This window comes from Streptomyces violaceorubidus (genome assembly GCF_000717995.1).
GTDB lineage: Bacteria > Actinomycetota > Actinomycetes > Streptomycetales > Streptomycetaceae > Streptomyces > Streptomyces violaceorubidus.
Genome location: NZ_JODM01000020.1, coordinates 1 through 57,671 on the forward strand (window position 1 = coordinate 1; position 57,671 = coordinate 57,671).

Consider the following 57,671-nt stretch of genomic DNA (forward strand, 5'->3'; position numbering starts at 1 on the left):
GGGCAGGACCAGGCCGACCAGGCGCGCGCGCTCGCCCCGCAGCTGGGTGGGCCGCTCGTAGCCGAGGACGTCCAGGGCGCTCAGCACGGACTGCCGGGTCGCCTCCGAGACCCCCGGCTTGCCGTTGAGCACCCGGCTGACCGTGGCCTCGCTGACCCCGACCTTCTTCGCCACCTGAGCAAGTCGTCGCGTCACGCCCGAAAGGCTAACGCAAACACCGCAAGCGGTTTGCTTCAGTGCCACCGGATCCGGGCGGCGACCGGAAGGTGGTCGCTGTCGGTGGCGGGCAGGGCCCGGATGGCGCTGACGGTTCCGGCGCGGGCCATCACCTGGTCGATCCGGGCCAGCGGGAACCGGGCCGGGAAGCTGAGGGCGAGCCCCCGCTCGGCCACGTTCAGCGCGTCGGTCAGGGGACGCAGCGCCCGGTCGTCGACCGTGCCGTTGAGGTCGCCGAGCAGGACCACCCTGTGCAGCTCCTCCGCGGCGAGGGCGTCGCCCAGCAGGGAGGCGCTCTCGTCGCGCCGGGACGACGCGAGGCCGCTCGTGCCCACCCGGACCGACGGCAGGTGGGCGACGTAGACGGCGACGTCACCGCGCGGCGTGTGCGCCACGGTCCGCAGCCCCCGCTCCCACGCCTCCTCGATCCCCCGGGGCTTGATGTCGAGGGCGCGGGAGCCGCTGAGCGGATACTTCGACCAGAGCCCGACGGTGCCCCGGACCGCCCGGTACGGATAGTCCGGGCCCAGGGTCCGCGCGTAGACCTCCAGCGCCGGCGGCACCAGCTCCTCCAACGCGACGAGGTCGGGCTCGGCGCGGGCCAGGGCGCGCGCCGTGCCCGCGGGATCGGTGTTCTCGTCGCCGACGTTGTGCTGCACCACGACCAGGTCCTCGGAGCCGGGCTCCGGCGCGGGCAGGAGCAGCCCGCCGAACAGGTACGTCCAGGCGGCCGCCGGCAGGAGCAGGGCGCCCAGCGCGAGCGCCGAGCGGCGCACCAGCGCCAGGACGAGCAGCACCACGACGACCGCGCCGAGCCACGGCAGGACGGACTCCAGCAGGCTCCCCAGCCCGCCGACCCCGTTGGGCACGGACCCGTGGAACGACAGCAGGAGCGCGGTCACCACCGCCGCCCCGGCAAGTGCCCCACCCCGCCCTCGCGTCCAGGCGGTCCAGTCGGTCATCGCGCCTCGTCTCCTCGCCCTGGGTGGAAAATTGCAGAAATCCCTTGCAGTGCCCCGAAGTTGCCCGTGGGCGACGGTGTCGTGAAGGGGTTCGAAGGGACGTGTCCAGAGGGTTGACCGCAGTTGAACCCCGCCCTTACGGTCACGACCGCAACCTCTTGCAGTCTTCTTGCTGCAACGCGTTGCAAGCGTGTGCCGACTCCCCGGACCACCCCCGGCACCGCACCACGGGACACCCGCATCCTCACACGGGAGGCTCCATGCACCAGAACACCAGCACAGCGCGGACAGTCACCGCCACGGCGCTCGCCCTCACCGCCGGTGTGGCCGGCAGCCTCCTCGCCGCCGCGGCACCGGCCCAGGCGGCCCCGCCCGGGGACAAGGACGTCACCGCGGTGATGTTCGAGTGGAAGTTCACCTCCGTCGCCCGGGCGTGCACCGACACCCTCGGACCGGCCGGCTACGGCTTCGTCCAGGTCTCGCCGCCCCAGGAGCACATCCAGGGCGGACAGTGGTGGACCTCCTACCAGCCGGTGAGCTACCGGATCGCGGGCCGGCTCGGTGACCGCGCCCAGTTCAAGAGCATGGTCGACACCTGCCACGCGGCCGGCGTGAAGGTCGTCGCCGACTCGGTGGTCAACCACATGGCGGCCGGCGACGGCACGGGCACCGGCGGCTCCTCGTACACCAAGTACGACTATCCCGGCATCTATGCGAGGAACGACCTCGACAACTGCACCTCGCAGATCAGCGACTACGGCGACCGCTTCAACGTCCAGGAATGCGAACTGGTCGGCCTCGCGGACCTGGACACCGGCGAGGACCACGTACGGGGCAGGATCGCCGGTTACCTCAACGACCTGCTGTCCCTCGGCGTCGACGGCTTCCGCATCGACGCGGCCAAGCACATGGCCGCCGGTGACCTCGCCGACATCAAGTCCCGGCTGAGCAATCCCGACGTGTACTGGAAGCACGAGGCCATCCACGGCGCCGGCGAGGCGGTCTCCCCGGCCGAGTACCTCGGCAGCGGCGACGTACAGGAGTTCCGCTACGCCCGCGACCTCAAGCGGGTCTTCAACGGCGAGAACCTCGCGTACCTCAAGAACTTCGGCGAGTCCTGGGGCTACATGCCCTCGGACAAGTCCGCGGTCTTCGTCGCCAACCACGACACCGAACGGGGCGGCGACACGCTCACCTACAAGGACGGCGCCGCCTACACGCTGGCGCACGTGTTCATGCTGGCCTGGCCGTACGGCAGTCCCGACGTCCACTCGGGATACGAGTTCACCGACCACGACGCCGGGCCGCCGAACGGCGGGCAGGTGAACGCCTGCTACAGCGACGGCTGGAAGTGCCAGCACGCCTGGCGCGAGATCTCCTCCATGGTCGGCTTCCGCAACGCCGCCCGCGGACAGGCCGTGACCGACTGGTGGGACAACGGCGGCGACCGGATCGCCTTCGGCCGCGGCTCCAAGGCGTACGTCGCCATCAACCACGAGGGCTCCGCGCTGACCCGCACGTTCCAGACGTCGCTGCCCGCGGGTGACTACTGCGACGTCCAGTCGGGCAACGGCGTCACGATCGACGGGGCGGGCCGGTTCACCGCCACCCTGGCCGCCCACACGGCGGTGGCCCTGCACGTGGGCGCCCGCACCTGCGGCGGCGCGGGCGGACCCGGTGACCCCGACCCGGTCACCTCCGGCGTCTCCTTCGCGGTCGACGCCACCACCAGTTGGGGCCAGAACATCTACGTGACCGGCAACCGGCCCGAGCTCGGCAACTGGAACCCGGCAGGCGCCCTCGCGCTCGACCCGGCCGCCTACCCGGTGTGGAAGCGCGACGTCGAACTCCCCCCGGGCACGGCCTTCGCGTACAAGTACCTGCGCAAGGACGCGGCGCGCAACGTCACCTGGGAGAGCGGCACCAACCGCACCGCGACGGTGAACACCGCGAAAGTCAGCCTCGACGACACCTGGCGCAACTGAGCACCGCCCGACGAACGGTTGCGTGTGAGCAAGCTGACACGCCCGGGGAGTCCGAGGTCGGCCGTTCGGGGGAAGGTAGTGTGTTCAAGGCTCGAACGGCCCACCGCGGGACCCGCGGTGTGACCACGGCGGCAGCCGTCCGTCTGAGCCGCCCGCACGCGACCTCTGAGAGTGGAGCTCATGAACGTGTCGACCGGCGGCAGGCGGATGCTGGGCCGGGGCGCCACAACGGTCCTCGTCTGCGCCATCCTCCTGTCGCCCGGCCCCGGTTACGCGGCGCCGGGCGAACCCGACCCCCGGGGCGGCGAGTCGATCGAGGACATCCGCGCCGAACTGGACGGCCTCTACCGCGAGGCGGAAGTGGCCACGGAGGCGTACAACGCCGCGAACGAGAAGGCGACCAAGCAGGAGAAGCGGCTGACGAGCCTCCGCAAGGACCTGACCCGCGCCGAGAAGCGGGTGAAGAACCTGCGCGAACTGGCCGGCGCGGCCGCCCGCACCCAGTACCGCGGGGGCGACCTCGCCGCCACCGGTATCCAGTTGCTGCTCGGCGACCACCCGGAGCACGCCCTCGACGAGGCCTCCCAGGCCCGCCAGGCCATGCGCGGCCTGGTCAACGTCTCCGAGACCCAGAAGAGCGCCCGCGAGGCACTGAGCGAGCAGACCGAGGCCGCCACCAAGGAACTGCGGGACCTGAAGAGCAGCCGGGCGGACAAGGCCGCGGCGAAACAGAAGATCGAGAAGAAGATCGCCACGGCCGAGCGGATCGAGGTGGGCCTGGAGGAGGAGCAGACCCGCAGGCTGGCCGAGCTGGAACGGGAGCGGGCCCGGCAGGCCGAGGCCCGCTGGACCGGCCCCGGCGGCTCCCCCGCGGGCTCGGGCAAGGGGAAGGGCAAGGGCAAGGGGTCGGCGCCGGGCGGCGGGACGCAGGCGAGCGGAGCGGCCGCGAAGGCCGTCGGCTTCGCGATGGCGCAGATCGGCAAACCGTACGTGTGGGGCGCCGTGGGCCCGTCGTCGTACGACTGCTCCGGACTTACCTCCGCGGCCTGGGCGGCGGCCGGACACCCCATTCCCCGCACCTCGCAGGCGCAGTGGGGCGGCCTGACCCGCGTCAGCCTGTCCTCGGCCCGCCCCGGAGACCTGATCATCTACTACAACGACGCCACCCACGTGGGCATGTACATCGGAGGCGGGCAGATGGTCCACGCACCGCGGCCCGGCCGCAACGTCACGACCGCGCCGGCCGCCTCCATGCCCGTCCTCGGCGTCGTACGCCCCGGAGCCTGAGCGGATGAACCACTCGCTGACCCCCCGTGAGAAGGGGAACCTGCCCGCCCTCGGCGCCCCGCCGCTGATCCGCCTCGACGCCTACGTGGCCGAGGACGGGTCGACGGTGGTCAACGGCCACCTGCTGGACATGGGCGGCACACGGCCGCCCAACGAGACCATCCTCGACGCCGTCGCCATGTTCGCCCGCACCCTCGGGGCACCGGTCGCGGCCACCGTCATCGACCGCACCGCGCAGCAGGTCGCGCGGCTGCGGGTGCATCCCGACGGCTCCAGCCGCACCATCGGCGAGGAGGAGGACCTGCCGCCCGGACGCGAGCGCACCGCCGCCGAGGAGGAGGCGTTCCCGCCGCTCGCCCGCGTCGAGCGGATCATCCAGCACGCGCAGCGCGAGGAACTGCACGCCGCGTTCGTCCTCGCCAGCGCGCTGCGCGAACACCTCACGCTGCGCCGGGGCGCCGAGGACGAACTGTCCCTGGAGGCCAGGGCGATCGAGGCGTACCTCGCCTATCTGCGCGGCGACCACATGCTCTCCACCGTCCTCGCGCTGACCGTCGCCCGGATCCGCTGCCGCACCGACCTGAACCGGGCCGCCCCCGACGTGGCCCGCGCCACCGCCGCATGGCAGCGGTTGTGGGACGAGGGCCAGGTGGCCACCCGCGGGCAGGAACTGCTGCACATGTGGGAGCGGCTGTCCGAGGCGGGCCTGCTCCAGGAACCGTCCCACCACGCCATGGCCCAGGCCGTGCGGAGCCGGCTCGCCCAGGGCGGCCGTTCCGTACCCCCGCGAGCCGAGCCCGCGGCGCCGGCCCTGACCGCGGGCCCCGGCCCGGCCCCCACGCCCGTCGCCCCCGAGGACAAACCCCTCAAGCCCACCCGGCGCGGTCTGCGGCGCTTCACCCGACGGGCCGGCCGGACTCCGGAGCAGTCGTCCTGAGAGCCGGGGCGTCCGGGCTCCGGCGCCGCCGGGGCCTGAACGGGAGCAGGAGCAGGACGAGCGCGACGACGGCCAGGACGAGCGGGGCCCCGTCGGTGAGCAGGGTCAGCAGCAGGCCGGCCGAGGCCGCCGTGTCACCGAGGTCGCGCACGCTCTTCGGGGTGACCGCGAAGGAGAGCGCCGACACCGGCAGCAGGGCGGTCGGCTCACCGGCGACGGTCGTGGTCGCCACGATCTCCCGGTCCACCTTCTGGTCGACGGCGATGCCGGTCTGCCGGTCGATCTGCGCGACGAGGGTGGAGCGGCCCGTGTAGGCGAGGGGCACCGGATCCGGCAGGGCGGCGATCGCGCCGGGGGTGAGACGGGCCCGGGCGTCGGAGCCGAGGCTCGGCACCAGGGCCGCCAGCAGCCGCTTCGGCAGGGCGGCCGGGAGGGGCTTCAGCACCTCGGGGTCCTTGACCGGGGCCGAGACCTCGATCTCGTACACGTTCACGGCACGGTCCTCGCGCTCGGCGGTCCCGGTGAAGCGGACCGGCACGATCGAACGCGTCGTCGCGTCGTAGTACGTGTACGAGTCGTCCCGCGCCGCATCGGGCGGGAAGGCGGAACTCAGCGCGCCCCGCGAGGGCTCGACGGTCGTCCCGGCCGGTGGTGACGTGCCCCGTCTGCTCTCCCGGTCGACGGCGTACGTCTTCGCACTGGGCAGCGTCTGCCCGCCCACCCGGACGGTCGTCGTGTCCTCGAGCACGGCCGTGCCGCCGTGGGCGGACACCACCCTCACCCGCCGGTCGGCGGTGACGGGGACGTCGGACACCAGCGCGTGTGCCGTGTCCCCGTTGCGCAGGGCCTCGCTGTCGAGCACGGTGGCCCGGCCGGAGTAGTGCACGGTCTGGTCGGCGTCGGCGGCCAGCTTCGTCGCGTTCGGGGCGACGACGAAGCGCAGGACCGCCGCGGCGGCGACCAGCACCGCGGCCAGGGTGACGAGCAGGACGGTCGAACGACGAGCGGCCATGGGGCCCTCCCTCTCAGTGGTGCGGACGCATGGTCTCGGCGCCGGCCCTGATCGCCTCGCGGATGCGGGGATAGGTGCCGCACCGGCAGATGTTGCGGATGCCGTCCAGGTCGGCATCGGTGATCGCGCGGCCCTCCTCCTGGACGCGTCGGACCAGGGCCACGGCGGTCATGATCTGGCCGGGCTGGCAGTAGCCGCACTGGGCCACGTCCAGGTCGATCCAGGCCTGCTGCATCGGGTGCAGTTCGGCGCTCACGGTGGCCGGGAGCCCCTCGATGGTGGTGACCTCGTCGGAGGGCCGCAGATCCTTCACGGGGAGGGAGCAGGGGTTGGCCGCCCTGCCGTTGAGGTGACTCGTACAGGCCTTGCAGACGTTGATGCCGCAGCCGTACTTCGGCCCGGTGACGCCGAGGACGTCGCGCAGGACCCACAGCAGCCGCTCGTCGTCCGCGACGTCGACGATGACCTGCTCGCCGTTGAGGCGGAAGGTGTGCTCGGGCACGGGAACTCCCAGTGCTGTCGGGGTGGTTCAGCGGACGTGGTCCAGGCCGTCGGTGGGCGAGGCGGGGACGGGCGGGACGGTGGGCTTGGGCGAGAAGGAGAGGGCGCCGTGGTTGACGGGGAAGACGGTGGGCGTGGTGCCGGTATGAACCTCTTGCGACCGGTGACGGCCGCGTGCGCGTCGACCCGGCCGTGCGGGGCACCGACGACGGTGAACCTCTCCCGTGGCTTGAGGGCGACGGACACCTGCTCGGTCCGGGTGGCCGCCGCCTTCGCCGACAGCTCCCCGATTCCCGCGCTCCGGCCACCCGGACCCGTGACGAGGCCCGCGCTCCAGTCCAGCTCGGGGACGGCGAGTCCCCACTCGGCCGCCGCTGCCCCGAGCAGCCGGTGGCGGGCGACGGCGGCGGCGGTGCGGATCGGGGTGTAGGTCGAGAAGGTCGTGTTCGAACCTCCGGTGAGCTGGTTGAAGAGCAGCTCCGGCCGTGCGTCGGCCAGAGTGATGTGCACCCGCGGGAGCGGGATGCCGAGTTCCTCGGCGATCAGCATGGCCGTCGACGTGGTGATGCCCTGCCCCACCTCGGTCCGCGGCAACGCGAAGGACACGGTGCCGTCCGGATTCACCTCGACGGTGATCAGACCGGAGGTCGGCAGGGCCGCCGCCGTCATCACGTCGTTGAGGTCCACCAGCTCCGTGATCTCCGGCGAGGGCAGGCCCGCCCGCGCCGGGGAGGCGGGGACCAGTTGGGCCGCCGTCATCAACGTCGGTGCGGCCAGTACGTATCCGAGGAACCGGCGTCTTCCCCACGGGGGCGGGCCGGAGCCAGGCGAAGGCGGCTGGGTCGTTTCCTCGTCGCGCGGTCTCGTCATCGTCCCGTCTCGGCTTCCGGTGGGCGGCTGCACGTGCTGTTCTCCGCGGCCGCGGAGGCGCGGAACGCAGGGGCCGGACGCGGGCGGTGGCGCGGAACCCCGGTGGTGACGGCGGGGTCCCGCGCTCCGGCGCTTCGTCGGTGCGTCGGTGCGGCGGGTGGCTCAGGACGGCCGGTTGGCGTCCGGGATCTCGATGCTGGGGCCTCGCCCCTCGGACAGGTAGAACAGCACGAACTTCCGCAGGGCCTCCTCCACCGTCCAGGCCGCCTGCGGGATCAGGGGCAGTGGAATGAGCCCTTCGCGGAAGGCCACCAGCAGGGGCCACGCGGCGCTGATCAGCGGCTGCCAGAACGGCTCCTTGTCCAGCCCGATCAGGTCGCCGGTCCGGTTGCCCAGCGTGTACCGGGTGAAGCCGTTGATCAGGGGCCGGGTGAGCCCGGCGTCCAGCTCCGCGACGATGTCGAGGAGCACGTCGGTGAGTTCGACGCCCTCGGGTGTCGAGGCCAGGATGGGGTCGAGGACCTGCCGGGACTGGGCGTTGGCCTCGTCCCAGGAGGCGGGGATGTACTCGTCCAGGACACCGAGCAGGTGGGCGGTGACCTGCCACACGTGCAGGTAGCCGGCCGACTCGGCGAGGGATGTCCGGACCCCCAGTCGATTAGCTTGCTCATGACAAATGTGGCCAGGCTGTGCCAGGTCACCATGATGTCGGCCTGGCTGATGGGGATCGTCTGCCCGCCACTGGTGCGGGACCAGCCCGGCGACTGGGGCAGCAGATGGCGGACGGCCGCGTGCACCAGCCGGGTCTTGACGGCGGTCACGACCATCCCGCCGGAGGGCTGGTAGGCGTCCAGGTCGCCGACGTCGTACCCGAGTTGCGCGGTCTTGGCGATGCGGTCCTTCATGTCCGCGCCGCCCTTCGAGTAGTAGACGGCGCGTGCCTCGCGCGGGATGGCGGTGCTCATGAGCCCGCTGCCCAGGCCGTACAGCGCGCCGGTGTAGATGCCCTTCTTCGTGGTGAACCTGGCCGCGTCCGCGAGCTTGGCCCGGTCCGTCCAGGGCGGCAGTTGGCGGGCCCGCTCCATGAAGTCGCGCAGATCCGCGGGGAGGCCGTCCAGCAAGGGCTGGTCGTTGCGCGTCCACGTGCGCAGCGCGGCGTTGACCTTCGCCACCTCGCCGCGTTCGATCACGGCGGCGAGCACGGGGTCGGCCTCCTCGTCCCAGACCCAGTCTGGGTCGACCCCCGCCCCCTTGCCGGCCACCGAGCCGCTCGGCGCCCAGGTCCACAGGGACTTCGCCCGGGCCGGCGAGGCGGCGCCCAGTGCCCCCAGGGCCCCGAGCGCCCCTCCTGTGATCAGCATCCTTCGCCTGCTCAGATCGTCCATCGTCGCGTACTCCTCATCGGCGTTCTCCAGTGCTCCACGGGGGGTGATGCCGGGTTGATACGATGAAACACATACTGCTTCGCTGTTTCATCAGGGGAGTACAAGAGCGTCGTGAACGCCAGAGGCCGCACAGAATCGGGGAAGTGACCGAGGGCCGTCCGCGCGGTCGCGCAACTCTCGCACCAACGGCACCCTCGGGCCGTCGACCCCTTCAAGTGGCCGGTCGAGTGGGCCAGGATGCAGGGATGACTGAGCGGTCTCCTTCGGGGCTTCCCCGCGAGAACATCCACTTGCCGGGCGGTTGCGTACTGCGACGGCGCTCGCTGGTCTCCGACGACGCGTTCGTCGACGCGGTCGCCGCCGACGTCGAGCACCTGGGCGAGTGGCTTCGCTGGGCCCGGCATCCGCCCACCCGGGAGGAGACCGCCGGCTTCCGCGCCGAACAGGACGCGGACTGGGACGCGGGCCGGTCGTTCGTCTACGTACTGACCCCGCCGGACCGCCTCGACCAGGTGCTCGGCGGGGGTGCGATGTTCCCGAACGGCGAGGAGGGCGTCCTGGAGATCGGCTACTGGATCTGCTCACCCGCCACCGGCCGGGGCCTCGCCACCCGGGCTGCGGCGGCGCTCACCGAGGAGGGCCTCGGGCTCCCCGGCATCAAGGCCATGGAGATCCACTGCGACCAGGCCAATGCCCGAAGCGCCGGCATCCCGCCCCGCCTCGGATACCGGTTGCTCCGCATCGAACCGGACGAGCCGCAGACCCCGGCGGAGGCCGGACGAAGCATGGTCTGGCGCCACGACGGCACCTGACCACGCCCGTTGCGTCGGGGACCGGTCCGTGGCAGTACACCGGCGTGGTCTACCACCAGACGGAGCACTTGGCCCGGGGCGCCGTGACCAGCGAGCCGCAGACCCGGAACTGGTACGCGGGGTCGGAACTGGTCCGCCGGAAGGGCGTCGTCAGGCTCTGTCCCGCGGACTGGACCGTGAAGGGACCGCACTGGAGCCAGGGGGACACGGAGTCGGCGTTGTCCCAGCCGTTCGCCCGCCAGTCCATCCAGACCTTGTCGCCGGGCCGGGTCTGACCGCTGATCTTGCCGAAGCCGATCTGCGTACTGCCGTAGACGCCCTTCTCGAGCGTGAAGTGGACGTTGCCGACCCAGAACTCCCGCGGTTTCACGGAATCGCCCGAGGCGTTGTCCGGGTGGTCGCGGAAGCCGCGCCTGCCACCCACGCAGTCGGAGGCCGCGGCGGCCGCGGGCTGCGAGGGCTGGGCGAGGACGACACCGGTGGCGACCGTACACAGTGCCGCGACTGCGGCGAGGGTGGAACGTAGCAGGCGCATGAGAGCCGTCTCCTCCTGTCTGTGGAACGAACCCCGTGCAGGGCGCCTCGGACTTTAAGGAGAAGGGGGAGCCGGCGGCACCTGTGAATTGTCAGGGTGGCCACCCGCCGCCCCACTCCCACCGCCGTCCGGGGCCAGCCGCACGACGATCACTCGGACGGCCACCAGCGCCGCTTGTGTCCGAGGCCTTCGGGTGCCAAGCGTGCCGGTGTAAAGTGAAGACCGCCCTTGACCTGCACAAAGCAGGCAGGGAGCCGTCTTCCAGGAGTCCGACATGCTGCGCACCATGTTCAAGTCCAAGATCCACCGCGCCACCGTCACCCAGGCCGACCTGCACTACGTCGGTTCGGTGACCATCGACGCCGATCTGCTGGACGCCGCCGATCTGCTGCCCGGTGAGCTCGTGCACATCGTGGACATCACCAACGGGGCCCGGCTGGAGACCTACGTGATCGAGGGCGAGCGGGGGTCCGGGGTGATCGGGATCAACGGGGCCGCGGCGCACCTCGTGCACCCGGGTGACCTGGTGATCCTCATCAGCTATGCCCAGGTCACGGACGCCGAGGCGCGGTCGTTGCGGCCCCGGGTCGTGCACGTGGACGGTGACAACCGTATCGTCGCCCTGGGCGCCGACGCGTCCGAGCCGGTACCGGGCTCGGACCAGGAACGCAGTCCTCAGGCCGTGTCGGCCTGACCGTACTGACCCGTTGATCCCGCGGGGACGAGGAGCGTGGCCGTGACTGACATCGAGATCCGTGACGACTGGGCGGCCGGACGGCTGGAGGCGGTCGCCGCCGGAGAGGTGGTCGGGCACATCGAGTACTTCGTCCTCGACGCTCCCGAGCGGGCGCTCGTCCCGGTCCACACGATCGTCGAACCGGCCCATGAGGGCAAGGGCATCGCCGGTTCCCTGGCGCGTGAGCTGTACGGGAGCGCGCGCCGGGAGGGCATCACGGTCGCCCCGCTGTGCCCCTACGTCGTGAAGTGGGCCGAGCGCCACCCGGACGAGGCACCCGCCGCCGACCCGGAGCTGCTGCGTGCCGCCAAGGAGTGGCTCGTGGCGCATCCCGAGCTGTTCTGAGCGTGCTGGCACTCCTGCACACCTCGCCCGTCCACGTGCCGGTCTTCGACGCGCTGCGTGACGCGGCGCATCCGGAGCTGGAACTGCGGCATCACGTCGACGCCGGGCTGCTGGAGCGTGCCCGGCGGGACGGGCCCGAGACGGTGGCCGCGTCCGTCGCGGCCGTGCTGACGCGGGCGGTGGCGGAGGGGGCGCGCGCCGTGCTGTGCACGTGCTCGACCATCGGTGGTGTCGCCGAGGCGGCAGCCGCCGTGGCCGGCGTGCCGGTGCTGCGCGTGGACCGGCCCATGGCCGCCGCCGCGGTGGCCGTCGGTCCGCGGGTCCTCGTTCTCGCCGCCCTGGAGAGCACGCTCGCGCCGACGGTGGCACTGATCGAGGAGGAGGCACGGCGCGCGGACCGCCCCGTGGAGGTGCGGACCCGGCTGGTGGACGGCGCCTGGCGGCGGTTCGAGGCCGGTGACGTCGAGGGCTACCTGCGGCGGGTGACCGAGGCGGCCGACTCCGTGACCGGCGCCGACGTGATCGTCCTGGCCCAGGCGTCCATGGCCCCGGCCAGGGAGTCGACGAAGGCCCGGGTCCCCGTGCTGGCCAGCCCCGCAGCGGGACTGGCGGCCGGGGCGGCGGCCGCCGGGGCGGTGGCGGCCTGAGCGGTGGCCGTTTCCCCGGGTCGGCTGGGCCACTCGGGCCGGGCGGTTCGTACGGCTGAGTGAGTGGGGAGGCGGCCGTCGGGTAGGCGGGGGACAAGTCCAGAGCCGACGTCGACCGACTGGCCGGAGGACAGCGCCATGACGAACCCGTATCCGGATCCCGTCCCACCCGGGCCCACCCCGGGTCCCACTCCCGGCCCGGACCCGGAACCCCCACATCCGCACCCCGACCCGGTCTCACCACCGACCCCGGGCCCGGGACCGCAGCCGACCCCACCGCCACCGCCCCCGGGGCCCGGTCCGGAACCCACGCCCCAGCCGCCGGGCCCCGGCCCGCAGCCGACGCCCCAGCCCCCGGAGCCCCCGGCTCCGCCCGGGCCCTCGCCGTCGCCGATCCCGCCGGGACCCGAGCCCGTGCCCAACCCCGAGCCGGGGCCGCCACTCACCTGAGCGAGGGGAAGGCCGACCTGGGGGCCGGGGACTACGCGGTGACCTCCGACCGGTCCCCGCCCCACAGCGTGTGGAAGGCACCGTCCCGGTCCGTCCTGCGGTACGTGTGCGCCCCGAAGAAGTCCCGCTGCCCCTGGGTCAGTGCCGCGGGCAGCCGCTCGGCGCGCAGAGCGTCGTAGTAGGCGAGGGCGGCGGCGAAGCCCGGTGTCGGTACGCCCTGCCGGGTCGCCGCGACCAGGACCTCGCGCCAGTCGTCCTGCGCCGCGGCGATCTCCTGGGCGAAGGTCTCGTCCGACAGCAGGCTCGGCAGGTCGGGCCGGGCGTCGTACGCCGCACGAATGCGGTCCAGGAAGGCCGCCCGGATGATGCAGCCGCCGCGCCAGATCGCGGAGACCGCGCCCAGGTCGATGTCCCAGCCGTACTCCTCGCTGCCCGCCGCGATCTCGTGGAAGCCCTGCGTGTACGACACGATCTTCGACGCGTACAGCGCCTGCTCGACGCGGTCGGCGAAGGCGGCCGCCTCCGACTCGCCGAGCGGTGACGCCTTCGGGCCCGCCAGGCCGCGTGAGGCCTCGCGCAGCGCCGCGTGACCGGACAGGGAACGGGCGAAGACCGCCTCCGCGATGCCGGACACCGGCACGCCGAGGTCCAGCGCGATCTGCACGGTCCAGCGGCCGGTGCCCTTCTGCTCCGCCTGGTCGACCACCACGTCCACGAACGGCTTGCCCGTCGCCGCGTCCTCGTGCGACAGCACCTCCGCCGTGATCTCGATCAGGTACGAGTCCAGTCGGCCGGTGTTCCAGGTGCGGAAGATCTCCGCGATCTGCGCGGGGGAGTACCCGGCCACGTCGCGCAGCAACTGGTACGCCTCTCCGATCAGCTGCATGTCGGCGTACTCGATGCCGTTGTGCACCATCTTGACGAAGTGCCCGGCGCCGTCCGGACCGACGTGCGTCACACAGGGCGCCTCGTCCGCGGCCTTCGCCGAGATCTTCTCCAGCATCGGGCCCAGCGATGCGTACGACTCCTTCGAGCCGCCCGGCATGATGCTCGGCCCGTGCAGCGCGCCCTCCTCGCCGCCGGAGATGCCGGTACCCACGAAGTGGATGCCCTGCTCGCGCAGTTCGCGCTCCCGGCGCCGGGTGTCCGCGAAGTGTGCGTTGCCCCCGTCGATGATCATGTCCCCGGGCTCCAGGAGCGGGGCGAACTCCCTGATCACCGCGTCGGTCGGGTCACCGGCCTTCACCATGACCACCAGGCGGCGCGGGCGTTCCAGAGCCGCCACGAACTCCTTGGCGGTCTCGGTCGCGACGAAGTCGCCCTCGCTCCCGAACTCCTCCACCAGCGCGTGCGTGCGCGACGCGGTCCGGTTGTGCACCGCGACCGTGTAGCCGTTGCGGGCGAAGTTGCGGGCGAGGTTGCGGCCCATGACCGCGAGCCCCGTGACGCCGATCTGCGCGGTAGTGCTCATTGGGTTGGCTCCTAGTGACCTTGGTGTCCGTGGTGCCTGTGTCCGTGGTGCCTGTGCTTGGTGCGTGTGTCCGTGGGTGCCTGTGTGCGTAATGTCCTGGGTACGTGGTGTTGGTGCTCGCCAGTATCGCCGGTTTCGTCGCTCGACCATGCTGACGTGCCGGGTCACCGGCCGCACCTTCCGCTGCCCGTTCCGCCTCCGGGATTCCCGTACGGACGGGAGGGGCCGGGTGCCTCAGCGGATCGGCGTCCTGCCCGAACGACGGCCGCGCGTTCCCGGCCACCGGGGGTCACCAACCGGCCGGTTGCCGTCTTGTCATGGCCTGTTCGCGGCGCTTACTTTTGCCCCTCCTGACGCAATGTCGAGGGGGACCTCCATGGCCGTACGCGGCCGGCACCGCCGGTATCAGCCGAACAGGATCAACCGCGCCTCACTGACCGTCACCGCCGGGGGCGCGGGACTGGCCCTCCCCCTCGTCGGTACCGGCACGGCACAGGCGGCCGACGTGGAGACCTGGGACAAGGTGGCCACCTGCGAGTCCACCGACGACTGGGACATCAACACCGGCAACGGCTACTACGGCGGGCTGCAGTTCACCCAGACCACCTGGGAGGCCTTCGGCGGCACGCGGTACGCCCCGCGCGCCGACCTGGCCACCAAGGAACAGCAGATCGCCGTCGCCGAGAAGCTGCTGGACGTGCAGGGCCCCGGCGCCTGGCCGGTGTGCTCACAGCGGGCCGGGCTGGCCCGCGGCGGCGACACGCCCGACATCCGGCCGGCCGGGGGAGCGGCGCCCGCGCAGCAGTCGGGTTCGGTGAAGGACGTCCAGCCGCAGACCACCCCGCAGTCCCGGGCGGGCAAGGCACGGATGTACACGGTGGTCACCGGCGACACCCTCTCCGGCATCGCCGACACCCACGAGGTCCGGGGCGGCTGGCAGCGCCTGTACGAGGCCAACCGGGGCGCCATCGGCTCCGACCCCGACCTGATCCTGCCCGGCCAGCGCCTGTCACTGCGCGGCGGGGGAGCCGCCGCGGCACCCGGCGCCGAGACGAGCCGGCAGCAGGCCAAGCAGCGGACACCGCAGGAACAGCGGACGCGGCAGAAGGCGAAGGCGCAGCCGAAGAAGGAACAGAAGCGGGAGCCGAAGTCCGAGCCGAAGGAACAGCAGCGGCACGAGCAGCGGCAGGAGCAGCGGCACGAGCAGCGGAAGACGCCGCAGAAGTCCTCCTCCGACAGCGGCAAGGCCAAGGCGGGGAAGGCCTCCACCCACCACGCCGTCGTGGCACCCGTCGACGCCGCCACCGGCACGCCCTACCACCAGGCGGGCTCCTCCTGGTCCAAGGGCTACCACACCGGCGTCGACTTCCCCGTCCCCACCGGCACCTCCGTCAAGTCGGTCGCGGCGGGCCGGGTGGTCAGCGCGGGGTGGGGCGGTTCCTACGGCTACCAGGTGGTCGTCCGGCACGCCGACGGCCGCTACTCCCAGTACGCCCACCTCTCGGCGATCTCCGTGAAGAACGGCCAGTCGGTGGGCGTGGGCCGGCGCCTGGGGCGTTCCGGCTCCACGGGCAACGTCACGGGCCCGCATCTGCACTTCGAGGTGCGGACGGGGCCCGGCTTCGGTTCGGACGTCGACCCGCTGGCCTACCTGCGGGCCGGCGGCGTCAGGATCTGATCCGGACCCGTCGGCGGCCGAGCATCGGCGGCGGGACGAAGGGACCGCCGTAGAAGGGTCCGTAGGAGAGCGTGGCGTCGTCGCTCTCCACCGGCGCCCGGGTTTCGTACGCCTCGTCCGTGAGGGCGGCGTCCGGGACCCGCGGCGCCGCCGGGGACGGCACGACGACCTTCTCGGAGAGCCGTGCCACCGGGACCGCCGCGCCCACGGGCTCCCGGACCGGGACCTCCTCGGCCGGCACGCCCACCGGCTGCGGCCCGAGCGCCGTGGTCCCACGGGCTGTGGACCCAGGCGCCGTGGTTCCGAGGGCAGCCGCCTCGGTCTCCGGGACCACCACGGTCTCCTCGGCCGACGCCAAACTGTCACCGGTGCCGGTGCCGGTGCCGGTGCCGGTGCCGGTCCCGGTCTCGGTGCCGGTCTCGGCGCCCTCCCGCGCGATCCGCTCCGTCGTCAGCATGATCAGCCCGCCGGCGGCCACCACGCCGCAGCTCAGGGCCAGCACGGTGCCGGTCGTGCCGTACCGGAACGTCTCGCCGAACATCGTGATGCCGACGACGGCGGCCACCACCGGGTTCACGACCGTCAGCGTGGCCAGCGGGGCCGCGAGACCGGCGCCCCGGTAGGAAGCCTGGGAGAGCACCATGCCGGCCGTGGCGAGCACGCCGATCACGGCCAGCGACGGCAGGTCACCGACGGACACTCCGCCGGTCCAGTCGACCGCGACCGTCTTGGTGAAGACCGAGGACATCCCGAAGGCTATGCCGGACGCGGTCGCCAGCAGGATGCTGCGGACCGCCGGGTGCCGGTGCGCGGCCCGGCCCGCGATCATCAGCGCCACCACCGCGCCACCGGTGACCACGGTCGCCCCGACCCGCTGCGTCGTGTCCAGCGACTGCGCGTCGGAGGCGCCGACCAGGGACAGCAGACCGGCGAGCCCGACGGTGGCCATCAGGGCGCCCCGCCAGGCGGTCGCACCGGCCCTGCGGCCCACGAAGAGCGCCGCCATGGGCAGCGCGAACACGATGGTGAGCGCTCCCAGCGGCTGCACCAGGCTCAGCGGACCGAGGGCGAGGGCGACGACGTGCAGCAGAGCGCCGAGGCCGTTGAGCGATACCGCCGCCCACCAGGCGGGCCGGCGCAAGGGGGCGTACTGGGCATCAGGGGACGACGCCGCGACCCGCTCCTGCACGATCGCTCCGCCCGCGTACGCCACGGCGGAGACGAGCGACAGCAGCACGGACAACGCGAGGGCGCTCATCGGCTGCTCCTCTGCGTAAGGCGGGGGCGCTGGGCCCGCCGCGGCGATCGGTCGTCATCCATGAACAACACGATGCCGTCCCAGGGTCTTCCCGTCGTCGTCCCTGAGCATTCTTTGGGTCCTACTACCGATGGAGTACGACGGCGCCGCCGTCCTCCCCAGGGTGGGTGACTTCCGGCTCCGACCCCTGGTCCGGCCCCTCAAGGGCCCTGATACTACTGCTCTCCGTGGACCTCGACCCCGCCCTCCGCGCCCTCCGCCCCCTCGGCGGCTTCTCCGTCCTGCACGCCTCGCGTCCGGTGCCGTCACGGCGGGCCGCCACCGTCGCGCCCCTCGCGCACGGCTACGTACCCGGATACGCGAGCACCGCGGCGGACGTTCAGGTTCCCGGTCCGGGTGCCGATCCGCTGGGCCACCGTGTCCGCAGGGTCGCCGTCGCGCTCGGCGCCGCCGAGACCCGGGTCGCCGCCTCCGTGGCCCAGCAGGGGCTCGCCGCCCGCCTGTGGTCGGTGACCCTGGCCTGCGCCGTCCTGTACGGCCACGTCCCGGACCTCGATCCGCGCCTGCTGCACTGGGACCCCGGGGCCACCGCCCCCGACGACCTGTGGCTCACCGAGGTGCACGCCCTGGCCGGGGACGCCGCCACCGTCGCGGAGGTCGTCCTCACCACCCACCTCGCGCCCCTCACCGAGGCCGTGCACGCCCGCTACGGCGTCGCGAGGGGACTGCTGCGGGGCAACGCGGCCTCCGCCCTGGCCGGCGCCGGACGCGAACTGGACCGCTGGGCCCGCCGCCACGGCCGTACGGACACCGCCGCCCACGCCCGGTCGCTCACCGCCGACCTGCTGGCCCACCCCCTGCTCGCCGGCACCGGGACGCTCACCGGCACCTCCTTCCGGCGCCGCAGCTGCTGCCTGTACTACCGGGTGCCGGCGGGAGGCGTCTGCGGCGACTGCTGCTTCCCGTCTCCGCCGGGTCCCGGCCGTTCCCCGCGTCGGCCGGAAAGCACCCGTTCCCCGCTTCGGTAGGAATGCGCCCGCCTCCGCGTCCGTACCAAAGCGCCTTCCCTCCGCGTCCGCCGGAAAGCACCCGCCCCCCGCGCTCTTCCCCAGGCGCCCGCTCTGGGTGACCATGAGGGAACCAGCCGCCGAGACAGGAGGTTCCGGGTGCGCGTGGGACTGCTGAGCCGTGAGTTCCCGCCGGACGTGTACGGCGGCGCCGGAGTCCACGTCGAGTTCCTCGCCCGGGAGCTCGCCCGCCTCGTCGACCTGGACGTGCACAGCTGGGGGGAGGGCCGCAGCGACGGCGTACTGCGCCACCGCCCGTGGTCCGCGCTCGACGGTGCCAACGACGCGTTGCGCACCTTCTCGGTGGACCTCGCCATGACCGCCGCCCTCGAAGGGCGCGAACTGGTGCACTCCCACACATGGTACGCCAACCTCGGCGGCCACCTGGCCAAGCTCCTGTACGGCGTCCCGCACGTGATGACCGCCCATTCCCTGGAGCCCCTGCGCCCCTGGAAGGCCGAGCAGCTCGGCGGCGGTTACACCCTGTCCGGCTGGGCCGAGCGCACCGCGATCGAGGCGGCCGACGCGGTGATCGCCGTCTCCGGCGCGATGCGCGAGGACATCCTCGGCTGCTACCCGGCCCTCGACCCCGCCGCGGTCCACGTCGTGCACAACGGCATCGACACCAGGCTCTACCGGCCCGACCACGGCACCGACGCGCTGGACCGGATCGGCCTGGACCGCTCCCGCCCCTACGTCCTGTTCGTCGGCCGCATCACCCGCCAGAAGGGCGTGCCCCACCTGTTGCGCGCGGTACGGGACATCGACCCGGCCGCGCAGGTCGTGCTGTGCGCGGGCGCCCCGGACACCCCCGGGATCGACCAGGAGTTCCGCTCCCTCTTCGCCGAACTGAGCCGCGCCCGCGAGGGCGTGCACTGGATCCCGCGCATGCTGCCGCGCCCGGAGGTCATCCAGCTCCTGACCCACGCCGCCGTCTTCGTCTGCCCTTCCGTCTACGAGCCCCTCGGCATCGTCAACCTGGAGGCGATGGCCTGTGCCACCCCCGTGGTGGCCTCCCGGGTGGGCGGGATCCCCGAGGTCGTGGCCGACGGCGAAACGGGGGTACTCGTCACCAAGGGAAGCGACGGGGACGCGGAGGCGGACGACGACTTCGAGAGGGGTCTCGCGCGGGCGCTGGACGCCGTCCTCGGTGATCCGGCGGGCGCCCGCCGGATGGGCGAGGCGGGCCGGGCGCGCGCGGTGGAGGAGTTCGGCTGGGACGCCGTCGCGCGCCGCACGGTCCGGCTGTACGAGGAGATCCTCAAGCAGGCTTGAGCCGCCCCGCCCCGGGGCGGCCGAGGACGAGGGTGAGGGGAGCGGCCATGCGTCGTGGAGGTCCTTCGGTGCTCGGCATCGTACTGGCGGGCGGAGAGGGCAAACGCCTGATGCCCCTGACCGCGGACCGCGCCAAACCCGCGGTCACCTTCGGCGGCACCTACCGGCTGGTCGACTTCGTCCTGTCCAACCTGGTCAACGGGGACATCCTGCGGATCTGCGTCCTCACGCAGTACAAGTCGCACTCCCTGGACCGGCACATCACCACCACCTGGCGGATGTCCAGCCTGCTCGGCAACTACGTCACACCGGTCCCCGCCCAGCAGCGCCTCGGCCCGCGCTGGTTCCTCGGCAGCGCCGACGCGATCCTGCAGTCCCTGAACCTGGTGCACGACGAACAGCCCGAGTACGTCGCGGTGTTCGGCGCCGACCACGTGTACCGGATGGACCCGCGCCAGATTCTCGCCCAGCACATCGAGTCCGGCGCGGGTGTCACCGTGGCCGGGATACGGGTCCCGCGCGCCGAGTCGCCGTCCTTCGGCGTGATCACCCCGGGCTCGGACGGGCAGACCGTCACCGGCTTCCTGGAGAAGCCGGCCGACCCGCCCGGGCTCGCCGACGACCCGGGGTGCGTCTTCGCCTCGATGGGCAACTACGTCTTCACCACCAAGGCCCTCGTCGAGGCCCTGCATCGGGACGCCGAGGACGAGAACTCCGTGCACGACATGGGCGGTTCGATACTGCCCCAGCTCACCGACCGGGGCGAGGCCGCGCTGTACGACTTCAGCGCCAACCACGTCCCCGGGGAGACCTCCCGGGACCAGGGCTACTGGCGGGACGTGGGCACGCTGGACGCCTACTACGACGCCCACATGGACCTGATCGCCGAGCGGCCCGCCTTCAACCTCTACAACCGGGACTGGCCGGTGTACACCCACTCGACCCAGCTCTCGCCCGCCCGTTTCAACGCCGGCGGCATCGCCGGCGAGTCGATCATCAGCGCGGGGTGCCTGATCCGGGGCCAGGTCACCCGGTCCGTGCTCTCCCCGGGCGTGGTGGTCGACCCGGGTGCGGTCGTGCAGGGCTCGGTGCTGCACGACAACGTGCACATCGGCCGGGGAGCGGTGGTGCGCGGGGCGGTGCTGGACAAGAACGTCCAGGTGCCGCCGGGTGCGACGATCGGCGTCAACCCGCAGCGGGACGGCGAGTTGTACACCGTCTCCAAGGGCGGTGTGATCGCGCTGGGCAAGGGGCAGCGGGTGCCGTGACGGACGGGTGATCGAACGGGCGATCGGACGGACGATCGGAAGGGTGGTCGGAAGGGCGATCGGACGGTCGTCGCAGGGACGTCGGCTCCGGGCACGCGTGATACGCGCGTTGAGCCCGGGGCCGTTGTCATGTCCCTGGACGCCAGACGCAATCCGTGTTGTCATGCCTCTGCACCGCTGCTGTTACATCGATGTATGACATCGATGTCCTGAGCCATCAGCCACCACCCGTTCTCGAGGAGAGGGTCAGTGCGCACCAAACGACTCAGAGACAGACTCGCCCTGTTGCTGGCCGCCGCGCTCGGCGTGGCGGGACTCGCCGCCGTCCCGGCCGCCAACGCGGCCGACGACTCCGCCGCGGAGGTCCACGGCCTGAAGGGCGAGTACTACACCCAGTCCGCCCCCGGCGCCTTCGACTTCCACGAGCTCAAGGCCACCGGCTTCGACCCGCAGGTCGACTTCGACACCCTGGAGCCGCGACTCGCCTTCGCCACCGGGCAGGCGGACGACGTGAGTGTCCGCTGGACCGGCAAGCTCGTCCCGGAGAAGACCGGCGCCCACACCTTCTCGATCATCGGCGACAACGGCTTCCGCCTCTGGATCGGCGGACAGCTCGCCATCGACCACTGGGTCGACGACTGGGACCGCGAACAGACCGCCCAACCGATCGAGCTGACGGCCGGTCAGTCCTACGACGTCAAGCTGGAGTACTTCGAGCACTACGGCGGCTCCAACCTCCACCTGCGCTGGACCGAGCCCGGCGGCAGCAAGGAGGCGATCCCGCAGTCGGCGTTCCGCCTGCCCGACGGCTTCGACTACAACGGCGCCACGGCGACCACCGTCCAGTCCACCGGCCGCACCCTCAAGCTCGACTTCGCGAGCCCGCTCGCCGCGCCCCCGGCCGGTCTCACCGACCACCTCGAAGCGGTGATCGGCGGCGCCACCTGGCCGCTCGGCGAGACGAAGCCGGACCCCGCCGACCCCAGCGCCCTGCTCGTCGCCCTCGACCAGCCCGTCGTCGGCAACAAGAACGGCGACGCGCCCGGCACCGCCGATGTCCGCTACGACGGCGAAGGCGGCCTCACCGATACCGAAGGCAACGTTGTCAACGCCTTCTGGAGCAGCGGCGGCAACAAGTCCACCTACGAGCTGCGCACCGACTGGGCCGACGAGGTCGGGCCGGACAACGCCCTGCCGGAGTACCCGCGCCCGCAGCTCGCCCGCGAGGACTGGCAGAACCTCGACGGCCGCTGGCAGTTCGCCGCCGCCGAGGCGGGGGAGCAGCCGCCGGTCGACAAGAACCTCAAGGAGCGCGTCCTCGTCCCGTACCCGGTGGAGTCCCAGCTCTCCGGCATCCAGCGGCACGAGGACCGCATGTGGTACCGCCGCACCTTCACCGTGCCCCGCGACTGGCACATCGGCTCCGCCCAGCGGCTGAGGCTGAACTTCGGCGCCGTCGACTGGCAGTCCGAGGTGTACGTCAACGGCACCAAGGTCGCCGACCACAAGGGCGGTTACGACAAGTTCAGCGCGGACGTCACCGACGCCCTCAAGCCCGGCCGCACCCAGGAGCTGATCGTCGGCGTCTACGACCCGACGGACGCGGCGAACGGCGAGAACCCGCCGCTCGGCAAGCAGCGCCTGGATCCGAGCGGCATCTGGTACACGCCCAGCTCCGGCATCTGGCAGACCGTCTGGATGGAACCGGTCGCCCGGGACCACGTGGACTCCCTCAAGCTCACCCCGCACGTCGACGGCGCGGAGAGCACCCTGACCGTCGAGCCGAAGGGCGTGCGCGACGGCGTACGCGTCGAGGCCACGGCGTACGCCGGGCACCGCGAGGTCGCCACGGTGAGTGGCCGCACCGGTGAGCCGCTGATCCTCAGGATCCGCGAGCCGCGCCTGTGGTCGCCCGACGACCCGTTCCTGTACGACCTGAAGGTCACGGTGGGACACGATCGGGTCGACAGCTACTTCGGGATGCGCTCCATCTCCGTCGACAAGGTGAACGGCGTCCCGCGCACCCTGCTCAACGGGAAGCCGACCTTCCTGATGGCCACCCTCGACCAGGGCTTCTGGCCGGACGGACTGCACACGGCGCCGACCGACGAGGCCCTCGCGTACGACCTCAGGCTGCACAAGCAGCTCGGCTTCAACTCGGTGCGCAAGCACATCAAGGTCGAGCCCGACCGCTGGTTCTACTGGGCCGACCGGCTGGGCCTGATGGTGTGGCAGGACATGCCCGCGATGACCGCCGGGAAGAACCCGTCCACCGCAGCCCGCGCCGAGTACGAGCGGGAGATGAAGGAGATGATCGACGAACACGTCAGCCACCCGTCGATCATCATGTGGGTCACCTTCAACGAGGGCTGGGGCCAGTACGACATCGGCCGCGTCGCCGAGCAGGCCAAGGCCTGGGACCCGACCCGGCTCGTCAACAACCAGTCGGGCCTGAACCTCGGGGCCGACGGCGGCGCCGGCGACATCATGGACGAGCACGGCTACCCGAGCCCCGCCCTGCCGCCCTCCCCGGACGGCGAACGGGCCCTGGTCTCCGGCGAGTACGGCGGCCTCGGCCTCGCGGTGCCCGGTCACGCCTGGTCCGTGCAGCAGTCGTACGTCGACGTCGACCCGCAGACGTACACGGACGACTACCTCACCAAGCTCGACGAGGTGCGCGCCCTGGTCTGCCGGGGCGGCAACGGCGCCGTCTACACCCAGATATCGGACGTCGAGGGCGAGCTGAACGGCCTGACGACCTACGACCGCAAGGTGCTCAAGCCGGACGTCGCGCGGGTGAAGGCGGCCCACGAGGCCCTCATCCGCGACGCGTCCCGGCCCGCCCCAGCGGGCTGCACCGCCTGATCACCCGCATCCGAAGAAGAACCGCACGACGGAGCAGACCTTCCGGAGGTCACCGCACATGAGAGGCACCCGGCGTCTGCGGCTGTGCGTGGCCGGGGTGGTGGCAGCGTCCGCGCTGCTCACCGCCCCGGCGGCGCAGGCCGCCCCGACGGCCGACCAGAACCTGACCGACCTGGTGAACCCCTTCATCGGGACCGAGAACGAGGGCAACACCTATCCCGGCGCCGCCGTGCCCTTCGGCATGGTGCAGTTCTCGCCGGACACCGGCCACAACACCGGCTACGACCACTCCGACACCCGCGTCCGCGGATTCTCCCTGGTCCACCTCTCGGGTGTCGGCTGCGGTCTCGGCGGCGACCTGCCGGTGCTGCCGACCACCGGGGACGTCACCGAGACGGACTACGCGAAGTACGCCGCCTCCTTCAGCCACGAGGACGAGGAGGCGAGCCCCGGCTACTACCGGGTCGGCCTCGACTCCGGCGTCGAGGCGGAGCTGACCGCCACCGAGCGCACCGGGGTGCAGCGCTACACCTTCCCGGCCACCGACAAGGCCAACGTCCTGCTCAACGCCGGACAGTCGCTGCACAAGAACATCTCCACCAAGGTCGAGGTGCTCGACAGCCGCACCGTGCGCACCGCGCTCACCGGCAGCGGCTTCTGCCAGGACACGAAGCCCTACACCGTCTACACGATCACCCGCTTCGACCGCCCCTTCGCCTCCTACGGCACCTGGGACGGCGGCACGGTGACCGCGGGCGCGAAGACCGGCGGCGACGGCGCCTACGTCCGGTTCGACACCACCAAGGACCGCACCGTCGAGGCGACGACCGCCCTGTCCTACGTGGACGCGCACGGCGCCGCGCTCAACCTGCGCGCCGAGGGCGGCCACTCCTTCGACGCCGTGCGCCGCGGTGCCGAGCGCACCTGGGAGCAGCGGCTGGACGACGTCAGGGTCCGGGGCGGCGACGACACCCTGCGCCGCACCTTCTACTCGTCCCTGTACCGGTCCTTCCTCGCGCCCAACGTCGGCAGCGACGTCGACGGCCGCTACACCGGCTGGGACCAGGAGATCCACCGCGCCAAGGGCTTCACGTACTACCAGAACTGGTCCCTGTGGGACACCTACCGCACCCAGTCCCAGCTCCTCGCGCTCCTCGCGCCCCGCGAGGCCCGCGACATGGCGATCTCCGTCATCAAGATCGACGAGCAGAGCGGCTGGCTGCCCAAGTGGGGCTACGGCACCGTCGAGACCAACATCATGACGGGCGACCCGGTGACCCCCTTCCTCACCAACGCCTACCAGCAGGGCCTGCTGCACGGCTGGGAGGAGCGGGCCTACCGGGCGCTGAAGAAGAACGCCGACGGCGTCCCGCCCGCCGACTCGCCCGCCGTCGGCCGGGAGGCCAACCGCGAGTATCTCGCCGACGGCTTCGCCCCGTACGTCAAGGGCCGCCCGCACGCCAAGCCCGGCGACTCCGACTACGACCACGGCGCCTCCGCGACCCTGGAGTACGCCCTGTCCGACGCCATGCTCTCCCGCATGGCCCGTGACCTCGGCCACGACGCCGACGCGCGGCGGTACGCCGAGCGCGCCCAGAGCTACCGGAACGTCTTCGACCCCTCGACCGGCTTCTTCCGCGCCCGCGACGCCGAGGGCGCCTTCACCGGTCCGGCCGACCCGGCGCAGAGCGAGGGCTTCCACGAGGGCACGTCCTGGCAGTACCAGTGGCTGGTGCCGCAGGACCTGCCCGGCATGATCGACCTCATCGGCGGGACCGAGGCGGCGAACGCGCGGCTCGACTCCTTCTTCGCCTACGACCGGCTCCTCGCCGACCCGGCGAAGACCGCCCGCGAGGTGTGGGTGAACGGGCCGTACGACTACTACAACGCCGACAAGTACAACCCGCAGAACGAGCCCGACCTCATCGACCCGTACACCTACCTGTCGACCGGGCAGCCCTGGAAGACGACCGACGTGGTGCACGCGGCACTCACCCTGTTCACGGACACGCCGACCGGCATGACCGGAAACGACGACCTCGGGACCATGTCGGCCTGGAACGTGCTGTCCTCGATCGGGATCTTCCCGATCCAGCCCGGCTACGACACCTGGGGCCTGTCCACCCCGGTCTTCGAACGAGTCGACCTCACCCTGGACCGCCGCTACTACCCGCGCGGCGCTCTGACGGTCACCGCGCCCGGCGCCTCGGACACCGACCGGTACGTCCAGTCGGCCCGCACCGACGGCTCGCCCTACGCCCGTACCTGGCTGACCACCGACGTCCTGCGCTCCGTCCGGTCGCTGGCGTTCACGGTCGGCCCGCAGCCGTCCGGGTGGGGAACCTCGGCAGAGGCGGTGCCGCCGCCCCTGACGTGAGGTGAGGATGGGCGCAGACGCCCCATGAGCCACAGCAGTCCCGCCCCTGGCGACAGGGGCGGGACTTTAATCCACTGTTAACTGTGCGTAGCCTGATCGTACTTGACCGTAATCGTCGGAGAGCGATTGACTGCTTGTCCACCCGTCGTCCATCCGCCGCCCCTGCGTCGTCCTTGCGAGGCAAGCCCTTGACTGCCGATCCGCTCGCTCCCCTCGACCTGGCGTTCTGGAACATCGAGTCCGCCGAGCACCCCATGCACCTGGGCGCACTCGGCGTCTTCGAGGCCGACTCGCCCGCCGCCGGCGCCCACGCGGCGGACCTGCTCGCGGCCCGCGCCCCCGCTGTGCCCGGACTGCGGATGAGGATCCGGGACACCTGGCAGCCGCCGCTGGCCCTGCGCCGGCCGTTCGCGTTCGGCGGCGCGAGGCGCGAGCCCGACCCCCGCTTCGACCCGCTCGACCACGTGCGGCTGCACGCCCCGGCCACCGACTTCCACGCCCGGGCCGGACACCTCATGGAACGGCCCCTGGAGCGCGGACGGCCGCCGTGGGAGGCGCATGTGCTGCCGGGCGCGGACGGCGGATCCTTCGCCGTGCTGTTCAAGTTCCACCACGCCCTCGCCGACGGGCTGCGCGCCCTGACCCTGGCCGCCGGGGTGCTCGACCCGATGGACCTGCCGGCCCCCCGCTCCCGCCCCGAGCAGCCGCCGCGCGGACTCCTGCCGGATGTGCGCGCCCTGCCCGACCGGCTGCGCGGCGCCCTGTCCGACGCGGGGCGCGCCCTGGACATCGGGGCCGCCGCGGCGCTGTCCACCCTCGACGTCCGCTCCTCGCCCGCCCTCACCGCCGAGTCCTCCGGCACCCGCCGGACCGCGGGCGTCGCCGTCGACCTCGACGACGTGCACCACGTCCGCAAGACCACCGGCGGCACCGTCAACGACGTACTGATCGCGGTCGTCGCGGGCGCCCTGCGCCGCTGGCTGGACGAGCGCGGCGACGGCAGCGAGGGCGTCGCGCCCCGGGCCCTGATCCCCGTCTCCAAGCGCCGCCCGCGCACCGCCCACCCCCAGGGCAACCGGCTCTCCGGGTACCTGATGCGGCTTCCGGTCGGCGACCCCGACCCGCTCTCCCGCCTCGGCGCGGTCCGCGCCGCCATGGACCGCAACAAGGACGCCGGGCCCGGCCGGGGAGCCGGAGCCGTCGCCCTGCTCGCCGACCACGTGCCGGCGCTCGGCCACCGGCTCGGCGGGCCGCTGGTCTCGGGGGCCGCGCGGCTCTGGTTCGACATCCTGGTCACCAGCGTGCCCCTGCCCAGCCTCGGGCTGCGGCTCGGCGGCCACCCGCTCACCGAGGTCTATCCGCTGGCGCCGCTGGCCCGCGGGCACGCCCTGGCGGTGGCCGTCTCGACCTACCGCGGACAGGTCCACTACGGCCTGGTCGCCGACGCGAAGGCGGTGCCGGACCTCGACCGGTTCGCCCGGGCGATCGACGAGGAGGTGGAGACGTTGCTCACGGCGTGCCGTCCCTGACCCCCGCGGGTTTGGATCCGCGCCGCGCGCTGAATAAAATCCGCTGTTCGACAGCGGTCGCCTCCCGGAGCGCCGCACGGTGACCAGGGAACGGCAGCGGCGATGACGGTGACACAGGACGGCTCGGCGACCAGGGGCGAGGCGCCCGCGGCCCAGGCGCCCGCGCGGGAGGCGGCCGCGGAAGCGGCGAGCGCCCCCGCCTACGGCCCCGGCATCGACCCGGAGCGGCTCGCCGTCTGCCTGAGCGTGCTGGAGGAACTCGACGGACTCGAGGTCGACCACCCGGACGCCATCCGGGTCCGCCGGGCCACCTCGCACATCTACCGCATGGTCAAGCAGCGCCGCCGCCAGGAGCGCCGCGCCGCCAAGACCGCCCACGACAGGGCGGTCACCGAGGCCACCGCCACCGGGTCCGCCGAGCGCATCGACGACGAGACCGAGGGCCTGCTGCCCTCCTCGCGCACCGAGCAGGGCACGATCGCGGGGATACTCCAGCGCCCCCGCTCCTGCTACATCTGCAAGCAGCGCTACGTCGAGGTCGACTACTTCTACCACCAGCTCTGCCAGGACTGCGCCGCCGAGAACCGGGCCCGCCGGGACGCCCGCGCCGACCTGACCGGCAAGCGCGCGCTGCTCACCGGCGGCCGGGCCAAGATCGGCATGTACATCGCGCTGCGCCTGCTGCGCGACGGCGCGCACACCACCATCACCACCCGCTTCCCCAAGGACGCCATCCGCCGCTTCAAGGCGATGGACGACTCCGCCGACTGGCTGCACCGCCTGGAGGTCGTCGGCATCGACCTGCGCGACCCCGCCCAGGCCGTGGCCCTCGCCGAGCAGGTCACCGAGCAGGGCCCGCTCGACATCCTGATCAACAACGCCACCCAGACCGTGCGGCGGCTGCCGTCCGCCTACGCCGCGCTGGTCGAGGGCGAGGGCGCCCCGCTGCCCGCCGGGGAACTGCCCGCCCACCACGTCATCGGTGCCTTCAACTCCGGTGCGGTGGACGGTCTGGCCGCGCTGCCGCTGGGTGCCTCGGGGCTCGACGCGCAGAAGGTGGCCGACCTCGCCCTGGTCGCCGGCAACGCCAGTGTGGTGCGGCACCGCGAGGGCACCGCCATCGACGCGGGCGGGCTGGTCCCGGACGTCGTCGACTCCAACACCTGGGTCCAGACCATCGAGCAGATCTCGCCGGTGGAGCTGCTGGAGACCCAGCTGTGCAACTACACCTCGCCGTTCATCCTCATCAGCGCGCTGCGCGCGTCGATGGCCGAGGCCGCGCGCAAGGCGCCCGCGGGACGCGCCTACGTCGTCAACGTCTCGGCGATGGAGGGCGTTTTCGCCCGCGGCTACAAGGGTGCGGGACACCCCAACACCAACGCGGCCAAGGCCGCCATGAACATGGTGACCCGGACCAGTGCCCAGGAGATGTTCGACACCGACCGGATCCTGATGACCTCCGTCGACACCGGCTGGATCACCGACGAGCGTCCGCACTTCGACAAGCTGCGCCTGGCCGAGGAGGGCTTCCACGCCCCGCTCGACCTGATCGACGGCGCCGCCCGCGTCTACGACCCGGTCGTGCGCGGCGAGGCGGGCGAGGACCTGTACGGCGTCTTTCTGAAGGACTACGCGCCCGGCAAGTGGTGACGGGGTCCTCCGGGCGGCCGGGGCCACTCCGTCCGCGGCGGACGGCGCCTCAGTCGACCGCGCCCAGCCGCGAGTTCCGTGCCGCGGTCAGTTCCAGTACCGTGCGCCAGTCCTCCAGGACCCCGGCGTCGAAGTCGGCGGTGCGGGCCTCGTCGTCCGCCTGGCGCAGGCTGGCCAGGTCGTCGTCGTGGGCCCAGGCCCCGGGGTGGGCCTGACGGCGCACCAGGCGGGCGACGCGGGCCCCGAGCAGCGGCCGTACCGCGTCGGCGGTCCTGGCGGCCGGATCGCCGGGCCACAGCAGCCGGCCCACCGGCGACACCAGCCCCGCGACCTGGAGCTCCTTGTCGGCGGGGCGGCGCCGGCGCAGCAGCGCGGCCGTGCGCAGCGCGTGCCCGTGCGGATCCCCGGGCCCGCCACCCGGCCCGGCGGGGGGCCGCTCGCCCCGGCAGGCGTACAGCAGATCCATCAGCTCCTCGACGCTGCGCAGTTCCATGCCTCGGTCCTCCCACGAGACAGCTGTTGCCGACGAGCAGCAGACCATGGCGAGCTTGCGGTGCGGCCAACGGCAACTTAACTGCGCGACCCGGCGAAGTCGGCATGCGAAGGTACGGACGCCTATGTAGGCCGAACGGGTGAGTTGTGCGCGGTGCAGAAGCGGAGGAACCGGGGCAGACTCGGGCCAACTGCTCGTGGGGCGAAGGGCAATGGTTCTCCCATCTTTTGAGCCCCATAGAGCGCACCCCCGCTCATTTGGTTAATCTGGTCCGGACGGACGGCAGCACAGGGCCCTACCCACACCCAAGGTCCGTCATGGGACGAGCCGGTTCACAACGGTTTGCCTCCGCACGAGTTACCGGCGCCACCGCGTCCGAACTGCATTCGACACACACCCCGGGCGGGCGCCGGGTGCCGGACAGGAGACCGGCGCCGACAGGCCCCGAGGGTGACCCGACACATAAGGAGTGCGCGGTGACACCGGAAACGACGACGACCCCAGAACAACGCACCCAGGAACGCACCGGGCGCGCCGGTCGCAGGCCCGGGGAGATCGGCAGCCTGGACGTGTGGGCGCGCTCCGCCCCCATCCGTCTCGCGGGCTACGAGGAGGACCTCGCCGAGCCGCACATCCTGCCGAGCGTGGACTGACCCGCCCACGCCCGTCCAGGCCGCCGAGCGCATGGGCGTGGCACACTCACGCCCATGCTGATCAGGGAAGCCACGGCCGGCGACTGGCCGCACATCTGGCCCTTCTGGCACCGCATCGTCGCCGCCGGCGAGACCTACGCCTGGGACCCGGACACCTCCGAGGAGGACGCCCGGGCTCTGTGGATGAACCCCGCCAAGCGCGTCTATGTCGCCGAGGACGACACCGGCACCGTCGTCGCCTCGGCCTACGTCACCCCCAACTACGGCGGTCCCGCCGCCCGCATCGCCAACGCCGGCTTCATGGTCGACCCCGGCCGGGCCGGACGCGGCACCGGACGGGCCCTGGCCGAGTACGTCCTGGACGCGGCCAGGGCGGACGGATACCGGGGCATGGTCTTCAACGCCGTCGTGGAGACCAATCCCGCCGTGCGGCTGTGGACCTCGCTCGGCTTCACGATCCTGGGCACGGTGCCGGACGCCTTCGACCACCCCCGGCACGGGCGGGTCGGCCTGCACATCATGCACCGCGCCCTGTAGGACCCGCTCAGTCCAGCGGCGCCGTCCGCCGCCAGGGCCGCAGTGCCTCGATCCGTTCCGCCAGCTCCAGCAGCGCCGCCTCCGACCCCGGGCGTCCCACCAGCTGTACGGCGCAGGGCGCGCCCGAGTCCAGCGTGCCGAACGGCACCGACATCGCGGGCCAGCCGGTCAGGTTCCACGGCGGCGTGAACGGCGAGTACGCCGAGTTCGCCACCACGTTGCGCAGCCAGCCCCGTTCGTGCCAGGGCCCCGCCGCGGGGGAGCGGCGGGCCAGCGCCGGAGTGAGCAGGACGTCGTACTCGGCGAAGAACGGCTCCAGCCGCCCGCGCAGCCGCTCCCGGTCCGCGCCTGCCGCGACCCGGCCGGCGAAGCGCCGCCCGAGGGACGCGTGCACCCGGGTGCGCCGGGTCAGCAGCCGCCGGTCCAGGTCCCGCGCGTCCACCGACGTACCCGCCGTCCAGTGGGTCAGGGCGGTCACGCCCAGCGACGCCGGATAGGGCGGGTCCGCCCGCCGCACCTGGTGCCCCGCCCTCATCAGGACCCCGGCCGCCTCGCGTACGGCCCGTGCGTACGGCGGGGCGACGGGGACGCCGGCCAGCGGGCTGCGCAGCGAGGCGGCGACGCGGAGGGCGCCGGAGTCCTCGCGGTCCGGCAGCGGCCGGTCGGCGAGGACCGAGAGCATCAGCCGGGCGTCCGCGACCGTCGTGGCCAGCGGGCCGTTCTCGGACATGCCGAACCAGTCGCCCTCGCCGATGCCGGCCGGCACGACGCCGCGGCCCGGCTTGAGGGTGACCAGACCGCAGTTGGCCGCGGGGATGCGCAGCGAGCCCATGCCGTCGTTGCCGAGCGCGAGCGGCACCATCCCGGCGGCGACCGCGGCGGCGCTGCCGCCCGACGAACCGCCCGCCGAGCGGGCCGGGTCCCAGGGGTTGCGGGCCGTGCCGAGCACCCCTTCGGTGGTGCCGAACACGCACAGCTCCGGCACGTTGGTCAGCCCCACCACCACCGCGCCGGCCGCCCGCAGCCGGGCCACGGTGACATGGTCGGCGTCCGCGGGCGTGTGCGGAGTGGCGGCCGAGCCGACGCGCGTGGACTCCCCGCGCACCGCGAGATTGTCCTTGACCGCCACCGGCACCCCGGCCAGCGGCAGTTCGCCCAGGTCTCCCCGGGCACCCACCTCCTCCGCCTCGGCGAGCGCGGCCTCGGCCCGCACCGCGCGGAAGGCACCGACGCGGCCGTCGAGCCGCTCGACGCGGGCCAGGTGCTCCGCCACCACCTCGCGCGGCGTGGCCCGCTTCTCCCGTACGGCGGCGGCGATCTCGACGGCGGTCCGGCCGGGCCAGTCGGTCACGGAGGGCTCCTAGGGGTGCGGGAAGGGGGCGCGGGCGGTGCTACTGGCGAGTACGCACGCAGGACAGCACTCTGCCCGTCCCGGGCGCGCACGTCGAGAGCGCGGACGGCCTTGGGTGACCGGAGGCCAACCGGCCCTCGCGTGACCGGAGGCCGGGCGGGCGCCCTGGGGGTGGGACGTCAGACCGGCGGTCGCACCGCCGCCGTGCTGTCCCGCTCGATCAGCCGCGGCACCGGCACCCGCACCGTCCGGGCCGGGCCGCCGTCGAGCAGGGCGGTCAGCTCCGTCGCCGCCGTGCGGCCGAACTCCACGCTGTCCCGGGACAGGGCGGACAGCCAGGGCTTGACCATGCGGCACAGCGCCGAGTCCTCCCAGGCCACCACGGACACGTCCGCCGGCACCGAGAAGCCGAGTTCGGCCGCCGCGGCGACCCCGGCGACCGCCATCACGTCGTTGTCGTAGATCAGGGCGGTCGGGGGAGCGGGCGCCTCCAGCACCCGGCGGGTGACGGCCGCGCCCTCGGCGTCCGAGTAGTCGGTGGTCACCGACTCGACCTCGTCGAGACCGCGCCGCCCGGCCTCCGCGCGCAGGGCCCGGATGCGGCGCTCGGTGTGGGCGAGGTCCGGCAGCCCGGCGATGTGCACGATCCTCCGGTGCCCGAGCGCGTGCAGCCCGTCCACCAGCGCGGCCATCGCACCCGCGTCGTCCGCCCATACCGTCGAGAGCCCCGGATGGCGCTCGTCCGGCACCCCGCCGATCACCACGCCCGGCAGACCGAGTTCGTCGAGCAGGCGCGGGCGCGGATCGTCGATGCGCGGGTCCACCACGAGGACGCCGTCCACCCGGTGTTCGGCCCACCAGCGCCGGTACACCCCGCACTCGTCCGCCACGTCCTGCGCCACCTGGAAGAGCAGCCCGAGGTGCCGCTCCGCCAGCACCTCCTGGATGCCCGAGACCAGTTGCAGGAAGAAGGAGTCCACGCCGAGGGTGTGCGCGGGCCGCGCCAGCACGAAGCCGACCGTCGCCGCGCCCTCCCCGGACAGCGCGCGCGCCGCCGTACTGGGCCGCCAGCCGAGCTGCTCGGCCACCCGCCGCACCCGGTCCCGGGTGATCTCGGAGACCCCCGGCCGGTCGTTCAGCGCGAACGACACCGCGCTCTCGGAGACCCCGGCCCGGCGCGCGATGTCCTTCATCGTCGGCCGGCGCGCGGCGGGCCGCTTGGCCGGCATGCGCGCTCCTTTCCTCGGTGCGAGCGGTGGGCGGTGGGCGGTGCGAGCGGTAAGAGCTAAAGCGCTTGAGTGGCAGGATCCTAAAGCGCATTAGTAGATCCTGGCAAGTATCTACTCACACCGCTCTGACCTGGACTAATGCTGTACCCATCGCTTTAGTTGGCGTGAATCCATTGACTTTCCGAGGAATCGCCGTGCATGGTCGCTGGCACCCCACCGCCGCCGACTTCCAGGGAGACGTGTCACCGTGCCCACCTCGCGCAGAACCTTCGCCGTCGCAGCCGTAGCCGCCCTCGTCCTGCCGCTCAGCGCCTGCGGCTCGGGCGGTGACGGCGGTGGCTCGACCGACGCCTCCGGCAAGGTCGAGGGCGACATCACCTTCCAGACCTGGAACCTGCGGGCCAACTTCAAGGACTACTTCGAGGGCCTGATCGCCGACTTCGAGAAGAAGTACCCCGGCACCCACGTCAAGTGGGTCGACCAGCCCGGCGAGGGCTACGCCGACAAGATCAGCGCCGACGCCGCCGGCGGCACCCTGCCCGACGTCGTCAACGTCTCCCCGGACCTCGTCGCCCCGCTCGCCAAGGCGGGCCTCGCGCTCGACCTGGACAAGGCCGCCGGCCAGTACGAGAAGGAGTACCTGGACGGCGCCTGGGCCAGCCACCGGATACCGGGACTGGACGGCACGTACGCCTCCCCCTGGTACCTCAACACCGGCCCGCTCTTCTACAACAAGTCCCTCTTCGAGAAGGCCGGACTCGACCCCGAGCAGCCGCCGAAGACCTACGACGAGGTCTTCGACGCCGCCCTGAAGATCTCCGACAAGACCGGCGGCGAGGTCGCCACGCTCGCCAACGTGCCCACCATCGAGGACTTCGGCCGTTACGGCGCGTCGCTCATGAACAAGGAGGGCACCGCCTTCGCGTTCAACGACGCCAAGGGTGTCGAACTCCTCACCCGCTACAAGGAGCTGTACGACGCCAAGGCCCTCGACCCGCAGGCGCTGACGGCCACCCCGGAATCGACCGGGAAGAAGTTCCTCACCGGCGCGGTCGCCATGAACCCGGGCAGCGCGCTCGACCTCGCCAACTTCAAGAAGCAGGCGCCGAACCTGTACAAGAACATCGGGATCACCGACCAGATCACCAGCACCGGCCACGTCAACATGTACGTGATGGGCCTGATGGTGAACGCGCAGAGCCAGCACAAGCCCGCCGCGGTCGCCCTCGCGCACTACGTCACCGACGCGGCGCACCAGATGTCGTTCGCCAAGCAGGTCGCGATCTTCCCGAGCACCGCCGGTTCGCTGGACGACCCGTACTTCACCAAGGAGGACGGCACCGACGAGACCCGCGTCCGGATCGCCGCCGCCAAGTCGCTGAAGACGGCCGTCAACTACACGCCCGTGCTGTTCAGCGAGCAGATGAAGACCGAACTGCGCAACCAGGTCGCCAAGGCGCTCCAGGGCAAGCAGAGTCCCCGGGAAGCCCTCGACAACGCTGTCAAGGCGTGCGACCGGCTCCTTCAGCAGCAGGGCTGATACGTCATGGCGAGTCCCACCCTCACCACCGGCACACCGGGCGCCCGAAAGGGCGGCGCCCGGCGCGTGCGGCGCCAACTGCCGACCAGCCCGTGGCTGTTCGCGGCGCCCGGTCTGCTGATCACCGGCGCGTTCATCCTGTACCCGTTCGTCTCCACGCTCGTCAACTCCTTCACCGACCGCCGCACGCTGGTTGCGGGCGAGTTCGTCGGCCTCGCCAACTTCCGCGAGCTGCTCCACGACGACATGTTCTGGATCGGCCTGCGCAACAGCACCCTGTACGTCCTCGGCGTCGTCCCCGCGCTGGTCCTGCTGCCGCTGCTGCTCGCGCTGCTGGTGCAGAAGAACATCCCCGGCATCACCTTCTTCCGCTCGGCCTTCTACACCCCCGTCGTCGCCTCGATCGTCGTCGTCGGGCTGATCTGGGTCTGGCTCCTGGACGAGCGCGGCCTGGTCAACTCCCTGCTGGAGACGCTCGGCGCCGGTCCGCTCGGCTTCCTCAGCGACCAGTGGCTGATCCTGCTCAGCGCGATGGGCGTCACGGTCTGGAAGGGCCTCGGCTACTACATGATCATTTACCTGGCGGCGCTCGCCAACGTGCCCCGCGAGCTGCACGAGGCCGCCGCCGTGGACGGCGCGGGCGCGGTCCGCCGCTTCCTCACCGTCACGGTGCCCGCCGTCCGCTCCACCATGGTGCTGGTCGCGGCGCTCTCCTCGGTCGCCGCCTTCAAGGTCTTCTCCGAGGTCTACCTGATGGCGGGCCCCAGCGGCGGCCCGGCCGGCGAGGACACCACCCTCGTGATGCTGGTCCAGCGCACCGGCACCGGCCTGACCGGCCGGGTCGGCTACGCCTCCGCCATCTCCGTCGTCGTCTTCGTCATCACCGTCGTCCTGATGCTGCTCGTCCTGCGCGCCGACCGGAAGGAGGAGTCGTGAGCCTCGCCGAGAAGACACGGCCCGCCGAGAAGACCCCGGCCGCAGCCCGCCCGCGGAAACGCGGACCGCGCCTGACCGACGAGCACGGCCGCCGCGTCCGCGGATGGGAACTGGCCCTGCGCTACCTGCTGCTGCTCGGCGTCCTGGCCCTGACCATCGGCCCGTTCCTGTGGCAGCTGTCCACCTCGCTCAAGGGCCCCACCGAGGACATCTTCAGCTCCCCGCCCACGTTCCTGCCCTCCGATCCCACCCTGCACAACTACGAGCGGGTCGCCGACACCATCCCCGTGTGGGACTACGCGCTGAACTCGCTGAAGGTCGCCGCCGCCAACGTCGTCACCAACTGCGTGGGCGCCGCGCTCGCCGGGTACGCCCTGGCCCGGCTGCGCTACCGCGGCCGGCGCGTCGCCACCCTGGTGTTCATCCTGGCCATGCTCGTGCCGGTGGAGGGCATCATCATCGCCCAGTTCACCACCATGCGGGAGCTGGGCCTGAACAACACCCTGGTCGGCGTGGTGCTGCCGGGCTGCGTCAGCGCCCTCAACGTCCTGCTCATGCGCAACGCCTTCCTCAACCTCCCCTACGAGATCGAGGAAGCCGCCTTCGTCGACGGCGCCAACGTCTGGCAGCGGTTCTGCCGGATCGCCCTGCCCGCGGTCAAGGGCACCCTCGCCGTCGTCGCGATCTTCGCCTTCATGGGCGCCTGGGACGACTTCCTGTGGCCGCTGATCGTGCTGAGCGACCCCTCCAGGTTCACCCTCACCATCGGCCTGAACTACCTGCACGGCACCTTCGCCAACGACGAACGCCTCGTCGCCGCCGGCACGATCATCGCCGTGGCGCCGCTCATCGTCCTCTTCGCCTGCCTCCAGCGGTACTTCTTCCGCGGCGTGGGCGAGGGCGCCGTCAAGGGCTGAACCCCCCGCTTCCCCCTCACAAGGACACCGCATGCCTTCTGCCGTGCGCTTCGGCGTCAACTACACCCCGAGCCAGGGATGGTTCCACCACTGGCTCGACTTCGACCTCGACTCCGTACGCGCCGACCTGGACTCCCTCGCCGCCCTGGACGTGGACCACGTCCGCGTCTTCCCGCTGTGGCCCTACTTCCAGCCCAACCGCGCCCTGATCCGCGAAAGGGCGGTCGAGCACCTGGTGGCGCTCGTCGACGCGGCCGGTGAACGCGGCCTCGACGTCAACGTGGACGGCCTCCAGGGCCACCTCAGCAGCTTCGACTACGTGCCGGCCTGGACCCGCACCTGGCACCGGCGCAACCTGTTCACCGACCCCGACGTCATCGACGGCCAGGCCGCCTACCTGCGCACCCTCGCCGCCGCCCTGGCCGGGCGGGCCAACTTCCTCGGCATGACCCTCGGCAACGAGGTCAACCAGTTCTCCGCCGGACCCCACCCCGACCCGGACCGCGCCACCAGCGCCCAGATCGACGCCTGGCTGGAGCGGATGCTGGCCGCCTGCGAGGAGGGCGCCCCGGGCCGGATGCACCTGCACGCCGAGTACGACGCCACCTGGTACCAGGACGACCAGCCCTTCACCCCGGCCCAGGCCGCCCGGCGGGGCGCCGTCACGGCCGTGCACTCCTGGGTCTTCAACGGCACCGCCCAGCGCCACGGCCGCGCCTCCGTGCCCAGCGAGCACCACGCCGCCTACCTGGTCGAGCTGAGCAAGGCCTGGGCGGATGACCCGCGCCGCCCGGTCTGGCTCCAGGAGGTCGGCGCCCCCGCACCCCTCGTCCCCGCCGAGCACGCCGCCGCCTTCACCGAGGCGACCGTCGAGAACGCCCTGGACTGCCCCGACCTGTGGGGCGTCACCTGGTGGTGCTCCCACGACGTGTCCCGGGCGCTGGCCGACTTCCCGGAGCTGGAGTACGGGCTCGGGCTGCTCACCAACGACCGCCGCCCCAAGGACACGGCACGAGTGCTGGCGAACGCGGCGCGTGCGGTCCGCGCGGGGTCGCGCCCCGCCCCGGCCCCGCGCACCACGGCCCTCGCCGTGCCGGCCGACCCCGCTCTGCGCTCGGCCTGCGCCCCCGGCGGCGCCGTCTTCGACGCCTTCTTCCGGCTGGTCGCCGACGGCGCCCGCCCCACCACCGTCCTCGACACCCTCGCCGCCGACGGCGGGCACCTCGCGGCCCGCGGCATCACCGAGGTGGTCACCCCCGACCAGGCGGCCGCCCCGTGACCCCCGCCCCGCGCGGCAGAACGCGGGCGCCGCACGATTCGAAGCGCGTGCCGCTGGGGAGCTGTACCTGACGTCGGCCCCCGCCACCCTGACCCACCCCTGGCAACCACCCGCCCCCCCGACCCCGGAGTACCCGCATGCATGACGACCGCAACCTGGTCGAAGCCCGCCTCAAGCGCGTCCTCGACGAGCGTGTCCGCCCCGCCCTCTACCCCGAGTCCGTGCCGCTAGAGGTGGCGGTCTGGAACGCCCCCGGCGAGCCCGTCCCGGTCGAGGAGGGACTCGCGGCCGAGCCGCGCCCCATCGAGGTCGGCGCCCGCTGGGGCGCGCCCTGGGGCACCAGCTGGTTCCGCGTCACCGGCACCGTGCCGAAGGAGTGGGCCGGGAAGACCGTCGAGGCGATCCTCGACCTCGGCTTCGACGAGAACATGCCCGGCTTCCAGTGCGAGGGCCTGGTCTACCGCCCCGACGGCACCCCCGTGAAGGGCCTCAACCCGCGCAACCAGTGGGTGCGCGTCGGCGCCCCCGTCGAGGGCGGCGAGCAGGTGCGCCTGCACATCGAGGCGGCCTCCAACCCCGTCATCCTCGACTACCACCCCTTCGTGCCGACCCCGCTGGGCGACCAGGACACCGCGGGCAGCGAACCGCAGTACACCCTGGCCCGCATGGACCTCGCCGTCCTCGACGAGACGGTCTGGAACCTGGTGCTCGACCTGGAGGTGCTTGGCGAGCTGATGGCCGAGCTGCCGGTGGAGTCGCCGCGCCGCTGGGAGATCCTGCGCGCCGTCGACAAGGCGCTGGACGCCATCGACCTCCAGGACGTCAACGGCACGGCCGAGCAGGCCCGTTCCCGCCTCACCGAAGTGCTGGCCGCCCCCGCCGTCCCCTCCGCGCACCGGATCAGCGCCGTCGGGCACGCGCACATCGACTCGGCGTGGCTGTGGCCGCTGCGCGAGACCGTGCGCAAGGTGGCCCGCACCACCTCCAACATGACCGCCCTCCTGGAGGACGAGCCGGACTTCGTCTTCGCCATGTCCCAGGCCCAGCAGTGGGCGTGGGTGCGCGACCACCGGCCCGAGGTGTGGGCGCGGGTCAAGAAGGCCGTGGCCGACGGGCGGTTCGTGCCGGCCGGCGGCATGTGGGTGGAGTCGGACACCAACATGCCCGGCTCGGAGGCGATGGCCCGGCAGTTCGTGCACGGCAAGCGGTTCTTCCTCGACGAGTTCGGCGTCGAGAACGACGAGGCGTGGCTGCCGGACACCTTCGGCTTCGCGGCGGGCCTCCCGCAGATCATCAAGGCGGCCGGCGCCAAGTACCTGCTGACGCAGAAGATCTCCTGGTCCCAGACGAACAAGTTCCCGCACCACACCTTCCGCTGGGAGGGCATCGACGGCACCCGGATCTTCACCCACTTCCCGCCCGTCGACACCTACAACTGCTCGATGAAGGGCAGCGAGATCGCCCACGCGGCGAAGAACTTCAAGGACAAGGGCGTCGCCCGGCACTCCCTCGCCCCCACCGGCTGGGGCGACGGGGGCGGCGGCACCACCCGGGAGATGGTCGCCAAGGCGGCCCGGCTGCGGAACCTCGAAGGCTCGGCGACGGTCGAGTGGGAGACCCCGCACGCCTTCTTCGAGAAGGCCGAGGCCGAGAACCCCGCCCCGCCCGTCTGGGTCGGCGAGCTGTACCTCGAACTGCACCGCGCCACCCTCACCAGCCAGGCCAAGACCAAGCAGGGCAACCGCCGCAGCGAACACCTGCTGCGCGAGGCCGAGCTGTGGGCGGCCACGGCGGCCGTGCGCGCCGGGTTCCCCTACCCGTACGACGACCTGGACCGCATCTGGAAGACCGTCCTGCTGCACCAGTTCCACGACATCCTGCCCGGCTCCTCCATCGCCTGGGTGCACCGCGAGGCCCGCGCCACCTACGACAGGGTCGCCGACGAGCTGAACACCATCATCGAAGCCGCCCAACGCACCCTGGCGGGCGAGGGCGACACCCCGCTGGTCTTCAACTCCGCCCCGCACGCGCGGGCCGGGGTCCCGGCGGGCGCCGCCGCGTCCCCGGCCACCGAGGGACGGACCGCTCTGACTCCCCGCCCCGGCGGCGGCCACGTCCTGGACAACGGCCTGCTGCGCGTCGAGATCGACGACCGGGGACTGGTGGTGTCGGCCTACGACCTCGCCGCCGACCGCGAGACCATCGCGCCGGGCGCTGCGGGCAACCTGCTCCAGCTCCACCCGGACTTCCCGAACATGTGGGACGCCTGGGACGTCGACGAGTTCTACCGCAACACCGTCACCGACCTCACCGACGCCGAGGAGGTCGCCCCCGGCGACGACGGCGCCTCGGTGCGCGTCGTCCGCTCCTTCGGCTCCTCCCGCGTCACCCAGGTGCTGACCCTGGTGCCGGGGCAGCGGCGTCTTGAGGTGGACACCGAGGTCGACTGGCACGAGACGGAGAAGTTCCTCAAGCTCGCCTTCCCGCTCGACGTGCACGCCGAACGGTACGCCTCGGAGACCCAGTTCGGGCACTTCCACCGGCCCACCCACACCAACACCAGCTGGGAGGCCGCCAAGTTCGAGGCCTGCAACCACCGCTTCGTGCACCTGGAGGAGCCCGGCTGGGGCGTCGCCGTCGTCAACGACTCGACGTACGGGCACGACGTCACCCGCACCGTCCGCACCGACGGCGACGCCGGTACGACCACCACCGTGCGGGTCTCCCTCCTGCGCGCCCCGCGCTTCCCCGACCCCGAGACCGACCAGGGCGTGCACCGCTTCCGGCACGCGCTGGTGCCCGGCGCGGGCATCGGGGACGCGGTGCGCGAGGGCTGGCGGATCAACCTGCCGGAGCGGCGGGTCACGGGCGGTGCCGGGGAGGTCGCGCCGCTCGTCGCGGTGGACCGGGACGGGGTGGTCGTCACGGCCGTCAAGCTCGCCGACGACGGCAGCGGCGACGTCGTGGTCCGCTTCCACGAGGCCCACGGCGGCCGGGTCCGCGCCACCCTCACCGCCGGGTTCGCGGTCACGGACGTACGGGTGACCGACCTGCTGGAGCGTCCGCTGGCGGACGCGGAGGCCCCCGGACTGGACGGCGACCGGATCACCGTACGGCTGCGTCCGTTCCAGCTCGTGACGCTGCGGCTCAAGCGCGCGTAGCGCCCGCGACGGGCCCGGCTCACCGGGAAGCGGTGAGCCGGGTCGGCGGCAGGTACTCCCGCACATACGTCCGCTCCCAGCACGCGCCCGTCCCCCGCAGCTCGCGCCAGGTCGTGTACCGGTAGCGGAACAGCCGGGCGCGCACGAAGCGCGGCGGCGCGTCGGGCGGGAACGGGGAGCTGCGCAGCAGCCGCAGCGTGGCGCGGTCGTTCTCCAGCAGCCGTTCCACGAAGGTGGCGAACCACGGTCCGGCGTAGGAGGGCGACAGCGCGGCGAACCACATCAGCCAGTCCAGCCGCAGGTGGTACGGCGCGAACTGGCGCGGCCAGCGGTGCGGATCACCGGGTTTGCCCTTGAACTCGTAGGCGCGCCAGTCGCCGTCCTCCTTGGCCGTCTCGTCGGCGGTGCCCTCGATCACCACCTCGTACCTGACGCGGCTGACGGAGCCGAAGGCGCCGTAGGTGTTGACCAGGTGCAGCGAGTCGAAGGAGCGGTTCATCACCTGGCGGCGGGAGATCATGTTGCGCACCGGCCGGTGGCTCAGGAACACCAGCGACGCCGCCACCGCCAGGACCACGACCTCGTACCAGAGCGGTGCGGCGGCCACGGACGGCGGGTCGGCCGGGAACCGGACCACCGACAGGGCCAGCACGACGGTGACCCAGTTGAGCCAGGAGAAGTTGCCCGAGAGCACCAGCCACAGCTGGGTCGCGATCATCAGCGCCGCGGCGGCCGTCGACACGGGGTGCGGGACGAACAGGAGGAAGGGCACCACGAGCTGTGTGACGTGGTTGGCGGCGACCTCGACGCGGTGCAGGGGGCGGGGGAGGTGGTGGAAGAACCAGCTCAGCGGGCCCGGCATCGGCTGGGTCTCGTGGTGGTGGTCCAGGCAGGTCAGCTTCCGCCAGCACTCGTCGCCGCGCATCTTGATCAGACCCGCCCCGAACTCCACCCGGAACAGCAGCCAGCGCAGCAGGAACAGCACCACGAGCGGCGGCGCCACCTCCTCGTTGCCCAGGAATACGGCGACGAAGCCCGTCTCCAGCAGCAGCGACTCCCAGCCGAACGAGTACCAGGTCTGTCCGACGTTGACGATCGAGAGGTACAGCGCCCACGGCACCAGCCACAGCAGCATCCCGCCCCACAGCGGCAGCAGCGAGTCCAGCCCGGCCACCAGCGCCGCCGAGACCGCGCAGCCGGCCCAGGCGCAGCCCGCGAAGAGCCGGTCCGAGTAGCGCCACTGGAACAGGCTGGGTGCCCGCCGGAACGGCACCCGCTCGACGAAGCGGGGCACGGGCGTCAGCCCGCGCTCGCCGAGCAGCGCCCGGAACTGCAGGGCGGCCGTCAGGAACGCGACCAGGTACACGACGGCCAGGGCCCGCTGGAAGACCAGCCGGGCAAGCCAGTAGTCGGGTGCGGTGAACCACTCCACGGCCGGGCTCCTCTCCTACCCGCTCCGTGTACCCCGCCCGGCCGGTGGCCGCGCCGCGGCAGGGTCCGGCGGACCAGGAGTCGAAGATTCCGACAAATCCTGGCAAGGTGGGATCCATGTCTGATCGGGGAGCGAGCGCCCCGTCACTCCCGGACGACTGGCCCGCCCACCCGGACCCGATCCTGGCGCTCAACCGCATGGGCAGCTTCGACTGGGACCTGGACGCGGGACTGTTCCACATGGACGCCCAGGCCCACGAGGTGTTCGACCTGCGCCCGGAGGAGTTCGACGGGCGCCCCGAGTCGCTGTCGCTGCGGGTGCCCACGGCGGAGAGCCGCCGCATGGACACCATCGTCGCCCGGGCCATGAAGGACGGCAGCGAGAACTACGGCAGCTACTTCCGGCTGCGCCGCCGCGACGGCACCCTGCGCTGGACCCACACCCAGGGCTACATCCGCCGGGACGAGACCGGCCGCCCCCGCCGGATCATCGGCATCGTCCGCGACGCCACACAGGAGATGGCCGACATCGCGGCCAGCCGGGCGCAGGCGGCGCAGGACGAGGCGCGCCGCCGGCTCACCAACGTCGTCCAGCTCGCCACGGCCGCGCTCGCGCACGCCCGCACGGTGGACGACGTGATCGACGTGCTGCGCGACACCCACGGACTCACCCGGCTGGGCGCCACCAGCCTGGTGATGGGCCTGGTCGAGGCCGGCCGGATCCGGCTGGTCGCCGACGGGCCCGAGAACAGCTTCATCCCCGGGACCCGGGTCACCCGGATCGACGAGCCGTACCCGATGAGCGAGGCCGTACGGACGCTGAGCCCCCGCTTCATCGAGTCGCCGGAGGAGTTCGCCGAGCGCTACCCGGAGCTGTGGCAGGGCATCACCCACCTCGACATCACCGCGGCCGCCTACCTGCCCCTGATCGCCCAGGCCCGGCCCATCGGCGCCATCGGACTGCTCTACAGCGACCGGCACGGCTTCTCCCCGGAGGACCGCAACGTCCTGGTCGCCCTCGGCAGCGGCATCGCGCAGAGCCTCCAGCGCGCCATGCTCTACGAGCAGGAGATGGACCTCGCCGAGGGCCTCCAGCAGGCCATGCTGCCCCGCACCATCCCCAGCGTGCCCGGCTGCGACGTCGCCGTCCGCTACCGCGCGGCCTCCATCGGGGGCGCCCTCGGCCGGGACATCGGCGGCGACTGGTACGACCTGATCCCGCTGCCCGGCGGGCGCGTCGGCGCCGTCATCGGCGACGTCCAGGGCCACGACACCCACGCCGCCGCCGTCATGGGCCAGCTGCGCATCGTGCTGCGCGCCTACGCCGCCGAGGGCCACCCGCCGGCCACGGTGATGGCACGGGCCTCCGTCTTCCTGCACGAGCTGGACACCGACCGCTTCGCGACCTGCCTGTACGCCGAGGCCGACCTGGGCACCGGAGTGGTCCAGGTGGTCCGTGCCGGACACATCGACCCGCTGGTGCGCTTCGGCGACGGCACCTGCCGCCTGGTGCGCGTCGAGGGCGGGCTGCCGCTGGGGCTGTCCGCCGAGTTCGGGCGCCTCGCCTACCCGGTGGCCACCCTGGAGCTGGACCCGGGCAACACCCTGCTGCTGTGCACCGACGGTCTCGTCGAGCAGCCCGGCGCCGACCTGGACGAGGGCATGGAGGTCCTCACGGCGCTGATCACCTCCGGACCGCAGGACGTGCGGGACCTCGCCGACCGGCTGATCGACGTGGTCGACGAGCGGCGCGGCGACGACGACGTCGCGCTGCTGGTGCTGCGCCGGCACGGCCTGGGCGCCCCGCGGACCTTCGGCCGGGTCAAGCAGCACGTCTCCCCGGGTGACCCGGAGGGCCTCACCGAGGCCCGGCACATGATCCGCACCGCGGTCCGGTCCTGGGGCGCCAGGGCCCTGAGCGACGAGATCGAACTGGTCGCCGACGAGCTGATGACCAACGCCCTCATGCACACCGAGGGCTCCGCGATCGTGACCCTGCGGCTGCTCACCGGAACCGAGCGGCGGCTGCGGGTCGAGGTGGAGGACTCCTCCAGCGCCCTGCCGCGCCGCCGGGAGGCCGGGGACGACGGGGTGTCCGGGCGCGGCCTGCTCCTGGTCGACACGCTCGCCGACGACTGGGGCGTGGAGGCCCGCGGCGGGGGCAAGGTCGTGTGGGCCCAGTTCGAGGTGGCGCACGGCGCGGGCTGAACCCGCCGGGCGCTGTCGGGGGCGGGTGGCACTCTGGACGTATGCCAGAACTGCCCGAGGTCGAGGCGCTCCGCGACTTCCTGACCGAACACCTCACCGGCCGCGAGATCGTCCGGGTCCTGCCCGTGGCGATCAGCGTCCTGAAGACGTACGACCCGCCGCTCACGGCGTTGGAGGGCCGCCGGGTGGCGGCCGTGCGCCGGCACGGCAAGTTCCTCGACGTGCAGACGGCCGACGGTCCGCACCTGGTGACCCACCTGGCCCGGGCCGGCTGGCTGCACTGGAAGGACAGCCTGCCCAGCGGCCCGCCCAGACCCGGCAAGGGCCCCCTCGCGCTGCGGGTCGCCCTGGAGACCGGCGCGGGCTTCGACCTGACCGAGGCCGGCACGCAGAAGCGGCTCGCGGTGTACGTCGTGACCGACCCGCAGCAGGTTCCCGGCGTGGCCCGGCTCGGCCCCGACCCGCTCGCCGACGACTTCGACGAGGCGCGCCTGGCCGCCCTCCTCGACGGCGAGCGGCGGCAGCTCAAGGGCGCCCTGCGCGACCAGAGCCTGATCGCGGGCGTGGGCAACGCGTACAGCGACGAGATCCTGCACGCCGCGAAGATGTCCCCGTTCAAACTGGCCGCCTCCCTCACCGACGAGGAGACCGCCCGGCTGTACGCGGCCCTGCGCGGCACCCTCACCGACGCGGTGGAGCGCTCCCGGGGTGTGGCCGCCGGGCGTCTGAAGGCCGAGAAGAAGAGCGGACTGCGGGTCCACGGCCGCACCGGAGAGCCCTGCCCGGTGTGCGGCGACACCGTCCGCGAGGTCTCCTTCAGCGACTCCTCGCTCCAGTACTGCCCGACCTGCCAGACCGGCGGCAAACCGCTGGCGGACCGCAGGATGTCCCGGCTGCTGAAGTGACGGCGGCCCCGCGGTGTCGACCTCGCCGGGCGCCGGTCATCCGGCCGGCAGCGTCACCAGGTGCTCGCCGTTCGCCGTGCGCACCTCGTAGCGGTCGATCTGGCCGGGTCGCAGGGCGGCACCGCCGCGCATGGTGTGCGGCCGGGCGTCGTGCCGCGGGACCATCCAGCTGGTGATCGTCTGCTCGGACCCGTCGCGGCCGACGGCGACGAGCCGGCACGACCGCGGTCCGGCCCCGTCCTTGACCTCGACGCGCACGTCCGTGCCCCAGCTCCGGTCCTCGGCCGTGACCCGCGCCCACACCCCCGACCCGGCGTCGGTCGCGGCGACCGGCGCCGCCGGGCCGCCCTGACGCGCGTAGAGCACGGCGCCCGGCCCGGCCACCGCGCACACGACGGCGGCGGCCACGGCGTACAGCACCCGCCTGCGGCCGGCCCGCCGGCGGGCGGCCACCGCGGACAGCAACCGGTCGAGCAGCCGCCCTCCCGGTCCGGTCAGCGGATGGACGATACGGGGCGTCGCCTCCCGGTACAGCATCAACTGGCGGGTGGCGGGGCCGAATGCGGTCACCTGGGCCGTGCACCGGGGGCATTCCATGAGGTGGTCCTCGAAACGGAAGGCCTCCGCCTCGTCCAGCACGCCGAGCGCGTAGGCGCCGACGTCACGATGCCTTTCCAGGGACCTCATGCCGAATCCTCGTACCGTTGGGTGCGGGTGGGGTTACTCCGTGCTCCCACCCGTACGCACCCGGCCGCCGAATCACTCAAGACGCGATCGAATCGCGACCAAGGTGTTCCGGGCGGTCCGCGCCGCGGACCGGTCCGTCCCCGGGGAAGGCCGACGAGCCGGCCGGGATGCCGCGGGGACGGCTAGGGCCTGTCGTCAAATGATCTTCGATCGGGGATCATGGTCGGGTGATACGTCGTCATGAACTGTCCGATGCCGAGTGGGCCTTCGTGCAACCGCTGCTGCCCCGGTCCGAGCGGGGCCGCAGGCGGCTGGACGACCGGACGGTCCTCAACGGGATCGTGTGGAAGTTCCGGACCGGAACGGCCTGGCGGGACGTGCCCGAGCGGTACGGCTCCTGGGCGACGCTGCACACCCGCTTTCGACGGTGGGCCAAGGACGGCACCTTTGAGCGGATGCTCCACGCCGCCCAGGCCAGGGCCGACGCGGTCGGGGACATCGAGTGGCTGGTGTCGGTCGACTCCACGATCGTCCGGGCCCACCAGCACGCGGCCGGAGCGCGAAAAGGGGGCTCCGCACCCCGGGACTCGGCCGGTCCAGAGGCGGCCTGACCAGCAAGATCCACCTGGCCTGCGACGGCGTCGGCCGCCCGCTCGCCTTTACCGTCACCGGCGGGAACACCAACGACTGCACGCAGTTCACCGCCGTGATGAAGGCGATCCGGGTGCCCCGGCTGGGTCAGGGACGCCCCCGGGTCCGCCCCGACCACGTCATCGGCGACAAGGGCTACAGCTCCAAGGCCATACGGGGCTGGCTGCGGCGACGGAACATCCGGCACACCATTCCGGAACGGTCCGACCAGGTTCGCAACCGGCTCCGGCGCGGCAGTCAGGGCGGACGTCCGCCAGCCTTCGACAAGCAGGTCTACAAGCGGCGCAATGTCGTCGAACGGTGCTTCAACCGCCTCAAACAGTGGCGTGGCATCGCCACCCGCTACGACAAGACCGCCGAGTCCTACCAAGCAGCCGTCACCCTCGCATCGCTGCTGATGTGGGCGTGACATTTGACGACAACTCCTAGAACAGGTGGATGGCGAGGTGACCCAGCGGCAGCCCGAGCTGCCAGGCGGGCGTCCACACCTTCGGTCCCTCGTCCTCCCCGGTCACCGCCGCCCCGCCGGGGACCGCGTTCAGGTCCGGGGCGAGCAGTTCGGTGTCCTTGAGCCAGCGCCAGGCGGCCTGGGCCAGCTCCAGGTCCGGCGAGTGGCGCCCGGCGGCGACCGCGTCGGCCGTCACCTCGGCCAGCCGCCCGTGGACCCACTCGTGCCAGGGCTGGTCGTAGGCCGTCAGGGACAGCCAGGTCTCCAGGTGGGTGACGACCCGGATGCCGCTCAGCTCGTTCTCCGTGTCGGACAGGAAGACGGTGAGCGCCAGCGCGTCACGGCCGGCGCGGAACTCGAAGGACGTCGGCGGCATCAGATCGCCGGTCCGCAGCAGCTCGTCGGCGATGTACTCGGCGTACAACCACGCCATGGGAACGCTCAGTTCGCCCCCACCGGTGCCGTCCGTGCTCTCTTGACCTCTGTGCAGCATCCCTTCCTGCCTTCCTCCGGTGCGTGCGCGTCGCCCGACCCGGGTCATGGACCCCCGTCCGGAACACGGATGAGGACAGCCGATTACCCAACCGGGGTCCCGGGCAAGGCGCTTTACGGAGGCTTGACCAAAGGGCCGGTTTCACCGCAGGTCGGCGGCGTATCCCGGTAGCACCCTGCGCAGGGCGCGCAGCGCGTAGTATGCGCGGGACTTCACGGTACCGGGTGGGATGCCCAGGGCGGCCGCGGCTTCCGCCACACTCGCCCCCTGGAAGTACACCAGCACCAGGACTTCACGGTGCTCCGGAGTGAGTGTCTTCACAGCCTCGCGCACATCGAGGGCGGCGGCGGCCCGTTCGGCGTGATCGGAGCAGACGCGGGCGGTCTCCAGTACGGCGTCCCCGACCTCCGGCGGGCGCGCCTGGCGGGCGCGGCGCGCGTCGATCGCGAGCCGCCGGGCCACGGTGAGCAGCCACGGCCGCACGGAGTCGAAGTCGTCGGCGCGCAGGGCCTCGGGGTGCTGCCAGGCGCGGACGAGGGTTTCCTGCACCAGGTCCTCGGCACGCTGCCGGTCGCCGTCGCTGAGCCGCAGCAGCAGCGCGAAGAGCGGCCGGCCGTGCTCGCGCTGCAGTGCGGCGAGCTCGTGCTCGGCGGTCGTCCCGTTCGCTGTGTCCGTGAGGGTGATTCCGGCCGTCATGGCCGTATGGCACCGCAGGGGGCCGGGCGGGGACAGGGCGCACGCACGGGTGTGCGGCGGACGGTCGATCGCGTCGACGAACGGTTCGACGAACGGTCGGCGCGCGGTCGGCGGGGGTCTCCACGGCCCGTTCGCGCACGCCGGACGGGCTAATGGGCGTGTCGGAGCCGCCGGTGGGAGACCGTCCCTCTGAATCTGTTTGTAAGTAAATGTGACTTTTCATCGGTGTGTGCGACCCAGCGGAGTGAACGGATGATCACACGCAGTCGGCAGGTGGCCCTGGCCCTGACCGCCCTCCTCACCGCGGGCGCGGCCTGTCAGGCCCGCGACCACGAACCGCCGAAACCGCCCGCCCCGGCCCCGCCCGCCGCCGTCGAGGGCGCCTTCACCCTGGTCGCCTCCGGCGATGTGCTCCCGCACGACTCGATCATCGAGCGGGCGCGCTTCGACGCCGGCGGCACCGGCTACGACTTCCGCCCCATGCTCGCAGGCGCCCGGCCCCTCGTCTCGCGCGCCGACCTGGCCCTGTGCCACATGGAGACCATCTACGGCGCCGACGGCGACTACAGCGGCTACCCGCTCTTCAAGTCCCCGCCCGAGGTGGCGAAGGCGCTGGCCGCCACCGGATACGACGGCTGCTCCACCGCCTCCAACCACAGCGTCGACGACGGCGCGGACGGCATCCGCCGCACCCTGGACGCCCTCGACCGCGCGGGCGTACGGCACGCCGGGACGGCGCGCACCGAGGCCGAGGCCGGCAGCGCGACGGTGCTGCGCGCGGGCCGGGCCCAGGTGGCCCACCTCGCCTACACCCTCCACACCAACGGCCACCCGCTCCCCGCCGACCAGCCCTGGGCGGTCGGCCTGATCGACGAGGCGCGCATCGTCGAGGACGCGCGGGCCGCCCGGAAGGCCGGCGCCGACGTCGTCGTCGTGTCGCTGCACTGGGGCACCGAGTGGCAGGACGAGCCCGACCAGGACCAGTTGACCCTGGCCCGGAGCCTGACCGCCGCGCGCACCGGCGACCGCCCCGACATCGACCTGATCCTCGGCACCCACGCCCATGTCCCGCAGGCCTACGAGAAGGTCAACGGCACCTGGGTGGTCTACGGCATGGGCGACCAGATCGCGGGCGAGATGGTCAACGACCAGGGGATGCGCGATCCGCGCGGCAACCAGTCGGCCGTCGGCCGCTTCACCTTCGCCCCGCCCGACCGGGCCGGCGAACGCTGGAAGGTGACGAAGGCGGAGTTCGTCCCGCAGCTGTTCGACGTCGACGCCGGCCGGGTGGTCGACCTCAGCCGCGCGATCGACGAGGGCGCCGACCTGCGCGCCGTGCGCGACCGCATCCGCGACGTGGTGCTCAGCCGGGGTGCCGCCGAGGACGGACTGGTGATGGGGAAGTAGGTCAGGCGTCCTCCCCGTGGCCGAGGGCGCTCGGCACGGCCCCGAGGACGCACACGCAGGCGGTGACGTCGGCGCCGGGCGAGCGCGTCCGGGGGGAGGGGTGCGTCGATGCCGTTCCCCTGAACGAACCACCCTCTAACGCCGCGCCAGCTCCGACTTCCGGTACGAGTACGAGAAGTAGATCACCAGACCCACCACGAACCACACGGCGAACCGCACCCAGGTCTGCCACTGGAGGAAGGTGATCAGCCAGATCGAGAAGACGATGCCCAGCGCCGGCACGAACGGCATCCACGGGGTACGGAAGGTGCGCGGCAGGTCCGGCTGCCGGTAGCGCAGCACGATCACCGCCGCGCACACCACCACGAACGCCAGCAGGATGCCGATGTTGGTCAGCTCCGCCGCCTCGCCGATCGGCAGGAACCCGGCGATCACCGCCGACGCGACCCCGACGATCCAGGTGACCCGGGTCGGCACGTGCCGGGTCGGGTGCGTCTTGGCGAACCACTTGGGCAGCAGTCCGTCGCGGGACATCGAGAACCACACACGGGTGACGCCCAGCATGAACGTGAACATCACCGTCAGGATGCCGATGATGGCGCCCACCGCGATGATGTCGGCCAGCGAGCTGAGCCCCACCGACTTGAACGCCGTCGAGAAGCCGCTCTCCGGGTCGATGTCCTTGTAGTTCTGCATGCCGGTCAGCACCAGGCAGGCCGCCACGTACAGCACCATCGAGATGACCAGCGAGTAGATGATCGCTTTCGGCATGTGCCGCTGGGCGTCCTTCGACTCCTCGGCCGCCGTCGACATGGCGTCGTACCCGAAGACCGCGAAGAAGACCGTCGCCGCACCGGTGAACGCCCCGCCGACCCCGAACGGGAAGAACGGGTGGTAGTTCGAGCTGTTGATGTGGAAGACACCGACCCCGATCACCAGCAGCACCACCAGCACCTTCAGCACGACCACGACCATCTCGAAGCGGGCCGCGTTCTTGATGCCCAGCGTCAGCAGGTACGCGATCAGCAGGCACAGCACCGCCGCGAACAGGTCGACCCGGTGTCCGTCCCCGGTGCCCGGCGCCCCCAGCATCCAGTTCGGCAGATCGGCGCCCATCTCGCCCACCAGGAAGCTGAAGTAGCCCGAGATGCCGATGGCGACCACCGCCACGATCGCCGTGTACTCCAGGAGCAGGTCCCACCCGATGAACCAGCCCACCAGCTCGCCCAGGACCGCGTACCCGTAGGTGTAGGCGGAGCCCGCCTTCGGGATCAGCCCGGCGAACTCGGCGTAGGACAGGGCGGCCGCCGCGCTCGCGACACCGGCGATGAGGAAGGAGATGAGCACCGCCGGACCCGCCGTGCCGTTGGCGACCGTGCCGGCCAGCGTGAAGATCCCGGCCCCGATGATGCCGCCGACGCCGATCGCGGTCAGCTGCCACAGCCCCAGCGAGCGCGTCAGGCCCCCGCCGCTCTCCGTCTCCTCGATGTGCTCGATGGGTTTGCGGCGGAGAACACCCTCACCCATGCGGAACCGGGCCATGCGCCTCACCTCTTCGTGAACGGCAAACGGCTGACGGTGGATCATGATGACGCACGCACGTCCGTGACGGAAGTCACGACGCACAACGGACCCAAGAAGCCCGCGGCGGCGCACCCGGTGCTACGGCACCACCGTCACCGGCCAGCGTCCCGCCTTCACCAGCCGCACCGCGACCGAGCCGACGAACCGGTGACCGGCCTGCTCGGAGGCGCCCACCACCACCGCGTCCGCCTTCAGCTCGTCGGCCGTCCGCACCAGACCGCTGTACGGGTCGCCGCGGAACGTGTGGAACTCCCAGCGGACGTCGAATATCCCCTTCACCCGCTCCGTCGCCTCCCGGATCTGGGCCACCAGCTCCTCGGCGATCTCGTCGGTCGTCTCCGCCACCGACGCCCCGAGCGCCGCACCCCCCGCCAGCACCGGCTGCACGTACACCACGGCGAGCAGGGCGCCCTGCCGCCTGGCCAGCCCCCCGGCGTAGGCGGCGGCCCGCAACGAGGAGTCGGAGCCGTCCACGCCGGCGACGATGACCTTCGGCCCGTCCGTGCCGCGTTCGAACTGATGGGAGTGCTGTTCCGTCACGCGGCGAGGCTATCGGAGTACCCGGCGATCTTGAGCCGGGCGGGTGGTTCCATGCCGCCGCCCCGGTGTTGCTCTGGTGCGGCGCACCACGACCGGGCGACTGATGAGTCATGAAGAAGGACCAGTTGCTCACCCGCCGCACCCTGCTCACCGGCGTCGCGGCCCTGGGCGCGGCCGGCGCCGGCGGCGCGCTCGCGGCGGGCCTGGGACACGGACCGTCCCCCGCGCCCGCCCCCGTCCCCGCCCCCGGACCCCCGCAGCGCAGCCCGCTCAAGCCGTCCGCCTACCGCCTCCAGCCGCTGACCGGATACGGCGCCCCGAGGGCCGCGCCCGCCCGGCCTCCGGTGCGCAGCGAGCCGATCCTGCGCATGACGGGCCGGGGGCGCACCATGATGCTCACCTTCGACGACGGGCCCCACCCCGAGTACACCCCGCGGATCCTGGACACCCTCGCGAAGTACGAGGTGCGCGCGACGTTCTTCGTGTGCGGGGAGATGGCGGACTACAACCGGGACCTGCTGACCCGGATGGCCGACGAGGGGCACGTGGTCGGCAACCACACCTGGTCCCACCCGCTGCTGACGAAACTCTCCCGGCGCCGTATCCGCTCCGAGATGGAGCGCACGAGCGAGGTCGTCGAGCGGGCCTGCGGCGAGGCGCCCCGCTGGTTCCGGGCCCCGTACGGCGCCTGGAACCGCGCCGCCTTCCGGATCGGCGCGGAACTCGGCATGGAGCCGCTCGCCTGGACCGTCGACACCCTCGACTGGACGACTCCCGGCACCGGCACCATCGTCGACCGGGTCGAGGAAGGCGCGGCCCCCGGCGTCGTGGTGCTCTCGCACGACGCCGGGGGCGACCGTTCGCAGAGTGTGCGCGCCCTGCGGCGCTATCTGCCCGAACTCCTCGACTCCGGATACCACCTCACCGTTCCCCGGCGGCGCCTGATCTGACCGCTGCCGGCGCGCCCGCCGGGCCGGGGCACCCTCAGCGGATCTCGGCCAGGCGGGCGAAGGCGACGACGTTGCCGTCGTAGCCGTTCTGCTTGGTGAAACCGCCGCCGCAGGTGATGACCCGCAGTTCCGCGCCGCCCTTCGCGCCGTAGACCCGGTCGCCGGGGAAGTTGTCCTTCTCGAAGACCTCGATGCCGTAGATCTCGAACACCGCCGTCCTGCCGTCCTGGCGGTGCACTTCCACCTTGTTTCCCTTCTTCAGGGCGCCGAGCCCGTAGAAGACGGCGGGTCCCTGCTCGTTGTCGACGTGGCCGACCACGACCGCGGTGCCCTTTTCCCCCGGGGACACCGCGCCGGTGAACCAGCCCGCCAGGTTCGGGTCCTCGGGCGGCGGCGCGTCGACCCACCCGTCCGCGTCCAGACCGATACCCATGACCGGCGCGTCGACCTGGATGGCGGGGATCGAGACCCGGTCCGGCACCGAGTACGGCAGCGGCGCGACGCCGGGGGAGGCGCCGTCGGCGGCGGCCGCGCGGGTGTCCGAGGCGGCGGCCGACGCGGGCTGCGGAGGGCCCACGTCGAATTCCCCGGAGCCGTTGCGGATGAGCGCGAGACCGGTCAGCAGAACAAGCGCTATCACGCCCCAGGGAGCGCGCTTCCTCCGCCGCTCCTCCTCTTCGGCCAACTCGGAGTCGTACATTCGCCTTCCCCTCTCGATCCGGCCGTCGCCGGATCATCCGCGCATACGAGCACGCTAAGCGCGGTGCGGGGGACCGGCGACGGGGCGGCGGCGAACGGGTGGTGCGCGCGTCCTGCCGTGCGCCATCCGGGAGGCGCCCGGCAAGATTTTCTGACGGGGCGTGACCTGCGGCGATATCCACTCGCGCGGTTTCGGCCCGGCAAGGCGCTCACCAGGACGGACCATTCCCGAAATGCGACTGGGGGCGGGGCAACTGAGGGTCTTTCTGGGAGGCGCTTTCTCGCCGATCGACCGGGGACGGGACCCGGGGCGTCTTCCGCGGAGGATCACATGCGCACCACTCGTGCCCTCGCGGCAGCCGGCGCCGCCGTCGCTGTCCTCTCCCTGGCCGCCCCCACGGCCACCGCCGGGGGTGACCACAACCAGCCGAGCAACATCGTCGCGCTGCCCAGCGTGATCGCCCGCGGCGGCCAGATGACCGTCACGGTCGACGGCTGCCCGCAGGGCGGCACCATGACCTCGGACGCCTTCAGGACCACCCACCTGACCCCGGTCAGGGGAGCCAACGAGACGTCCAGGGGCACCGCCACCATCAGGCAGGACGCCAGGCCGGGCTCCTACGACATCACCGTCAACTGCTCGGGCCGGCGGCTGACCCGGCCGGCGGCCTTCACCGTCATCGGCGGTGTCCGCGGCGGCCTCGGCGGCAGCAGCTCCGAGGGGGCGACCTCGACCGACATCGCGATCGGCGGCGGGCTCGTCGCCGCGGCCGTCGCCGGTGGCGGACTGTTCTGGATGCGCCGCCGCTCCGAGCGGCGGATCTGAGCGCCGTCCGCGACCGGAGCACGACCGCAGGACTTCGCCCCGGACCCTCGTCGGTTCCGGGGCGAAGTCCTGCGCGGCGGTCCTGCGCGGCTCGGGCCGGGATCAGGCGCGGTCCGCACCGGAACGGCGGCGGGAGAGGTGGTACGCCGTGCCCACCGCCCCCGCGACGAGCGCCGCGCCCAGCCCGATCTGCTTCAGGTTCGACCCAGAGACGCTGCCGCCCTCCCCGGCGTGCACGCCCTTGGAGTGCCAGGGCTCGTCGGACGGGTGGTGCGAGCCGCCGCCCGCGATGGTCAGGTCCACGGTGCCCGTCTTGTCCCGGCAGGCGAACGTCACCCGGTAGACCGCCCCGCGCCGGGCGTCCCGGTCGACCCGCGCCGTCGCCGACGACTCGTCGCGGGGGATGGTGACCGTGTCGAACACCGGCGACGTCACCGTGACCCGCCCGTGGCAGCCGGCGGCGGTACGGCCCACCCCCAGCGTGACCTCGCCGCCGGGCGCCACGGTGGCGGGGCTGACGGTGAAGCCGAACGTGTCCGAGCCCACGGCCCCGGCCGGTACGCAGGCGGAGAGGGCGGCGCCGCCCAGCAGTGCGACCGAGGCGACGGGTATCGCGCGCATGGTCAATCCTCCGGATCCCCGAGGAGCAGCGGCGGACCTGTTCCGCTCGCGCCAGGTATGCACCTCGATGTCCGAAACGCTAGGAAGCCGTGCACATCACCGCGATCGCAGTCGCGCGAATGGGGCAAGCGTGTGGGCCGGTCAGGGGACGGTGACGGCGTGTCGGCCGCCGCCGTCCCCGGTGCCGTGTCCGTACCGGTCAGTCCCCGGCGCCCGGGAACAGGCTCAGGAACGGATCGGTCGACGCGGCGACACCCCGGCTGAAGGGTGCGTCGAAGTCCCAGATCAGGAAGAGCAGGAAGGCGATCAGCGCGGAGAACAGCCCCGCGAGGACCAGTTCGCGGGTCGTGCGCCGGATCTGGAGGGCGAAGACCATCCCGACGGTGACGACGGCCCCGGCGATCAGCCCGAACCACACCACCCCCGGCATGGTCGCCCCGGTGGACTGCGCGCGGGAGTTGCGGGCCTGGTCCGCGAGGGCCACCTGGTCGACGAGGGGCTGGTACGCCTGCGCCTCGAAGTCCGACCTCGGCTCGTAGTCGGTGACGTCCGCGCGGACGCGGTCGAGCAGTTCGGTGCCGCGGTCGGTGAGCTCGCCGTGGTCGGCCATGACCTTCCACTCGGTGGTGACGACGTGTCCGACATAGGCGTTGACATCCGCCCGGATGCGGTCACGGACGTCGGGCGGGTAGACCCGGGCCCGTTCCGAGATCTCGTGCAGCGCGACGGCCTCCGTCTGCACGTCGGCCTGGGCCGCGCTGCGCGCCTCCCAGACACCGGCGATGGCCAGGCCCAGGACGATGGCGTACACCACGCCGATCCACATGGTCATGTACTCGATGACGTCCGGCGTCTCGGTGATGTCCTCGTCGTCGGACGCGGTGCGGTGGCGCAGGAGGGTGACGATGACCACCACGACACAGGCGGCGAGCATCGCGAGGGTGAGAACAAGCCATTCCGGCAAGGGAGGCCTCCAGGGATCAGCGCGCACGGAGCGCGGCGACGGCGACCACCGCGGGCACCGTGATGAGCAGGACGAAGACGAGCGGCGACGTGGTCCCGCGCGAGGACCGCTGGGGCGGCCGGGCGGTGCGGTGGCGCGGATAGTGCACCGGGCTGAGCGAGGGACGGGGCGTGACCGAGGGAGCGGGCGCGGGCACCGCGGGGCGGACCGGCGGCGGGGTGGGACGGGGCGTCGGGGTCGGCGTCGGTGTGGGCCGGGGCGGCGCCGGCCGTGCGCGCGGGGGCGGGGGCGGCGGTTCGGGCCTGGGCGTCGGCGGTTCGGGCCTCGGCGGCTTCGGCGCGGGGGGCGGTGGGGGAGTCGGCTCGGGCGGGGGAGGCGGAGGAGGCGGAGGTGTGGGCGTAGGAGTGGGTGTGGGCGTCGGGGTGGGCCTCGGGCAGGGCGGGATGGTGGGCCAGGAACGGCTCCCGGCGACCGCCACCGCGTCGGTGCCGTCCGGTCCGGTCGACGCGTACGCGCAGGCGTCGGCCTGCGCCGCTCCTGCCGGTATGCCGACGAGGGTGAACGTCAGCGTCACCAGGGCCAACACCCGTCCGGCGGCGGCGGATCGGGTCGGTTCGGGTCCATGCACGACGCAGATCATGAAGCCTGGCGCAGCGTCCCACGCCCGAGTGCCCGGCGATTGCCCCGAAGGAGGGACATGGGGCCATCAGGGGTTTGACGACGCAGGACCCGCTCACGCGGGAGCACGGAAACCTGTGCGAGGGGCCGGGCTCCGCAGCGGACGGACGGCACCGGTGGGGAAGAAAACCCGCGACCGGTTGAACACAACGGGCTCCCCCGCGCGTACCCAGTGTCGTGCGGCGGCCCAGCAGGGCGCCCCAACACCTTCGTGACGATCGGGGATTGACGATGAAGACCTCCTGGCGGAGCGCCTCACTCGTGGCGGGCGCCGCGGCGCTGCTGGCGCTGACGACGGCGTGCGGCCAGGACGGCGGCGGCGCCACCGGAAGCCAGAACGTGGGGGCCACGGCCGCCCCCGGAGACGTCGGCGACCTCGCCACCGGCGCCGGTGACGGACTCGGTACCGGCACGGGTGCCGGCCAGGCCCCGGCGAGCGCGCCGGAGCCCGCCGGCAAGCTGTCCGTCTCGGCGAACGCCGAGATCGGCGAGCTGGTGACCGACGGAGCGGGCCGCACCCTCTACCGCTTCGACGCCGACACCGCCCAGCCGCCCAAGACGACCTGCGAGAACGACTGCGCCACCCTGTGGCCGCCCGTGGCCGCGAACGATGCCCTCGCCGGCGAGGGCATCGACGAGGACCTGCTCGGCGAGGTCACCCGGCCCGAC

At 72.5% G+C, this 57,671-nt stretch carries 50 protein-coding genes and 1 pseudogene (1 of these 51 running past the window's edge); 29 read left to right on the plus strand and 22 right to left on the minus strand.

Annotated features, from left to right (window positions below):
• Both IE94_RS0121975 and IE94_RS0121980 read right to left on the minus strand, forming a co-directional pair.
• The coding region (locus IE94_RS0121975; RefSeq protein WP_143657506.1) for a LacI family DNA-binding transcriptional regulator at positions 1-195 on the minus strand (195 nt) is incomplete at its 3' end.
• Positions 196-233: 38 nt separating this feature from the next.
• Positions 234-1,178, minus strand: coding sequence for an endonuclease/exonuclease/phosphatase family protein (locus IE94_RS0121980; protein WP_051777598.1), 945 nt, complete (start codon positions 1,176-1,178; stop codon positions 234-236).
• Between the two features lie 260 nt (positions 1,179-1,438).
• On the opposite strand from IE94_RS0121980, the gene IE94_RS0121985 reads away from it, so the two are divergent.
• The 3 genes from IE94_RS0121985 (at position 1,439) to IE94_RS0121995 (ending at position 5,387) form a co-directional block, all read left to right on the plus strand.
• Positions 1,439-3,163 carry a carbohydrate-binding module family 20 domain-containing protein gene (locus IE94_RS0121985; protein ID WP_030186931.1) on the plus strand — a complete coding sequence of 575 codons (1,725 nt, stop codon included), beginning with the start codon at positions 1,439-1,441 and terminating at the stop codon, positions 3,161-3,163.
• Positions 3,164-3,343: 180 nt separating this feature from the next.
• Positions 3,344-4,450, plus strand: a complete 1,107-nt coding sequence (locus IE94_RS39385; protein WP_030186936.1) for a C40 family peptidase — start codon at positions 3,344-3,346, stop codon at positions 4,448-4,450.
• Between the two features lie 4 nt (positions 4,451-4,454).
• Positions 4,455-5,387, plus strand: coding sequence for a hypothetical protein (locus IE94_RS0121995; RefSeq protein ID WP_030186938.1), 933 nt, complete (start codon positions 4,455-4,457; stop codon positions 5,385-5,387).
• Here IE94_RS0121995 and IE94_RS0122000 read toward each other — a convergent pair.
• From IE94_RS0122000 to IE94_RS35905, 4 genes and pseudogenes are all read right to left on the minus strand, one after another.
• A complete protein-coding gene (locus IE94_RS0122000; RefSeq protein ID WP_030186939.1) occupies positions 5,347-6,399 on the minus strand; it encodes a porin PorA family protein in 1,053 nt (350 codons plus the stop codon). The genes IE94_RS0121995 and IE94_RS0122000 overlap by 41 nt on opposite strands.
• A 13-nt stretch (positions 6,400-6,412) precedes the next feature.
• Positions 6,413-6,901, minus strand: coding sequence for a (2Fe-2S)-binding protein (locus IE94_RS0122005; protein WP_030186940.1), 489 nt, complete (start codon positions 6,899-6,901; stop codon positions 6,413-6,415).
• Between the two features lie 128 nt (positions 6,902-7,029).
• Positions 7,030-7,770, minus strand: a pseudogene (locus tag IE94_RS38260) (molybdopterin cofactor-binding domain-containing protein); the annotation flags it as partial.
• A gap of 162 nt (positions 7,771-7,932) precedes the next feature.
• On the minus strand, positions 7,933-9,057 hold the full coding sequence (locus tag IE94_RS35905) for an oxygenase MpaB family protein (RefSeq protein ID WP_342450764.1): 1,125 nt from the start codon (positions 9,055-9,057) through the stop codon (positions 7,933-7,935).
• A gap of 343 nt (positions 9,058-9,400) precedes the next feature.
• Here IE94_RS35905 and IE94_RS0122025 point away from each other — a divergent pair, with 343 nt between their 5' ends.
• Entirely contained in the window at positions 9,401-9,967 is a 567-nt protein-coding gene (locus tag IE94_RS0122025; RefSeq protein WP_030186944.1) for a GNAT family N-acetyltransferase, read from the plus strand.
• Positions 9,968-10,016: 49 nt separating this feature from the next.
• Here the strand turns inward: IE94_RS0122025 and IE94_RS0122030 are convergent, their stop codons facing one another.
• Positions 10,017-10,502 carry a hypothetical protein gene (locus IE94_RS0122030; protein ID WP_030186949.1) on the minus strand — a complete coding sequence of 162 codons (486 nt, stop codon included), beginning with the start codon at positions 10,500-10,502 and terminating at the stop codon, positions 10,017-10,019.
• A gap of 274 nt (positions 10,503-10,776) precedes the next feature.
• Here IE94_RS0122030 and panD point away from each other — a divergent pair, with 274 nt between their 5' ends.
• The 3 genes from panD to IE94_RS0122045 are packed head-to-tail and all read left to right on the plus strand — an operon-like array spanning position 10,777 to position 12,230.
• Entirely contained in the window at positions 10,777-11,196 is a 420-nt protein-coding gene (gene panD / locus IE94_RS0122035) for an aspartate 1-decarboxylase (protein ID WP_030186950.1), read from the plus strand.
• A 42-nt stretch (positions 11,197-11,238) separates the two neighbouring features.
• A complete protein-coding gene (locus IE94_RS0122040; protein WP_030186951.1) occupies positions 11,239-11,583 on the plus strand; it encodes a GNAT family N-acetyltransferase in 345 nt (114 codons plus the stop codon).
• Positions 11,584-11,585: 2 nt separating this feature from the next.
• Positions 11,586-12,230, plus strand: coding sequence for an aspartate/glutamate racemase family protein (locus IE94_RS0122045; protein ID WP_030186952.1), 645 nt, complete (start codon positions 11,586-11,588; stop codon positions 12,228-12,230).
• A 481-nt stretch (positions 12,231-12,711) separates the two neighbouring features.
• Here IE94_RS0122045 and gndA read toward each other — a convergent pair whose 3' ends face one another.
• A complete protein-coding gene (gene gndA / locus IE94_RS0122050; RefSeq protein ID WP_030186954.1) occupies positions 12,712-14,151 on the minus strand; it encodes an NADP-dependent phosphogluconate dehydrogenase in 1,440 nt (479 codons plus the stop codon).
• Positions 14,152-14,527: 376 nt separating this feature from the next.
• Here gndA and IE94_RS0122055 point away from each other — a divergent pair, with 376 nt between their 5' ends.
• The gene (locus tag IE94_RS0122055) at positions 14,528-15,829 is read left to right on the plus strand and encodes a transglycosylase family protein (protein ID WP_030186955.1); all 1,302 of its coding nucleotides are present in this window, start codon (positions 14,528-14,530) and stop codon (positions 15,827-15,829) included.
• Here the strand turns inward: IE94_RS0122055 and IE94_RS0122060 are convergent.
• A complete protein-coding gene (locus IE94_RS0122060) occupies positions 15,819-17,087 on the minus strand; it encodes a DMT family transporter (protein WP_030186960.1) in 1,269 nt (422 codons plus the stop codon). The genes IE94_RS0122055 and IE94_RS0122060 overlap by 11 nt on opposite strands.
• Positions 17,088-17,314: 227 nt before the next feature.
• On the opposite strand from IE94_RS0122060, the gene IE94_RS0122065 reads away from it, so the two are divergent.
• The 7 genes from IE94_RS0122065 (at position 17,315) to IE94_RS0122095 (ending at position 29,118) form a co-directional block, all read left to right on the plus strand.
• Entirely contained in the window at positions 17,315-18,115 is an 801-nt protein-coding gene (locus IE94_RS0122065) for a (2Fe-2S)-binding protein (protein WP_037923246.1), read from the plus strand.
• A gap of 138 nt (positions 18,116-18,253) precedes the next feature.
• Entirely contained in the window at positions 18,254-19,429 is a 1,176-nt protein-coding gene (gene glgA, locus IE94_RS0122070; protein WP_030186963.1) for a glycogen synthase, read from the plus strand.
• Positions 19,430-19,476: 47 nt separating this feature from the next.
• Positions 19,477-20,697 (plus strand): glucose-1-phosphate adenylyltransferase, encoded by a 1,221-nt coding sequence (glgC, locus tag IE94_RS0122075; protein WP_030186965.1) that lies wholly within the window; start codon positions 19,477-19,479, stop codon positions 20,695-20,697.
• Positions 20,698-20,946: 249 nt separating this feature from the next.
• Positions 20,947-23,562: a glycoside hydrolase family 2 gene (locus IE94_RS0122080; protein WP_030186966.1), complete on the plus strand. Its 2,616-nt coding sequence runs from the start codon at positions 20,947-20,949 to the stop codon at positions 23,560-23,562.
• Between the two features lie 58 nt (positions 23,563-23,620).
• Positions 23,621-25,939, plus strand: a complete 2,319-nt coding sequence (locus IE94_RS0122085) for a GH92 family glycosyl hydrolase (protein ID WP_030186967.1) — start codon at positions 23,621-23,623, stop codon at positions 25,937-25,939.
• A gap of 188 nt (positions 25,940-26,127) precedes the next feature.
• On the plus strand, positions 26,128-27,468 hold the full coding sequence (locus IE94_RS0122090) for a WS/DGAT/MGAT family O-acyltransferase (RefSeq protein WP_030186968.1): 1,341 nt from the start codon (positions 26,128-26,130) through the stop codon (positions 27,466-27,468).
• Positions 27,469-27,570: 102 nt separating this feature from the next.
• A complete protein-coding gene (locus IE94_RS0122095; RefSeq protein ID WP_030186970.1) occupies positions 27,571-29,118 on the plus strand; it encodes an SDR family NAD(P)-dependent oxidoreductase in 1,548 nt (515 codons plus the stop codon).
• 49 nt (positions 29,119-29,167) lie between these two features.
• Here IE94_RS0122095 and IE94_RS0122100 read toward each other — a convergent pair whose 3' ends face one another.
• Entirely contained in the window at positions 29,168-29,611 is a 444-nt protein-coding gene (locus IE94_RS0122100; RefSeq protein ID WP_030186972.1) for a hypothetical protein, read from the minus strand.
• 476 nt (positions 29,612-30,087) lie between these two features.
• Between IE94_RS0122100 and IE94_RS39390 the strand changes: the two genes are divergently transcribed.
• Positions 30,088-30,264, plus strand: a complete 177-nt coding sequence (locus IE94_RS39390; protein WP_037923249.1) for a hypothetical protein — start codon at positions 30,088-30,090, stop codon at positions 30,262-30,264.
• A 54-nt stretch (positions 30,265-30,318) separates the two neighbouring features.
• Positions 30,319-30,801: a GNAT family N-acetyltransferase gene (locus IE94_RS0122110; protein WP_030186974.1), complete on the plus strand. Its 483-nt coding sequence runs from the start codon at positions 30,319-30,321 to the stop codon at positions 30,799-30,801.
• Between the two features lie 7 nt (positions 30,802-30,808).
• On the opposite strand, the gene IE94_RS0122115 is transcribed toward IE94_RS0122110, so the two are convergent.
• Positions 30,809-32,152 carry an amidase gene (locus IE94_RS0122115; protein ID WP_030186975.1) on the minus strand — a complete coding sequence of 448 codons (1,344 nt, stop codon included), beginning with the start codon at positions 32,150-32,152 and terminating at the stop codon, positions 30,809-30,811.
• Positions 32,153-32,331: 179 nt separating this feature from the next.
• Positions 32,332-33,381, minus strand: a complete 1,050-nt coding sequence (locus IE94_RS0122120) for a LacI family DNA-binding transcriptional regulator (protein WP_030186976.1) — start codon at positions 33,379-33,381, stop codon at positions 32,332-32,334.
• 247 nt (positions 33,382-33,628) lie between these two features.
• Between IE94_RS0122120 and IE94_RS0122125 the strand changes: the two genes are divergently transcribed.
• The 5 genes from IE94_RS0122125 to IE94_RS0122145 all read left to right on the plus strand — a co-directional run bounded on the left by IE94_RS0122125 (position 33,629) and on the right by IE94_RS0122145 (position 41,214).
• Positions 33,629-34,921 (plus strand): ABC transporter substrate-binding protein, encoded by a 1,293-nt coding sequence (locus IE94_RS0122125; RefSeq protein WP_030186977.1) that lies wholly within the window; start codon positions 33,629-33,631, stop codon positions 34,919-34,921.
• 6 nt (positions 34,922-34,927) lie between these two features.
• Positions 34,928-35,857, plus strand: coding sequence for a carbohydrate ABC transporter permease (locus tag IE94_RS0122130; RefSeq protein ID WP_030186979.1), 930 nt, complete (start codon positions 34,928-34,930; stop codon positions 35,855-35,857).
• Entirely contained in the window at positions 35,854-36,774 is a 921-nt protein-coding gene (locus tag IE94_RS0122135; protein WP_030186980.1) for a carbohydrate ABC transporter permease, read from the plus strand. The genes IE94_RS0122130 and IE94_RS0122135 overlap by 4 nt, the downstream gene beginning before the upstream one ends.
• Before the next feature lie 31 nt (positions 36,775-36,805).
• Entirely contained in the window at positions 36,806-38,053 is a 1,248-nt protein-coding gene (locus tag IE94_RS0122140; RefSeq protein WP_030186982.1) for a glycoside hydrolase 5 family protein, read from the plus strand.
• Positions 38,054-38,190: 137 nt separating this feature from the next.
• The gene (locus IE94_RS0122145) at positions 38,191-41,214 is read left to right on the plus strand and encodes an alpha-mannosidase (protein WP_030186984.1); all 3,024 of its coding nucleotides are present in this window, start codon (positions 38,191-38,193) and stop codon (positions 41,212-41,214) included.
• Between the two features lie 19 nt (positions 41,215-41,233).
• Here IE94_RS0122145 and IE94_RS0122150 read toward each other — a convergent pair whose 3' ends face one another.
• On the minus strand, positions 41,234-42,646 hold the full coding sequence (locus tag IE94_RS0122150; RefSeq protein WP_030186986.1) for a lipase maturation factor family protein: 1,413 nt from the start codon (positions 42,644-42,646) through the stop codon (positions 41,234-41,236).
• A gap of 116 nt (positions 42,647-42,762) precedes the next feature.
• Here IE94_RS0122150 and IE94_RS0122155 point away from each other — a divergent pair, with 116 nt between their 5' ends.
• Together IE94_RS0122155 and IE94_RS0122160 are read left to right on the plus strand one after the other, a co-directional pair.
• The gene (locus IE94_RS0122155; protein ID WP_030186988.1) at positions 42,763-44,853 is read left to right on the plus strand and encodes a SpoIIE family protein phosphatase; all 2,091 of its coding nucleotides are present in this window, start codon (positions 42,763-42,765) and stop codon (positions 44,851-44,853) included.
• A gap of 41 nt (positions 44,854-44,894) precedes the next feature.
• Positions 44,895-45,758: an Fpg/Nei family DNA glycosylase gene (locus tag IE94_RS0122160; protein WP_030186989.1), complete on the plus strand. Its 864-nt coding sequence runs from the start codon at positions 44,895-44,897 to the stop codon at positions 45,756-45,758.
• Positions 45,759-45,794: 36 nt separating this feature from the next.
• Here the strand turns inward: IE94_RS0122160 and IE94_RS0122165 are convergent, their stop codons facing one another.
• Complete coding sequence (locus tag IE94_RS0122165; RefSeq protein WP_030186990.1) at positions 45,795-46,445, minus strand: zf-HC2 domain-containing protein; 651 nt, start codon at positions 46,443-46,445, stop codon at positions 45,795-45,797.
• Positions 46,446-46,675: 230 nt separating this feature from the next.
• On the opposite strand from IE94_RS0122165, the gene IE94_RS38265 reads away from it, so the two are divergent.
• A protein-coding gene (locus IE94_RS38265) for an IS5 family transposase (RefSeq protein ID WP_425337979.1) occupies positions 46,676-47,505 on the plus strand; the annotation gives its coding sequence in 2 pieces (ribosomal slippage) (positions 46,676-47,015 and positions 47,015-47,505; 831 coding nt in all).
• A 16-nt stretch (positions 47,506-47,521) separates the two neighbouring features.
• Here IE94_RS38265 and IE94_RS0122180 read toward each other — a convergent pair.
• Positions 47,522-48,037 carry a hypothetical protein gene (locus IE94_RS0122180; RefSeq protein ID WP_030186993.1) on the minus strand — a complete coding sequence of 172 codons (516 nt, stop codon included), beginning with the start codon at positions 48,035-48,037 and terminating at the stop codon, positions 47,522-47,524.
• Positions 48,038-48,178: 141 nt separating this feature from the next.
• Positions 48,179-48,733 carry a sigma-70 family RNA polymerase sigma factor gene (locus tag IE94_RS0122185; protein WP_030186994.1) on the minus strand — a complete coding sequence of 185 codons (555 nt, stop codon included), beginning with the start codon at positions 48,731-48,733 and terminating at the stop codon, positions 48,179-48,181.
• 252 nt (positions 48,734-48,985) lie between these two features.
• On the opposite strand from IE94_RS0122185, the gene IE94_RS0122190 reads away from it, so the two are divergent.
• A complete protein-coding gene (locus IE94_RS0122190; RefSeq protein ID WP_030186996.1) occupies positions 48,986-50,140 on the plus strand; it encodes a CapA family protein in 1,155 nt (384 codons plus the stop codon).
• Positions 50,141-50,275: 135 nt separating this feature from the next.
• Here the strand turns inward: IE94_RS0122190 and IE94_RS0122195 are convergent, their stop codons facing one another.
• Both IE94_RS0122195 and IE94_RS0122200 read right to left on the minus strand, forming a co-directional pair.
• Positions 50,276-51,682: an amino acid permease gene (locus tag IE94_RS0122195; protein ID WP_030186999.1), complete on the minus strand. Its 1,407-nt coding sequence runs from the start codon at positions 51,680-51,682 to the stop codon at positions 50,276-50,278.
• Between the two features lie 120 nt (positions 51,683-51,802).
• Positions 51,803-52,264, minus strand: a complete 462-nt coding sequence (locus tag IE94_RS0122200; protein WP_030187003.1) for a universal stress protein — start codon at positions 52,262-52,264, stop codon at positions 51,803-51,805.
• Positions 52,265-52,374: 110 nt separating this feature from the next.
• On the opposite strand from IE94_RS0122200, the gene IE94_RS0122205 reads away from it, so the two are divergent.
• Positions 52,375-53,214, plus strand: a complete 840-nt coding sequence (locus IE94_RS0122205; RefSeq protein WP_030187006.1) for a polysaccharide deacetylase family protein — start codon at positions 52,375-52,377, stop codon at positions 53,212-53,214.
• Positions 53,215-53,248: 34 nt separating this feature from the next.
• Here the strand turns inward: IE94_RS0122205 and IE94_RS0122210 are convergent, their stop codons facing one another.
• Positions 53,249-53,914 (minus strand): class F sortase, encoded by a 666-nt coding sequence (locus IE94_RS0122210; RefSeq protein WP_030187008.1) that lies wholly within the window; start codon positions 53,912-53,914, stop codon positions 53,249-53,251.
• Between the two features lie 330 nt (positions 53,915-54,244).
• Between IE94_RS0122210 and IE94_RS0122215 the strand changes: the two genes are divergently transcribed.
• Positions 54,245-54,739, plus strand: a complete 495-nt coding sequence (locus tag IE94_RS0122215) for a membrane protein (RefSeq protein ID WP_030187011.1) — start codon at positions 54,245-54,247, stop codon at positions 54,737-54,739.
• A 102-nt stretch (positions 54,740-54,841) separates the two neighbouring features.
• On the opposite strand, the gene IE94_RS0122220 is transcribed toward IE94_RS0122215, so the two are convergent.
• From IE94_RS0122220 to IE94_RS41565, 3 genes are all read right to left on the minus strand, one after another.
• Positions 54,842-55,360: a hypothetical protein gene (locus tag IE94_RS0122220; RefSeq protein WP_030187013.1), complete on the minus strand. Its 519-nt coding sequence runs from the start codon at positions 55,358-55,360 to the stop codon at positions 54,842-54,844.
• A 199-nt stretch (positions 55,361-55,559) separates the two neighbouring features.
• Positions 55,560-56,324 carry a bestrophin-like domain gene (locus IE94_RS0122225; RefSeq protein WP_106977957.1) on the minus strand — a complete coding sequence of 255 codons (765 nt, stop codon included), beginning with the start codon at positions 56,322-56,324 and terminating at the stop codon, positions 55,560-55,562.
• A 16-nt stretch (positions 56,325-56,340) separates the two neighbouring features.
• Positions 56,341-56,472 carry a hypothetical protein gene (locus tag IE94_RS41565; protein ID WP_037923271.1) on the minus strand — a complete coding sequence of 44 codons (132 nt, stop codon included), beginning with the start codon at positions 56,470-56,472 and terminating at the stop codon, positions 56,341-56,343.
• Between the two features lie 761 nt (positions 56,473-57,233).
• Here IE94_RS41565 and IE94_RS0122235 point away from each other — a divergent pair.
• Positions 57,234-57,671, plus strand: partial view of an SCO0930 family lipoprotein gene (locus IE94_RS0122235; RefSeq protein WP_030187019.1) — the 5' end (the start) only. The gene runs 510 nt beyond the window's last position; only the first 438 of its 948 coding nucleotides appear in the window; its start codon is at positions 57,234-57,236; the stop codon falls past the right edge of the window.

What these genes read in the sequence shown, in the direction of transcription:
- gndA (WP_030186954.1), bottom strand. Translation starts at nt 14,151, where the DNA reads ATGAGCACTACCGCGCAGATCGGCGTCACGGGGCTCGCGGTCATGGGC.
- IE94_RS0122000 (WP_030186939.1), bottom strand. Translation starts at nt 6,399, where the DNA reads ATGGCCGCTCGTCGTTCGACCGTCCTGCTCGTCACCCTGGCCGCGGTG.
- IE94_RS0121995 (WP_030186938.1), top strand. Translation starts at nt 4,455, where the DNA reads ATGAACCACTCGCTGACCCCCCGTGAGAAGGGGAACCTGCCCGCCCTC.
- IE94_RS0122190 (WP_030186996.1), top strand. Translation starts at nt 48,986, where the DNA reads ATGATCACACGCAGTCGGCAGGTGGCCCTGGCCCTGACCGCCCTCCTC.
- IE94_RS0122160 (WP_030186989.1), top strand. Translation starts at nt 44,895, where the DNA reads ATGCCAGAACTGCCCGAGGTCGAGGCGCTCCGCGACTTCCTGACCGAA.
- IE94_RS0122025 (WP_030186944.1), top strand. Translation starts at nt 9,401, where the DNA reads ATGACTGAGCGGTCTCCTTCGGGGCTTCCCCGCGAGAACATCCACTTG.
- IE94_RS0122130 (WP_030186979.1), top strand. Translation starts at nt 34,928, where the DNA reads ATGGCGAGTCCCACCCTCACCACCGGCACACCGGGCGCCCGAAAGGGC.
- IE94_RS0122205 (WP_030187006.1), top strand. Translation starts at nt 52,375, where the DNA reads ATGAAGAAGGACCAGTTGCTCACCCGCCGCACCCTGCTCACCGGCGTC.
- IE94_RS0122195 (WP_030186999.1), bottom strand. Translation starts at nt 51,682, where the DNA reads ATGGCCCGGTTCCGCATGGGTGAGGGTGTTCTCCGCCGCAAACCCATC.
- glgC (WP_030186965.1), top strand. Translation starts at nt 19,477, where the DNA reads ATGCGTCGTGGAGGTCCTTCGGTGCTCGGCATCGTACTGGCGGGCGGA.
- IE94_RS39385 (WP_030186936.1), top strand. Translation starts at nt 3,344, where the DNA reads ATGAACGTGTCGACCGGCGGCAGGCGGATGCTGGGCCGGGGCGCCACA.
- IE94_RS0122110 (WP_030186974.1), top strand. Translation starts at nt 30,319, where the DNA reads ATGCTGATCAGGGAAGCCACGGCCGGCGACTGGCCGCACATCTGGCCC.
- IE94_RS0122145 (WP_030186984.1), top strand. Translation starts at nt 38,191, where the DNA reads ATGCATGACGACCGCAACCTGGTCGAAGCCCGCCTCAAGCGCGTCCTC.
- IE94_RS0121985 (WP_030186931.1), top strand. Translation starts at nt 1,439, where the DNA reads ATGCACCAGAACACCAGCACAGCGCGGACAGTCACCGCCACGGCGCTC.
- IE94_RS0122210 (WP_030187008.1), bottom strand. Translation starts at nt 53,914, where the DNA reads ATGTACGACTCCGAGTTGGCCGAAGAGGAGGAGCGGCGGAGGAAGCGC.
- IE94_RS0122120 (WP_030186976.1), bottom strand. Translation starts at nt 33,381, where the DNA reads ATGCCGGCCAAGCGGCCCGCCGCGCGCCGGCCGACGATGAAGGACATC.
- IE94_RS0121980 (WP_051777598.1), bottom strand. Translation starts at nt 1,178, where the DNA reads ATGACCGACTGGACCGCCTGGACGCGAGGGCGGGGTGGGGCACTTGCC.
- IE94_RS0122055 (WP_030186955.1), top strand. Translation starts at nt 14,528, where the DNA reads ATGGCCGTACGCGGCCGGCACCGCCGGTATCAGCCGAACAGGATCAAC.
- IE94_RS0122140 (WP_030186982.1), top strand. Translation starts at nt 36,806, where the DNA reads ATGCCTTCTGCCGTGCGCTTCGGCGTCAACTACACCCCGAGCCAGGGA.
- panD (WP_030186950.1), top strand. Translation starts at nt 10,777, where the DNA reads ATGCTGCGCACCATGTTCAAGTCCAAGATCCACCGCGCCACCGTCACC.
- IE94_RS0122180 (WP_030186993.1), bottom strand. Translation starts at nt 48,037, where the DNA reads ATGCTGCACAGAGGTCAAGAGAGCACGGACGGCACCGGTGGGGGCGAA.
- IE94_RS0122085 (WP_030186967.1), top strand. Translation starts at nt 23,621, where the DNA reads ATGAGAGGCACCCGGCGTCTGCGGCTGTGCGTGGCCGGGGTGGTGGCA.
- IE94_RS0122095 (WP_030186970.1), top strand. Translation starts at nt 27,571, where the DNA reads ATGACGGTGACACAGGACGGCTCGGCGACCAGGGGCGAGGCGCCCGCG.
- IE94_RS0122155 (WP_030186988.1), top strand. Translation starts at nt 42,763, where the DNA reads ATGTCTGATCGGGGAGCGAGCGCCCCGTCACTCCCGGACGACTGGCCC.
- IE94_RS0122220 (WP_030187013.1), bottom strand. Translation starts at nt 55,360, where the DNA reads ATGCGCGCGATACCCGTCGCCTCGGTCGCACTGCTGGGCGGCGCCGCC.
- IE94_RS0122060 (WP_030186960.1), bottom strand. Translation starts at nt 17,087, where the DNA reads ATGAGCGCCCTCGCGTTGTCCGTGCTGCTGTCGCTCGTCTCCGCCGTG.
- IE94_RS0122185 (WP_030186994.1), bottom strand. Translation starts at nt 48,733, where the DNA reads ATGACGGCCGGAATCACCCTCACGGACACAGCGAACGGGACGACCGCC.
- IE94_RS0122030 (WP_030186949.1), bottom strand. Translation starts at nt 10,502, where the DNA reads ATGCGCCTGCTACGTTCCACCCTCGCCGCAGTCGCGGCACTGTGTACG.
- IE94_RS0122165 (WP_030186990.1), bottom strand. Translation starts at nt 46,445, where the DNA reads ATGAGGTCCCTGGAAAGGCATCGTGACGTCGGCGCCTACGCGCTCGGC.
- IE94_RS0122215 (WP_030187011.1), top strand. Translation starts at nt 54,245, where the DNA reads ATGCGCACCACTCGTGCCCTCGCGGCAGCCGGCGCCGCCGTCGCTGTC.
- IE94_RS0122100 (WP_030186972.1), bottom strand. Translation starts at nt 29,611, where the DNA reads ATGGAACTGCGCAGCGTCGAGGAGCTGATGGATCTGCTGTACGCCTGC.